The sequence below is a fragment of the Actinoallomurus liliacearum genome (assembly GCF_039542035.1).
GTDB lineage: Bacteria > Actinomycetota > Actinomycetes > Streptosporangiales > Streptosporangiaceae > Actinoallomurus > Actinoallomurus liliacearum.
On the sequence record NZ_BAABHJ010000008.1, the window covers coordinates 934,443 to 979,244 of the forward strand.

Sequence of the window (44,802 nt, forward strand, 5' to 3'; positions counted from 1 at the left end):
CTTGGCGGCCTCCCGGTTGCGCAGCTGCGACCGGTACTCCTCGGCGCGGATGGTGATGACCCCGTCGACGAGGCGTCCGGCGAGGCGCTGCAGCGCCCGGTCCTTGTACGTCTGCGGGAGCGCCGCAGACCGGGCGAGGTCGAAGGACAGCTCGGCGGCGGTGTCGCTGGTGTTGACGTGCTGCCCGCCCGGCCCCGACGAGCGGGAGAAACGCCAGCGCAGCTCGGCGTCGGGGATGACGACCGAGCCGCGGACACGCACGGGTTCGGACATACGCCGATTATCCCCGGCAGGCGCGTTCCATGTCGCCTGATTTATCGCCCGGCCGCACGGGGTGGTGCCAGGTGCACCGGGACGGTGCCGGCGCGGCGACCACACGAAGGGACTCAGGCCTCCTGACCCGGCGGGCGCGCCGCCGCAGAGTCGAAGGCGTCGATCCCGAGCGGTGGAGGTGGCGTTGATGCCGGAGAGACGGAAGTACGCGAGAGCAGGGTGGGTCGCCGTCGCGGGCGCGGTGGGGCTGGCCGGTGCCGTGGGGGCGGCCCTGCCGGCCGCGGCCGCCGGGAGCGGGGACGCCTCGGTGGTGCGGACCGCGGAGGGGCCGGTGCGCGGAACCGTGACGGGCGACCATCGCGTGTTCGAGGGCATCCCGTACGCGGCGCCACCGGTGGGGTCCTTGCGCTGGACCTCGCCGCAGCCGGTCTCCCCCTGGACGCGGACCCGCGACGCGACCAGACCGGGAAGCGCGTGCGCGCAGACGGCCGGCTTCCTCGGCGACGCCCCGAGTGAGGCCGAGGACTGCCTGTACCTCAACGTCACGACGCCCCGGCACGCCACCGGGCGGCGGCTGCCGGTGATGTTCTGGATCCACGGGGGCGGGTTCTACTCCGGGGCCGGGGACCTGTACGACGCCCGGCGGCTGGCGACCCAGGGCGACGTGATCGTGGTGACGCTCAACTACCGCCTGGGCGTCTTCGGCTTCCTCACGCATCCTTCGCTGGATCGGGGCGGGCGGCCGACGTCGGGCGACTTCGGCCTGGAGGATCAGCAGGCGGCGCTGCGCTGGGTGCGGCGGAACGCCACGGCGTTCGGCGGCGACCCCCGCAACGTCACGATCTCCGGTGAGTCGGCCGGGGGCGTGAGCACCTGCTCGCACCTCGCCGCGCCGGGCTCGGCCGGGCTGTTCCGGCGCGCCATCGTGCAGAGCGGTCCGTGCGCCGTCACCGACGAGTGGCCGTACCACGACGGCGAATGGGTCGTACGGCCGCGCGCGGAGCGGGAGCACCAGGGCGTGTCGCTGGCCGCGAAGGCCGGCTGCGGAGGCGCCGCGGACGTCGCCGCCTGCCTGCGCCGCCTCCCGGTGTCGACCCTGTTGAACGCCTCGGACGGCGGCCAGGGGTTCGGCCCGGCCGCAGGGGGCACGGTGCTGCCGGTCGCGCCCGCCACCGCGCTCGCGACGGGCCGGTTCGCGCACGTCCCGGTGATGCAGGGCACGACCCGCGACGAGCACCGGCTGTTCGTCGCGGCGATCGAGACCTTCAGCGGGCACGTGACGACCGAGGCCGACTACCGCGGTGAGATCGAGGACTTCTTCGGGCCCGTCAAGGCGGCGAAGGTCCTGGTGGAGTACCCGGTCCGGCGGTACGGCTCGGCGAGCGCGGCGCTGGCGTCCGTGTGGACCGACTACGCCTGGGCGTGCCCGGCGGGCCGTACCGACCGGCTGCTGAGCGAGCGGGTCCCGACGTACGCGTACGAGTTCGCCGACGAGAACGCGCCCTGGGCCAGTGACACTCCCGTACCGGCCTTCCCGACGGGCGCGTTCCACGCCTCGGAACTGCAGTACCTGTTCGACCAGTCCGAGTTCCGCGGGCCGCTGGCCCCGGCCCAGCGCCGGCTCTCAGACCGGATGATCGGGTACTGGACGCGGTTCGCCCGCACCGGCGACCCGAACGGCGGCGGCGCGCCGACCTGGGCGCCCGCCCTCCCGGGCGCGGAGCGGATGCTGTCGCTGGCCCCCGGCTCCGGCGGCATCCGGCCGGTCGACCTGGCCGGTGAGCACCGCTGCGGGTTCTGGACCTCCCTCGGTCACTGAGGAGACGTAACGCCGCCACCCCCCGCACGGTGGGTGGCGGCGTCCGCTCGTACGACGACTCGCCGCCATGCAAGTACTCACTTACACTGAGGTCATGGGCGATGGATACTTCGAGGACGGTGACCTCATCCGCACGGTGGGCCGGGAAGGGCTGTTAATAGCCGTCGGCGGCGCCGCCTCGCTGCTGCAGACGGCCCACCCGAAGATCGCGCAGGGCGTGTACGACCACAGTTACACCGCACGGGACCCGCTGGGGCGGCTCCGGGGCACGATGCAGTGGTTGTACGCCGTGGAGTTCGGTTCGCGCGAGGAGGCGGACCGGCTCAGCGCCGTCGTACGGCGGATGCACACCGCCGTGACCGGCGAGGGCTACCGGGCCGACGACCCGGAGCTGCAGGTCTGGGTCGCCGCCACGCTGTTCGCCACCGCCGCGCACGCGTACCGGCTGTTCTTCCGCGCGCTCACGCGGGAGGAGCTGGCGGACTACTACGAGCAGAGCAAGGTGTTCGCGACGATCCTCGGCTGCCCGTACGACCTGATGCCGGCGACGTACGCGGACTTTCGCGCGTACTACGCGCGGACGCTCGCCGAGCTGCGGATCAGCGACGCCTCCCGGGCGATCGCCGACCAGGTGCTGCATCCACGGCTGCCCGGCGGGCCGCTGAACGAGCCCGGACTGGCCGCCATCCGTCTCCTCACGGCCGGCCTGATGCCCGAGCCGATCAGGCGGCAGTACGGCTGGCGATGGGACCGCGCCCGGCAGGTCCGCTTCCACCTGCTCGTGCGGTCGCTCCGGCTGGTCTATCCCCGGCTTCCGCTGCCGGTCCGTACGCTGCCCCGCGACCGCTACCTGCAGGATCTCCGCCGCAGGCTCGACAGGGCTCCGGCCCGGCGGGCCACGCCCCGTACCGCCTGACCGCGCCGGGGGCGGGCCACGGCCCGTACCACCTGGCCGTGCCGGGGGCGGGACCGGCCAGACCCGCCCCCGGCGCGAAGGTCACTCGCCGGACCAGTTGGGCGAGCGCTTCTCGGCGAAGGCGGCCGCGCCCTCCATCGCGTCCTTGGACCCGAAGACGGGCATGATGATCTCGCCCTGCCGGGCGAACTGCTCGTCGCTCGGCCAGTCGCGGGACTCGACGATGACGCGCTTGGTGGCGGCCAGCGCCAGCGGGGCGTTCGCCGCGATCTTGGCGGCCAGCTCCTTGGCGGTCCGCAGCGCCTCACCGGGCTCGGTGACCCGGTTGACCAGGCCGAGCTCGGCCAGCCGCGCGGCCGGGTAGTGGTCGCCGGTCAGCGCGATCTCCAGTGCGGCGTGGTACGGGATCCGCTGCGGCAGCCGCAGCAGGCCACCCGCGCCGGCGACCAGGCCGCGCTTGACCTCCGGCAGTCCGAACTTCGACTCCGAAGACGCGACGATCATGTCGCAGGACAGCGCCAGTTCGAAGCCGCCCGCCAGGGCGTACCCCTCGATGGCGGCGATGATCGGCTTGGCCGGGGGCCGCTCGGTGATGCCGCCGAAGCCGCGCCCGCCCTTGGTCGGGTCGTCACCGGTGAGGAACCCCTTGAGGTCCATACCGGCGCAGAAGGTGCCGCCGGCGCCGGTGAGAACGTAGGCGGAGACGTCCTTGCGCGCGTCGAACTCGTCGATCGCGCTCGCGATGCCCTGGGCGACGGCGCCGTTGACGGCGTTCCTCGCCTCGGGCCGGTTGATCGTGATGACGGCGACGCCGCCGTCCACCTCGGTCAGGACCGCGTCCGACATCAGGACCTCACTTGGGCTGGAAGCGGATACCGCCGTCGAAACGGATGACTTCGGCGTTGACGTAGTCGTTCTCGACCAGGGAACGGACGAGGTGGGCGAACTCCGACGGCCGGCCCATGCGCTTGGGGAAGACGACCGGCGCGACGAGCTTCTTCTTGAACTCCTCGGCCTGCTCGCCCTGCCCGTAGATCGGCGTGTCGATGATGCCGGGGCAGATCGTGTTGACGCGGACGCCGATGGCGGCCAGGTCGCGGGCGGCGGGCACGGTCATGCCGACGATGCCGCCCTTGGAGGAGGAGTAGGCGATCTGGCCGGTCTGCCCCTCGAGGGCCGCGACCGAGGCCGTGTTGATCACGACGCCACGCGTGTTGAACTCGTCGACCGGGTCGGTCTTGGCGATCGCCGCCGCGCCGAGCCGCAGGCCGTTGAACGTGCCGATCAGGTTGACCTCGATGACCTTCTTGTACGAGGCGAGGTCGTGCGGCGAGCCGTCGCGGTTCACGGTCCGCGTCGCCCACCCGATGCCGGCGCTGTTCACCACGACGCGCAGCGGCGCGCCGGTGGCGACGGCCGCGTCGACGGCGGCCTGCACCTGCTCCTCGTCGGAGACGTCGACCTTGACGAAGACGCCGCCGATCTCGTCGGCGATCGCCTTGCCCTTGGCCTCGTTGAGGTCGGCCACGACCACCTTGGCACCGTGCGCGGCAAGGTCCCGCGCGGTCGCCTCACCCAGTCCGCTCGCGCCGCCCGTGACGACGGCGGCAACTCCGTTTACGTCCATAAGCAGGAGGTTACCGGAGAAGGCCGAATCAAATTCTAGTGATGTTACTCACGCGTATCAAAAAATTGTCCATGCGGTGCGACCGCTATTGATCCTGCACCTGAACGGCGGGCGCGTGGCCGTTCCAGGTGCAGAACAACGACGAGGTGTGGGCGCCCTCCGTGAAGTCGACCCGCAGCCAGCCCGCCGCGTGCCACGTCCGCACCTCATGCCCCGCGGCCGGGGTCGCCGACACCAGCCGGGCGGCGGTCGCGGTCATCGACAGCACGACCTGCCCGCCGGCGAGTGTGTAACTCCGGGTGTCCGTGTGCGGCGACGGCGTGGGCCGCGGGCTCGACGGCCGCGCCGGCGTGCGCCGTACGGTCCGCTTCGGCGTCGCCCGCCCGGTCGGGCCCGGCGGGGACGGGGAGGGCGGCGCGGCGGCCGAGGCGGGCACGTGGTCGACGACGGAACGGGCCGGCGGCGGACCGAACACCGCGTTGTGCAGCACCGGACGCGCGCCGAACCAGACCAGCATCACCGCCAGCGAGGTGGCGCCGCCCCAGGCGGCCACGTACGTCATCGCCCGTCGCACCGCCCCCATGGTGCCTTAATAGCAATGGTTCGTCGCGATTTCGGCGGTTATGCACCGTCAGGCGCTCTAAGGTGCCGGGCATGGCGAATGTGCTCGTGGTGGAGGACGACCAATTCGTACGGTCGGCACTGATCCGGGAGCTCACCGAACGGGCGCACGCCGTCCGCAGCGCGGGTACGGCGCTGGACGCCCTTCGCGAGGTGACACGCGCCGCACCGGACGTCGTCATCCTGGACCTGGGGCTGCCCGACCTCGACGGCACGGAGGCCCTGAAGATGCTGCGCGGCGTCTCCGACGTGCCGGTGATCGTGGCGACGGCGCGCGACGACGAGACCGAGATCGTACGGCTGCTGAACGCCGGGGCCGACGACTACCTGATCAAGCCGTTCTCCGGCGAGCACCTGAGCGCCCGCCTCGGCGCCGTGCTCCGCCGGTCCCAGCAGTCGGCCCAGCCACGGGTGTACCGGGTCGGGGGCCTGCGGGTGGACCCGGACCGGCGCGAGGCGTTCCTCGACGACCGGCCGCTGGCCCTGACGCGCCGGGAGTTCGACCTGCTGGCCCACCTGGCGTCCCGCCCCGGCCACGTCGTCTCCCGGCGGGAACTGCTGACCGAGGTGTGGCAGCAGCCGTACGGCGACGACCAGACGATCGACGTGCACCTGTCCTGGCTGCGCCGCAAGCTGGGCGAGACCGCCTCCCGCCCCCGCTACCTGCACACCGTGCGCGGCGTGGGCGTCAAGCTGATCGCGCCGTGAGGCGGTCGCTCGCGCTCGTGTCGGCGGCCGTCACCTCGATGGTCGCGCTGGCGTTCCTCATCCCCCTCGCCCTCATGGTCAAGGAGATCGCCCGCGACCGGGCGCTGAACGACGCGGAACGCCAAGCGGGGTCGCTCGCCCCGGCGCTGGCCATCACGACCGACCGCACCGCGCTGCAGCGCGCCGTCGCCAGCACCCAGGCCGGAGCGGCGGGCCGGATGGCGGTCCACCTGCCGCCCCGGACCGGCGGCACGGTGGGGACCTCCCGGGCGCGGCTCACGGACCTGGCCACCGCCACCGAGCGCGGCCGGTCCTTCTCGGCCCCGGCGGCCGGCGGCTACGTGCTGCTGCAGCCGGTGGCGCTGGACCAGGACCGTACGGCGATCGTCGAGGTGTACCTGCCGCGCCAGGACCTGGCACGCGGCGTCCAGGCCGCCTGGGTCACGCTGACGGTCGTGGCCGCCGTGCTCGTCGCCGGGTCCGTCGTCGTCGCGGACCGCCTGGGCGCCCGCGTCGTCGGCTCCGCGCGCACCCTGGCCCGCGCGGCGACCGCCCTCGGCGCCGGCGACCTGCGCACCCGCATCGACCCGCAGGGGCCGCCCGAACTGCGCGACGCCGGGCGTGCGTTCAACACGATGGCCGACCGCGTCGAACAACTCCTCGCCGCCGAACGCGAGCTGATCGCCGACCTGTCCCACCGGCTCCGGACCCCCCTCACCGCCATGCGGCTGAACGCGGCCGCGCTCGGCGCCGAGCCCGCGGCCGAGCAGACCCGGCTCGCCGTCGCGCGACTGGAGGAGGAGGTCGACCAGATCATCCGCTCGGCGCGCAAGCCGATGGAGACGGCCCGGTGCGACGCCGCCGACGTGCTCCGCGACCGGATGGCCTTCTGGTCCGCGCTGGCCGAGGACCAGGAACGCGACTGCGAGCTGATCGGCGCCGGCGGGCCCGTCGCCGTCCCGGTGCCGCGCGCCGAGCTGAGCGCGGTGCTGGACTCGCTGCTCGGGAACGTGTTCCGGCACACCCCGGAGGGCACGGCGTTCGCGGTGACGCTGCACGCGGGCGCGGGGCTGGTCGGCATCCTCGTCGCGGACGCGGGGCCGGGCATCACCGACCCGGAGGCCGCGCTGCGCCGGGGCGCCAGCGGCGGCGGGTCCACCGGCCTCGGACTGGACATCGCCCGCCGCATGGCCGAGGCCGCGGGAGGCGACGTGCGGATCGACCGCTCCGCGCTCGGCGGCGCGCAGGTGCAGATCTGGCTGCCGACGACGCCCAAGCGCCCGCGCCGGAGACGGCGGCCCTAGCCTCGCGTCCGCCCGTGCGCATCCGAGGACCGTGCGGAGCGCTGATCACTGATCGGATACTAATTGCCCGTATGGCGTTGAAAGAGCTCTATCCCCCGATCGAGCCGCATGAGTCCGGCCTCCTCGATGTCGGTGACGGCAACGACATCCACTGGGAGGTCTGCGGGAACCCCGCCGGCAAGCCCGTGGTCTTCCTGCACGGCGGGCCGGGCGGCGGCATCCTGCCCGGCTTCCGCCGGTTCTTCGATCCGGCCGCCTATCGCATCGTGCTGTTCGACCAGCGCAACTGCGGTGCCAGCCGGCCGAGCGCCGGCGACCCGCGGGTCTCGCTGGAGCACAACACGACCCCGCACCTGATCGCCGATATCGAGCGGCTCCGCGAGCATCTGCGCGTCGACCGCTGGCTGGTCTTCGGGGGAAGCTGGGGCAGCACCCTCGCGCTCGCGTACGCCCAGGCCCATCCGCACCGCGTCACCGAACTCGTGCTGCGCGGCATCTACCTCGTCCGCCGGTCCGACGAACACTGGACGTTCACCGACACCGGCATCGCCCAGCTCTTTCCCGCCGAGTGGGCGGCGTTCCGCGACGCCGTCCCCGCCGCCGAGCGAGACGACCTGATCGCCGCCTACGGCCGCCGCATCGGCGACCCGGACCCGGCGGTGCACCTCCCCGCGGTCCGCGCCTTCATGGCCTGGGAGTCGTCCGCCAACACCCTGCTCCCCGTCGAGCCGCCGGCGCTCGACGACGCGGCCCTCATCGCCGCCGCCCGCATCCTCCACCACTACATCGCCAACGGCGCCTTCCTCCCCGACGGCGGCCTGCTCTCGGGCATCGACCGCATACGGCACATCCCCGCCGTGATCGTCAACGGTCGCTACGACATGAAGACCCCGCCCCGGCAGGCGTGGGATCTGCACCAGGCCTGGCCCGAGGCCGAGTTCCACGTCGTCGAGGACGCGGGCCACGGCAGCATGGAACCCGGGATCCGGCACCGCCTGATCGACGCCACCGACCGCTTCCGCACCTGACTCGGGTGGCGTGAAACCGGGCGTTCCGCCCGGAGCCGGGCATCGGGTCAACCGCGCTTCAACCGCTCCTTAAGCGCGCCTTAACGGCGATCCACGGGGCGCCGCGCGGCCGTACGTTTGCACCGCCCTGCAGGCGCACACCCCGCACCCGGCTCCACTGGAGGTACCCCCTCATGAACGCAGACCGCGCGCGCCGCCGACGGCGGACGCCGCTGCTGGTCGGCCTCGCGGCCGTGCTCGGCGCCGGCGGCGTCGCCCTGGCGACCGGCGGCGCGAGCACCGGTGGCCTGCTGGCGGCGAGCGGCTCGGCCGACACCGCCTCCGTACGGGCCGCCTTCCGCACCGTCTCGTCCTGGGACTCCGGCTACACCGGCCAGTACACGCTGACCAACGGCGGCACCGACACCGTGCACGGCTGGGACCTGTCCTTCGACCTGCCGGCCGGCGCCAAGGTGACGAGCCTGTGGAACGGCGTGTCCCACCAGGACGGCACGCACGTCACGGTGAAGAACGAGAGCTGGAACGCCGACCTCGCGCCCGGCCAGGAGCGGCAGGTCGGGTTCACCGTGGACGGCAAGGCGACGACTCCGACCGCCTGCCAGGTGAACGGCGCCTCCTGCTCGGGCGGCGGCGCACCCACGCCCACCCCGACCAAGACCACTCCGGCCCCGCCGTCGACCCCGACTCCGGAGCCGCCGAGCACCCCGCCGTCCTCGTCGAGCGGCGGCTTCGCGCCGTACGTCGACGTGGGCCTCTACCCGCCGTTCGACCTGACCGGCACGGCGTCCAAGACCGGGGTGAAGACGTTCAACCTGGCCTTCGTCGTGGCCGGCGGCGGCTGCACGCCCAAGTGGGGCGGCTCCCAGGCGCTCGCCGACAACGACGTCGCCAAGCAGATCGGGGCGCTGCGCACGGCCGGCGGCGACGTCCGCGTGTCGTTCGGCGGCGCCAACGGCACCGAGCTCGCCCAGGCCTGCTCCGACTCAGGGGCGCTCGCGTCCGCGTACAAGCAGGTCATCGACGCGTTCAAGCTGAAGAAGGTGGACTTCGACGTCGAGGGCGCCGCGATCGCCGACCAGGCCGCCAACACCCGGCGCGCCCAGGCGATCGCCTCGCTGCAGAAGCAGGTGCCCGGCCTGGACGTGTCGTTCACGCTGCCGGTCCTGCCCTCCGGGCTCACCCAGGACGGCGTGAACCTCCTGAAGAACGCCAGGCAGAACGGCGACTCCGTCTCGGCCGTCAACGTCATGGCCATGGACTACGGCGACGGTCAGGCGCCGAACCCGAGCGGCAAGATGGGCGACTACGCCATCCAGGCGGCGACCTCCACCGAGGCCCAGGTACGCGACGCGCTCGGCCTGAGCAGCGCGTGGAGCAGGATCGCGGTCACCCCGATGATCGGCGTGAACGACACGAACACCGAGGTGTTCACCGTCGCCGACGCCAAGAAGCTCGCGGCCTTCGCCAAACAGAAGAACCTCGCCTGGCTGTCGATGTGGTCCGCCACCCGCGACAAGCCCTGCCCCGGCGGTCCCCAGCAGTGGGCGAGCGCGACCTGCAGCAGCATCGTCCAGAACGACCTGGACTTCACCAGGGCGTTCACCGGCTAGAGCCATCCTCTCCCCGCTCGGTGGCGGGCCGTGCGGCGCACGCGCGGCCCGCCACCCCTTTTCGCGCGGGTCAGCCGCAGTGGCTCCAGCCGCTGTACCAGAAACCGCCGGCCGAGGTGCCGCCGCCCCAGACGATGCACTTGCCGGCGGCGCTCTGCCGGACCGGCCCGGCGTAGGTGGTGTAGTCGTCGGTGTCCTCGACCGGCGTCTTACCGGAGACCTGCAGGTAGGCACCCGTACGGGTGGCCTTGCCGACCGACGTCGTCTTGAACGTGACGACGCAGTTCGACGAGCCGTTGAAGAGCAGGTAGATGGTCGAGCCGGACATCGTGTGCTTGTCGATCTGGGAGTAACCGGATCCGCACACGCCGGCCGGGGTGGCGGCCGACGCGGGCGACGCGAGCGCGACGCCACCGGCGATGCCGCCGGCCACCGCCGCGCCGGCGACGAGCGTCCTGAGAGCCTTCTTCATGATGACCGCTTTCCTGAGATGTTGGGAGGTCAGGGAGATGATCATGTTGACGCCCGGAACGACGGGTTAACGGAGCACGTCGGGACGTGGATGATCTCGCTTCTGGAACGTGACAGACGCGTCGTACGCGGGCGACGGCGCGGGGCGGGAAGAATCACATGGACGCCGTTTCCGCGACCTGTCCGCGCGCGCCTGGCTAGCGTGGGAGCCGCCGGCTCAAAATCGACCGGTTACGTCGACCGAGGTTGCTCCGTGAACAATGAGATCGTCTCCCACCCGCCCTTCACTGCGGAGCGGCCGCTTCGCCTGATCGTCACGGGCGGGGGGACAGGCGGCCACACGTACCCGGCTCTCACCGCGGTGCGGACTCTCCATGCCCGGCTGCAGGGCGCCGGCCGGTCTCTCGAGGTGCTGTGGGTCGGCAAGGCCGACAGCCTGGAGTCCCGCGTCGCCGCCGGCGAGGGCATCCCCTTCGCCTCCGTCGTCACCGGCAAGATCCGTCGCTCCAGCAACCCGATCAAGCTCCTGTCACCGGCCAACGTGAAGGACATGCTCCGGGTCCCGCTGGGCATCCTCCAGGCCCGCAAGGTCATCTCGAAGTTCCGCCCGGACGTGGTCCTCGCCACCGGCGGCTACGTCGCCGTCCCGGTCGGGATCGCCGCCGCCAGGCTGTGCCACCGCCCACTGGTGGTCCACGAGCAGACCGTCCGGCTCGGGCTGGCCAACCGGAGCCTCGCCGGCCGGGCCACCCGCGTCGCCGTGTCCTCGGAGTCGACCCTGCCGTTGCTGCCCGAGAAGTCCCGTGCGAACGCGGTCGTCACCGGCAACCCGGTACGGCCGGAGGTCCTGCAGGGACGGCCGGAGAAGGCGATTCACGCGCTGACCCTGAACGGCTTCGACCGCCGCCTCCCGACCGTCTACGTCACCGGCGGCGCCCAGGGCTCGCAGCAGATCAACACCCTCGTCGCCGGCATCCTGCCGTGGCTGCTGTCCCGTGCCAACGTCATCCACCAGTGCGGACCGGACAACCTCGCCGAGCTCCGGCAGCACACCGCCTCCCTGCCCCCGGAGGCCGCGGCCCGCTATCTGCTGACCGACTACGTGGGGCCGGAACTGCCCGACGTCCTCGCGCTGGCCGACGTGGTGATCTCCCGGAGCGGCGCGGGCACGATCGCGGAGCTGACCGCGCTCGGCAAGGCGGCCGTCTTCATCCCCCTCGCCTCCTCCGCGGGCGATGAGCAGGCGCACAACGCGCGTCACCTCCAGGAGACCGGCGCCGCCGTCGCCCTGCTCGGCGAGGCGACCCCGCAGGCCCTGGGCGCCGCCGTGGAACCCCTCCTCGCCGACCCGGCGCGACGGGCCGCCATGGCGGACCGGGCCCGCGCCGCAGGCCGCCCCGACGCCGCCGACCGTCTGGTCGACGTCCTGCTCTCCGTCGCCGGCTCCTGACCGACCGGCCGAAGCGCGCCCGAGCCCCCGCCCATCCGGGCCGGGGGCTCTTCCCATTCACCCGAGGAACTGCAGCGGATCCGGCGGGCGCGTCCGTGACGGAACTCGAACCGTGCACCGAATGCTCGGCAACCGCTACTCCAGCAGGAGACAAAGCCCACATATCAGCGCCGCGGACGGCCCCTTTCCCGAGCATCCGGTACGGCGGTGAGGAAGCCGCGCACGTCGATCGCAGGCCCCGGGTCTCGTCCGGCGGTCTAAGCGAGGGTGGCGATGATGACCGTGGCGTCGGTGTCCTCGCAGGTCGCCACCTGAAAGGGCAGGCCCGCGCGGGCGACGGCCTCGCGGGCGGCCGGGACCTGGCGGTCGCTCGTTTCGAAGAGCAGGTGACCACCCGGCGCCAGCCACGCCGGGGCCTCGGCGATGACGCGGCGGGCGACGTCCAGGCCGTCCCCGCCGCCGTCCAGCGCGACCCGCGCCTCGTGGTCGCGTGCCTCGGCGGGTAGCAGGGCGACGTCGCCGGTGGGGACGTACGGCACGTTGGCCAAGAGGACATCGACCCGGCCGCGCAGCGTCGCGGGCAGCGGTTCGTACAGGTCGCCCTCGTACGCCCGGCCGCCGACGGCCGCGAGGTTGCGGCGGGCGCAGGCCACGGCCGCCGGATCGACGTCGGCGGCGTGCACCTCGGCCCCGCCGCGCCCTTCGAGCCCGCTATCCACCTCGGCCCCGCCGAGCAGCGTGGCGAGCGCCGCGCCGAGCGCGCCCGAGCCGCAACACAGGTCGAGGACCACCGCGCCCGGCCGGGCGAGGGCGGCGGCCTGCCGGACGAGGAACTCGGTGCGCCGCCGGGGCACGAACACGCCCGGATCGACCGCGACCCGCAGCCCGCAGAACTCGGCCCAGCCGAGGACGTGCTCGAGCGGCAGGCCGGCGACGCGCCGGTCCACCATCGCGGTGAGGTCGCTGGGCGTGCGCGCGGTCTCGAGCAGCAGCCGCGCCTCGTCCTCGGCGAAGACGCAGCCCGCGGCCCGGAGCCGGGCGACGACGGCGGAGGGGGAGAGGGAAGAAGAGGTCGACATGAGAGACGGCAACCCTACTCGGGCCGTCCCGCACGACGCACCGCACACCCCGCCGGCGCCGTCGCGCACGGCGCACTCCACTCCCTGTTCAGGCCGTCGCGCACGATATTCGGGCTGTGTCGGCACGATGCGCCCCATACCCGCCCAAGCCGTCCCGCGCGGCTCCGCCCCAGGTCGGGGCGGGGTGAGGTCTCCGTCACCGCGCGGATCCCTCCGGCTGACGTAGGCCGGTTGCGTCATGCGGGGGAGGGTTTTCCACGCCGTCCGGCAGACGATCGATGGTGTCAGTCGACCTCGGCAGGATCTCGTCCCCTCCGAGTCTCCCCTGCCTAACCGGGGGCACCACCATGCACGAGCCGGACTTCTTCCACGGCGCCGGCGTCCGAACCGGCGCGCTCCTGCATCATCTGGACGTCGCGCGACACCGCGCGTCATGGCCGACCGTTACGGCCGTCATTCCCACCCTCAACGAAGCCGCCAACCTGCGATGGCTCCTGCCCCGCCTGGCCGGGGTGGACGAGGTCGTCGTCGTCGACGGCGAGTCCGCGGACGGCACCGCCGACGTGGCCCGGCGGCTGCGGCCGGACGCCGTCGTCATCAGCCAGCCGCCCGCCGGGAAGGGCGCGGCGATGCGGGCCGGTTTCCGGGCCGCCACCAGCGACGTCATCGTCGCCATCGACGCCGACGGCAGCATGGACCCCAGGGAGATCGACGCGTTCGTCGCGTTGATCTGCTGCGGGTTCGACGTCGTCAAGGGGTCCCGCTACTGCGTGGGCGGCGGCTCCGACGACCTCACGCTCCTGCGCCGGGCCGGGAACCTCTGGCTGACCAGGCTCGCGAACGTGCTGTACGGCGTGCGCTGGACCGACCTGTGCTACGGATACATCGCACTGCGCCGTTCCGTCGTCGACCGGCTGGACCTGGCCGCCGACGGGTTCGAGATCGAGACGGAGCTGTGCGTCAACGCCGTCACCACCGGGCTGCGCATCGCCGAGGTGCCCAGCCACGAGCTCGACCGCAGGTCCGGCGTCTCGAAGCTGAACGCGGCCCGGGACGGCCTGCGGGTGCTGCGCACGATGGTCCAGGGCCGGCGGGGACCCGCGAACCGGTCCCGGCCGCGTACCGTCCCGCGCGGGCCCCTCGCGAGCGAACGGACGGCTCTGGAGCGGAGCGCGCGCGAGCGGGCGGCCCTGGAGCAGGTCCACCTGGAGGAGGCCCCCGGGTGAGGTTCGAGATCACGCGCCCGGAGGACCTCGGGGAGCCGGAGCTGGCGCGCTGGCGCGCACTCCAGAGCACCGGCCCGGCCCTCGGCAACCCGTTCCTGTCTCCTAAGTTCACGCTGGCCGTGGGCCGGTTCCGGCCCGACGCGCGGGTGGCCGTGCTGAGCGACGGCACCGGCGTCGTGGGCTTCCTGCCGTACGAGCGGCACGCGCTCGGGCTGGGCCGCCCGATCGGCGCCGGCCTGACCGACTGCCAGGGTCTCATCGGGCCGCCGGACCTGGAGTTCGACGTACGGGCGCTGCTGCGCGCCTGCCGCCTGTCGGTGTGGGAGTTCGACCACCTGCTGGCCGACCAGGCGGCGTTCGCGGCGTACCACGCCGAGACCCGCGTCGAACCGGTGATGGACCTGCGCGCCGGGTTCGCCCCGTACGCGGAGGAGGCGCGGAAGCGGTCGCCGAAGACGCTGAAGACCGTCCGGTACAAGGAGCGCAAGCTCGGCCGCGAGGCCGGGCAGGTGACCTACACGTTCGATGAGCGGGACCCGGCGGAGCTGTGGCGGCTGATGGCGTGGAAGTCCGATCAGTACCGCCGGACCGGCCGCACCGACCGGTTCGCCGTGCCCTGGATCGTGGCGCTGGTGACGCACCTGCACGAGACCGGCGTGGGCGTGCTCAGCGTGCTGCGCGCGGGCGGCCGTCCCGTCTCCGCGCACCTGGGCCTGCGGGCGGGCCCGGTCATGGCGGGCTGGTTCCCCGCGTACGACGTGGAGTTCGGCCGGTACTCCCCCGGCATGGTCGGCCACCTGCGGATGGCGGAGGCGGCGGCCGGCGCCGGGATCGGCTGGATCGCGATGGGCCGGGGCGGCCGGGAGTACAAGGACTGGCTGAAGAACGCCGAGTTCGCGATCGCCGAGGGCCGTGCCGCCCGCGTGTCGGCCGCCGCCGGGCTGCACTGGATCCGCGAGGCGCCCGTGCGCCGGGCGCGCAGCGCGGTGCTGGCCCACCCGGCGCTGTACGCGGGGGCGGACCGGGTGCTGCGGACGTACGCCCGGCTGCGCACGAAGGGCCGCGCGGCCGGAGTCCAGGAGGCGACGGCCGGGCGCGCCGCGGTCGGAAAGGGGAACGCCGCGTGAAGATCTCCGTGGTCATCTGCGCCTACACCGAGCAGCGCTGGGACGACGTCCTGGCCGCCGTCGAGTCCGTACGGGCGCAGCGGCTCGCCCCGCAGGAGATCATCCTCGTCGTCGACCACAATGACGCGCTGCTGGCCCGCCTGAAGGCCGCGCTGCCGGACGTCCGGGTGCTTCCGAACACCGGGCCGCAGGGCCTGTCCGGCGGCAAGAACACCGGCGTGGCCGCGGCGGGCGGCGAGGTGGTCGCGTTCCTCGACGACGACGCGGTCGCCCATCCCGACTGGCTGTCCGTGCTGGCCGCCGGGTACGCGGAGCCGGACGTCGCCGGGGTCGGCGGCCGTACGCTGCCGCTCTGGCCGTCCGACGCGCCCCGCTGGTTCCCCGAGGAGTTCGCATGGGTGGTCGGGTGCACCTACCGCGGGATGGCCGCCGGACCGATCCGGAACCTCATGGGCGGCAACGCCTCGTTCCGGCGCGCGGCGTTCGAGGTGGCCGGAGGTTTCCGCAGCGGGATCGGGCGCGCCCCGGGCAAACGGCCGCTGGGCTGCGAGGAGACCGAGTTCTGCATCCGGCTGCGCCAGGCCGCGCCGGAGACGGTGCTGCTGTTCGACGACCGCGCGGTGATCTGGCACCGCGTGCCCGGCGAGCGGGCGCGCTTCGCGTACTTCCGCACCCGCTGCTACGCCGAGGGCCTGTCGAAGGCGATGGTCACCCGGAGCGTCGGGGTCGGGGACGGGCTGGCCAGCGAACGCCGGCACGCGCTCGTCGAGCTGCCGCGCGGCGTCGCGCGGGGAGTGCGCGCCGCACTCACCGGCGACCCGGCCGGGTTCGGGCGGGCCGGGGCGATCGTGGCGGGGCTCGCCTTCACGTTGTCCGGGTACGCCGCGGGTTCCCTCCGGCCGTCCCGGGACACCGCCGGTTCTCACCGGGCGTCCGGTCCCCTCAGGAGGTCCCATGGGTGACGCACCGTCCGCTCCCGTTCCGGTCCTGATGTACCACTCCATCGGCGGCTCGGATCGGCTCGCGGTCCGCCCGGAGGCGTTCGCCGAGCAGCTCGCCTACCTGCGGGACACCGGCCGCACGCCGATCACCTTCGGTGAGCTGGCCGAGGGCGGCCGGGCGCCCGTGCGGCCGGTGGTGATCACGTTCGACGACGGGTACGCCGACTTCCACGAACGGGCGCTGCCGCTGCTCGACCGGTTCGGCTTCCGCGCGACGGTGTTCGTGACCACCGGCTGGATCCGGGACGCCGGGCCGTACGCCGCGGGCCGGCCGCTCGGCCGGACGCTCAGCTGGAGCCAGGTCGCGGAGATCGCGTCCTGTGGGATCGAGGTCGGCGGGCACGGCCACAGCCACGCCGAGCTCGACCAGCTCCGCGACGCGGTGCTGCGCACGGAACTGCTGCGCAGCAGGCGGCTCCTGGAGGACCGCGTCGGCCGCGCAGTGACGACGATGGCCTACCCGTACGGCTACTCGAGCGAGCGCGTGCGCCGCGCGGTCCGGGCGGCGGGGTACGACGCGGCGTGCGCGGTCGCGAACGCCCTGGCGGCCGACGGCGCCGACCGGCTGGCCGTGCCCCGGGTGACCGTACGGGCCGGTACATCGATCGCCGCGTTCGAGCGGGCGCTGCGCGGCCGCGGATTCCTGGTCGACCACGCGCTGACCAAGGGGTACGCGGTCGTCCGCCGGTCGCGCTACGCCGTACGACGCCTCCGAGGAACCGTGTGACGCGCCTCAGGACACTTGCGCGAACGGACGAAGGGGCGACACTGGAGCCCATGGCGGCCCTGCGGAGCGAGCTGTCCAATCCGCTGTTCCGCAACGCGTACGCCCTGATGATCAACGGCGGGCTCACCGGCGTCCTCGGGCTCGGCTACTGGCTCCTCGCCGCCCGGTTCTACCCGCCCGCCGAGGTCGGCCGGCAGTCCGCGCAGAACCAGGCCATGATGTTCCTCGGCGGGCTGACGGCGCTGAACTTCATCCTCATCCGGTTCGTCCCGGAGATGGGGCAGAGCACGAGCCGGCTCGTGCTGCGGACGTACCTCGCGGGCATCACGGCCGCCGCGACGCTCGCCGTCGGTTTCCTGCTCACGCTGGGCTGGTGGGGTCCGTCGTTCGCGCACCTGTCCGGGGCGAGCACCGGAATCTTCTTCGTCGTCTCCGTCGTCTCGTGGAGCCTGTTCACCGCCCAGGACGGGGTGCTCACCGGGTTGCGGCACGCCACCGGCGTGCTCGGCAAGAACACGCTGTTCGCCGCCATGAAGATCGTGCTGCTCGTGGCCCTGGCGGGCGCGCTGCCGGACGACGGGATCGCGATCTCCTGGGTACTGGCGGCGCTGCTCCTCCTCATCCCCGTCGAGGGCCTGGTCCACCAGCGGCTCATCCCGCGCCACGCCGCCGCGGCCGACGGCGACCGGCCGGTCCCGACCGGCGCGGAGATCGGCCGGTACCTCGCCGGCGACTACACCGGAACGCTCTTCTACTACGCCCTGTGCAACCTCGTGCCGGTCGTCGTCGCCACCCGCCTGGACGCGCGCACGAACGCGTACTTCTACCTGGCGTGGGTGCTCGGCGCGACCGTCGACGTGCTGGCCGTCAACATGGCGACGTCGCTGACGGTGGAGGGGGCGTTCGACGCCGGGGGGCTCGCCACCGCCTGCCGCTCGGCGCTGGTCCGGATCACTCTCATCCTCCTGCCCGCCGTCGTGGTCATCCTGTTCGGCGCCCGGCTCGGCCTGTCCGTCTTCGGCCCCGGGTACGCCCGCGAGGGCGCCCCGCTGCTGCGGCTGCTCGCCCTGGCCGTCCTGCCCAAGGCGCTGATCGAGGTGTACATCGGCGTGCTGCGCGTCCGGCGGCGCACGCGGCTCGTCGCGCTGCTGCAGGGCGTGCGGTTCACGGGCGTGCTCGCGCTCCTGCTCCTGCTGCCCGGCGGCGCGCACGCGACCGGCCCCGGATACGCCGTGCTGACGGTCACCGTCGCGCTCGCCGTCGCCGTCCTCCCGGCCATGCTCCGGGTGATCCGTCCCGCGCCATCGCCCGTTGCGGCGCCCGAAGACCGCACGACGACTGAGGCACCCGGAGCGGCACCCGAGGCCGCCCCCCAAGCGGTGCCTGAGGCGGAGCCCGAAGCGGTGCCTGAGGCCGGATCCGAGGCCGCACCCGGAGCGGCGCCTGAGGCGGTGGTGGTGCCCGGTCCGGTGCGGTCGCCCGCGCGGCGGGTCGCCGCGCGCCGGCCGAGCAGGGCGCGGGCCGCCTGGCCGGTGTGGGCGCTGTTCGCCGCAGGCCTCGGCCTGTACTGGCTGCCGCTGCGGCACGTGCGGCTCGCCCGGATGAACGGATACGGGCTGATCTCGGTGCTGCCGGTCGCCACCCTCGTGGGCGCCGGGCTGCTGGTCGCGGCGTTCTTCGGCACGCTGTGGCTGAACCGGCAACGCCGGGTGCTCCTGCTCCTGCAACTCGTCTCGATCGTCGTCGCGCTGCACGGCCTGGCCCCGGCCCTGGAGCCGTACGCCCGGCCGGAGACGGCCTGGCAGCACTACGGGTTCGTGGAGTACATCCGGCGGACCGGCGCGGCGGACTACGCGCTGGACGCGCGGTTCAGCTGGCCGGGGTTCTTCGCGCTCGTCGCCTTCGTGAGCCGGGTGGCCGGCCTCCGCGACCTGGAGCCGCTCCTGCACTGGGCGCCGGTCGCCGCGCAGGTGCTCTACCTCCCGCCGCTGTACCTCATCCTGCGGACGATGCGCGCGAACTGGCGCGCGTGCTGGCTGGCCGCGTGGCTGTTCGTGGTGGTGGACTGGGTCGGGCAGGACTACTTCAGCCCGCAGGGCTTCACCTACCTGCTGTACCTGCTGTTCGTCGGCGTGCTGCTGAACTGGTTCCGCCCCCCGGTGCGCCCCGCCGACTGGCGGCCGGCCACGGGCCGGCTCCGGGCGTTCGTCCGCGGGCCGCTGGCCGCCGGGGACCGGCCGCCCGTCGACGCCCCGGCCGGTACGCGCACCGTCCTGCTGGTGCTCCTCGTGCTGATCTTCGCGGTGACCACGGCGAGCCACCAGCTCACCCCGTTCCTCACCCTGTTCACCTGCGCGGGGCTCGTGGTCGTACGGCGCTGCACGGCCCGTGGCCTGCCGGTCCTGCTCGCGGTGATGGTGGCCGGCTGGGTCGGGTTCATGGCGACGGCGTACTGGGCCGGGCACATCGGCGACCTGTTCTCCGGCGCGGGCGCGCTGCTGTCCAACCTGACCGGCGGGGTCGCCGGCCGGGTGAGCAACGGCAGCGAGAGCCTGGCGACGGTGCAGCTCGTGCGGATCCTCATCGCCGCCGTGACCATGTCGCTGGCGGTCTACGGAGCCGTACGCCGGCGGCTGCACCGCCTCGACGACCGGGTGGCGCTGGTCCTGCTGGCCGCGCCGTTCCTCGCGGCGGGCCTGCAGAACTACGGCGGCGAGATCGCGCTTCGGGTGTACTTCTTCGTCCTTCCAGGCGCCTGTCTCCTCGCGGCGTACGCCTTCTTCCCGGCGACCTTCGCCGCGCCCCGCCGTACCCTCGCGGTCGGCGGCGCGGCGCTGTGCGGGCTGCTGCTGGCGGGCGGCTTCCTGTTCGTCCGCTTCGGCAATGAGACGTTCGAGCAGGTACGGCCCGGCGAGGTGCGGGCGTTCGAGACGATGCTGCGGCAGACCCCGACCGGCGTGATCAACGTCGTGTGGCAGGCGGACCCGCAGGACGACGCCGGGTACTTCCCGATGATGCCGTGGGGCGAGCGGGCGATGGAGCGGTTCGACTACACCGCCGTCCGCGCTCCCGCGAACCCGTCCGACATCTCCCGGATCATCGCGGCGCTCCAGGAGCAGCCCGGCGGCTACTTCGTCACCAGCCAGGCCAACGAGGCCTACAACCACTACAACTACGGCCTGCCCGCCTCGTACGCCGGCCGGATGCGGGCGGCGCTCGCGGCCGCTCCGCAGCTCCGCCCGGTGTTCGTGGACGGCGACGCCGCCGTCTACGCGCTGCGCACACCCCCGCCGGGCGTCCCGGCCACCCCTGTCCGGGCACGGCACTTCCGGTTCGGATCGACGAGCTGGACCCCGATCGGCCTCGTGGTACTCCCGCTGCTGATGGTCCTCCTGGTCGCGCGCGAGGCCGTACGGCTGCGCCTCGGGCCGGGCCAGGAGCGGCGGCTGCGGCCGCTGACCCGTGCGTCCGTCTTCCTGCTGCTCGTCCTGGCGGCAGTGATCGTCGAGCGTTTCCTGGTGTTGGGGTCGTGATGCGCGGACGACGAATGCTCCTCCCGGCGGCCGCGACGCTCCTCCTCGCCGGCCTGGTCGCCGTCGCGCTCCCACCCTCCGGCGCACCGCGCCCCGGTCCGCTCGCCCTGGCGCTGGCCCTCGGCACGCCCGCCTGCTGTACGGCCTGGCTGCTCGCCGGTCTTGACAGGGCCGCCCGCGGCATCCTGGCCGGCCTGGTGGCGATCGCGCTGAACGCCGCCGTCGCCGAGGTCATGCTGGTCTGCTCGATGTGGTCGCCGCGTGGCGGACTGGTGGCCGTCGCGGCCGTCTCCGCGGGGCTGATGGTCCCAGCCTGGGCAATCCGCACCAAACGCGGGAATTCGCCAGAAACGCCATTTGAGAGCCCGGTAGATATGGACGGCGACGACGAGTCCTGGGCGTTCGACGGCTGAGCGCGGAGGCCGCGGCCGTAGGAATGGCGCCTCGAACCTAGCCGCGGCGGGGTGGCCCGCCGACGGCGACACACCGCGTGAGGCGGACTCCAGGACAAGATCCGATCTTGCTCAGGAGATTGACCCGTCCAATGTGCGGGGCCATGAGCGGACAGGTCGCGGAACAAGACGAAAAGTCCGGTTTCTTGAATTCGCTCTTTAGTGCCATCTTACCCTGTAGTGATCTAGCCGAGAAAGTGCGCGGGAATGTTACAAACAACGGCGTCCACCCGAAACCGGGCGGCCAACGCCGTTTCGCGAAGGCCATCGCGCCATTCCGAGATATAAGGAGACCGACGTGCTGAAGAAGACGTTCGCCATCGGCGGTCTGGCTATCGCCACCGCTACGGGTGCGATCCTCACCGCTTCCCCGGCGTCCGCCGCGCCCATGTGGGGCGGCGGCGGCTGGGGTGGTGGCGGCTGGTCCTCGTCCCACCACTTCCGTCACTTCTCGCACCACCGCAACTTCAACGCGAATGAGAACGACCTGTTCAACCACATCCGCTTGCGCATCCGCAACCGCAACAACAACGTTGCGATCGCCCGGAACGACCAGGCGCAGGCCCAGCGTGAGAACCAGTTCCAGTTCGAGCGGCAGCGCCAGCGGCAGGATGAGCGCCAGCGGCAGGAGGAGCAGGAGCGGCGGAACCGGGACGACAACCGTCCGGGCGCCCCGGGCGCCCCGGGCGTCTGAGCCCAGGGGGGCTGACCCAAGGCGGTGATCGCCGGCATCACACGGCGGTGGCTTGAAGAACCACGCGGTGCAATCCGCAAGCCGTCCGGTCAGGAAAGGGCGCCGGAGAGAACCTCCGGCGCCCTTCTCCCCGACGACGAAAGGAGATCGGCGTGCATAAAAGGAGAAGCGCCTCTCTCGGCTTGGTGGTATCGGCCACCGCCGGCATCCTGCTCGCAGGCTCGCCAGCGAACGCCCAGGCCGACCTCGCCGGTTACTGGCACCACCATCGCCACAGTTTCCGTTTCATGCACAGACACGGACACGTGAGTCTCAATCACAACCGTCCGCGTATCTTCATCCGAATCTTCATCTACAACCGGAACAACAACGTCGCGATCGCCCGGAACGGCCAGGCCCAGAATCAGCGTGAACGGCAGTTGCAACTGCAGCGGCAGCGCGAGTTCGAGCGCCAGCGGCAGCAGGACGGGGACCCCGGCACGGAAACGCGCCGCCCCGCTCTCCGACCCGCGAACGCTCCCCTGGCGGCACCGGCCGGGACGACCCAACAGGTCCGGCCACAGGTCGCCGGCGGCCCCAGCGCCGCACGCGACAACGGCGTCGCACGTGACAACGGCGTCGCGCGCGATCCCGGCACCGCTCCGGCCCGCCAGAACGCGAGCCAGAGCGCGAGCTCCGAGGAAGGCGCCGGGAGCAGCGAGTGGCAGACGCCCTGACCACCTGCCACATCATTCGAAACGAGCACTGACAGGAGATTGAGATGTCGAAGAAGTCCTTCACCATGGGCGGCCTCGTGATCGCCTCGGCCGCGGGTGTGCTGCTCACCGGCTCGCCGGCGTCCGCCACGCCCACCTGGGGCGGCGGCGGCTGGGGCGGCGGCGGCTGCTGCTCCTCGCACCGCAGCCACTTCTTCTTCGCGAACCGGCACCGCGCCTTCAACGGCAACGAGAACGACATCTTCAACCACATCCGCCTCCGGATCCGCAACCGCAACAACAACATCGCGGTCGCGCGGAACGAGCAGGCCCAGGCCGAGCGGCAGAACCAGTTCGAGCGGCAGAACCAGCGGCAGCGGGAGGACCAGTTCAACAACGAGGACGGCCAGCGCCGCTGAAGCACCAGGCGTCTGACCCGAGTGACATAGCGTCCAGCGACGCGGGCCACGTCGGCGGCTCGAACCGATGGGGGTGGCGGTGACACCGCCTCCGAACAAAATAAGCGGCCTTTTCCTGCAAATCATGGCATCAGCCAGTAGGTAAAGAGCCGCCGACAGAATGACCAGCCCCGGGGCAGGGAGTACGAACTCCCGCCCCGGGGCTGGTGTCGTCTTCGCCGCTTTTATAGGCAACTTACGCCGAGATTGCCGCCTGAGGAGAGTTATCGGGAAAGTACGGCTATGGCGCCCAAAACGGGCGCTGATGGCCATCGGGCCATTTCCGGCAAGAAGGAGATGAACGTGCTGAAGACGACAAGCGCCGCCGGCGGCCTCATAGCCGCCGCCGCTACAGCCGGCATCCTGCTCACCGGTTCGCCCGCGTCCGCCCAGGTTCCCACCTGGCACGGGCACCACCGCTTTAGCGCGCACAACCACAACCGCAACCGGAACGTCAACGTCAATCGGATCATCGTCCGGGTCCGCGTCCACAACCGGAACAACAACGTCGCCATCGCCAGGAACGAGGGATTCCAGCCCCGCCGCTTCTTCGACCGCGGCTTCGTCGACCGTGGCTTCGTGGACCGCGGCCGCGGCTGCTGCCGCCGGTTCGACGACGATGACGACTTCATCGGCCGCGGCCGATTCTTCGGTGACAGGGACGGCGGTGCCACGGCGGTCGTTCGCGGCGGCGGCGTATTCGCGCGCGCCGGTGACGCCGCCGCGTTCGTCGACTGACCGGAACGCCGACACGTCGCCGGATGACGACGGCGACGGTCGGCGTCGGACGACCGCGCCCTGAGGCGTACGGCGGGGCGTGACGGTCCACCGCACGGGGCGCCGGAGTGGCCACTCCGGCGCCCCTCTCACTCCGAGCCTCACGCGAGATCAGCCCGATTTTCCGTACTCGGCAGAAGGAGTTCGATGTGCTGACCAAGAAGAGCGCCGTAGTCGGCCTGCTGAGCACCGCGGCCGCGGCCGTGGTGTTCGCGGCGACGCCGGCGACCGCGCAGACCGGCCTCATCCGCGGTCCCGCCCGCGCGACCACGGCACCGGCCGGCGCCGTCCCTGAGGGCACGGCGCCGACGGGTGCCGCCCGGGGCACGACCGACCAGGTCACCGTGGTCCAGGGCGACCACCACCGCCGCCGTCACTTCCGACACCGCCGCCATTTCCGGCACCATCGCTTCAGGCATCGTCACTTCCGCCACGGCCGCTTCCGGCACTTCCGGCACGGACGCTTCCGGCACGGGCGCTTCGGGCACTTCCGGCACGGGCGCTTCGGGCACTTCCGGCACGGCCGCATGGGGTTCCGCCACGGTGGGTTCCGCCACGGTGGGTTCAGGCACGGTGGGTTCAGGCACGGTGGGTTCAGGCACGGTGGGTTCCGCCACGGCGGGTTCGGGCACGGCGGGTTCGGGCACGGCAGGCACTGAGCGGGCTAGCTGAAACGACGATCGCCGGGCCGCCCTAGCGATCCAGCCAGCGGATCTCGTACGGAGCGAAGGTCAGATCCTCTCCGTCGATCCGGGTGCGGACCCGGCGGTCGCTCACGTTGACGGCGACCGCCTGACGCGGCTGGGCGAGCACCCGCACCCGGGGGTCGGTCGACGACAGGCCGACCAGCCTCGTCCCCGCCGGGAACCACCGGGCGAAGTCCTGCAGGAGGGTGAGCATGCCGCCGGGCGCGCCACCGTTCCGTACGAGGGTGCTGATCCACAGGCAGCCCTGGCAGCGCGCGTCCTGGGCCTCGTTGTTCCAGTACAGGACGGTGGTGACGCCGGTCCTGGCCAGCTCGATGAGGGCCGCCGCGTTGATGGCGATCCGCTTGCTCTCGGTCCAGGGGAGGCTCTCCGGCTCGACGTAGTACTCGTCCCACCAGATCGGCAGGTTCGTCTTCGAGCGCAGCCAGGCGTTGATGGCGCCGAGCTTGTCCAGGGCGGTCACCTCGTCCGGGTAGACGTCCCGGTCGTCGCTGGCCGTCGGCCCGTCCACGGCGATGAAGTCGGCGCCGTGCTTGTGCGCCAGCCAGTAGTCGACGGCGTCGATGACGCGCTGGTCGACGCTCCCCCACGGCCCGCTCACCGCGGACCGGTGAGTGCCGCCGACGAAGCTGTACATCGGGATGTACGGCCCGCCGACCCGGGCTTTCGGGTTCACCGCCTTCACCGCGTCGTACACCGTGTTGTAGAAGTCGGTGAAGTCCTCGTACCTCCAGCGGTCGGCCGTCTTGTCGAAGAAGCCCTTGAGCTCGTTCCAGACGGCGAAGTAGTGCACGTCCGGATAGCGCCGGGCGACCGTGGCGGCCAGTTCGGCGTAGTCGCGGAAGTGGTCCCGGGTCGGTGCGACCTCGAGCCTGCTCCAGTCCGTCTGACCGGGCTTGCCGCCCTTCATCCAGTCGGGAGCGCAGCACAGGGTGATGATGGGAACGCCGTGCGTCTTCCTGACGTACTCGATGCGCCGGTCGAGGGAGCGGAAGTCGAACGTCCCGGGCGAGGGCTCCGGGTTGTCCGCGCCCCACCCCATGATGTGCTGGTTCTGCAGCACGGGCCGGTGTGCGATGGCGTTCGCGGCGGTGCCGCTGGCCGGGCCCTCGTCGGCGCTGTAGTCGGTGTGGGTGAAACCCCACACCGGCCAGTCGGTGACACCGGGCGCCCCCATCACGCCGATCGGCCGCGCCTCCTCCCGGTTCGAGGTGGCCGCGCGCTGAACCGCGAACCCGAGGGTCGCGATCAGCGCCACGAACAGGGTGGCGAGGACGATCAGCATGGGCAGGCGCGAGCGGAAGGCCACGACGATTCGCCTCAGATCTCGTACGGTAGGCGCTTGATCCCGTTGTCGAAGCCGGACAGCAGGTACTCCGGCTCGCCGGTCACCCGGATTCCCGGCACGCGTGTGAAGAGCTCCCGGAACATCGCGGTCAGCTCCCGCCGGGCGAGGTTCGCGCCCAGGCACAGGTGCGGCCCCGGACCGCCGAAGCCGACGTGCGGGTTGGGAGTTCGCCCGATGTCGAAGACGTCCGGGTCGGCGAACACGCTCTCGTCCCGGTTCGCGGACAGATAGAACAGCACGACCTTGTCGCCCTTGCGGTAGGACTGCCCGTTCATCTCGTAGTCGCAGGTCAGCGTGCGCCGGAACTGCATGATCGGCGACACGTGGCGCACAATCTCCTCGATCGCCCCGCCGATCCGGCCGTCGAAGTCGGCGAGCAGCCGCGCCCGCTGCTCCGGATGCTCGCTGAACAGCCTGAGCCCGTGCGCGAGCGCGTTGCGAGTCGTCTCGTTCCCGGCCACGAGCAGCAGGTCGAAGAACGCGCCCAGTTCGCGCAGCGACAGGCGCTCGCCGTCGACGTCGGCGGTCACCAGCGCCGACACCAGGTCGTCGGCCGGTCGGCGGCGGCGCTCGCGGCCCAGCCGCGCGACCAGGCGGTGCAGCACGACGATGGCCTTGAGGTTGCCCGCCAGGAGGCGCAGCGTGCGGAGCCGTACGACGTCGCCGCGGACCCCGGAGTACTCCGTCATGGCGTCCACGCAGGCGGCGACCTTCGCGTGGTCCCGCTCCGGAACGCCCATCATCGCGCAGATCACCTTGATGGGCAGGCGCGCGGCGACGTCGGTCACGAAGTCGCCCGACCGGCGCGCTAAGACATCGTCGACGATCTCCCGGGCGGTCGCGGTGATGTGCTCGTCGATGCGGCCCAGCCGGCGCGGGGTGAACGCGCGCGAGACGATCCGCCGCAGCCGGGCGTGGCGTGGATCGTCCATGTTCACCATGGGCCGTCCGAACAGCAGGACGATCCACGGCGGCGGCTCGGGCGAGGTGGCCGCCGGCTCGCTGCTGAAGACCTTGGCGTTCCGGCTGGCGTGCACGACGTCGGCGTGGCGTACGAGCGCGTAGAAGCCCCGCCCGTCCCGGACGAACGGCACCCGCTTCTCCCTGACGAACACGGGCCCGTCGTACGAGCGCAGGCGCGCGAAGGCCGCCAGTCGCTCCTCGGCGGGGCGCGCCCAGAACTCGAGTGCGGCGAGGTCGACGTCGTGGTCGTCGGCCCGGGTTCGCGCGCCCATGAGACCCCCCATCGCGGTTCGCGTGTCACCTTCTTGGACGCTAACTCCTGCGACCGCGGTTGACGCGTTATCGGCCGGATCGTGCCATAGGATGCGCGCGATTCAGCGAACGATCGTGACGGGGGGCGTGCGTGAACCAGATCCACCTGGCCGATCAGGTCGCCAGGGTTCGCAGCCGGGCACGGCCGTGGCGCTCGATCATCGCGACGGTGCTGGCCGTCCTCGCGATGGCCGGGTCGATCCTCGCCCGCCAGCAGTCCCGGCCCCCCGGCCAGCGGCTGCCCTGGCAGCTCGCGGCCGTCGGGTGCGCGGCGGTGTTCTGCCTGCTGGCGTTCGCCGCGACGCTGGGCCTGTCCGGCCGGGCGCGGGACCTCATGCTGCCCCGCTTCGGGACCAGCCACGCCACGATGGTGCGGCTCGTCCTCGTGCTGATCGGCGGGCTCACGACCCTCGTGGTCACGCTGCAGTTGTTCGGTCTGCCCGTGGGGCAGCTCGTGCTCGGCGGCGCGCTGACCGGAGTGCTCGTCGGCATCGCGGCCCAGCAGACCCTCGCCAACCTCTTCGCCGGCATCATCCTGCTGCTGTCGAGGCCTTTCACCGTCGGCGACGAGGTACGGCTGTCGTCGGGCCCGCTGGGCGGGGAGTTTCAGGGCACGGTGCTGGAGATCGGCCTGACGTACGTCCGGCTCGAGTCGGAGGACGGCGACTACCACCTCCCGAACGCCCAGGTCCTGTCCGCCGCCGTCGGCCCGCCGACGGCGAACCCCGACGCCGAGACCGCCCCGACCGCGCCCGGCACCACGAGCGCCCCCGACGGCACGGGGACTCCGGACGCGGTGGGCCCGGCCGCCGTGGCGGGCATCGCCGCGCAGACCGCCGCCGACGGGTCCGCGGAAGGCGACGGCCGCGGTCCGGACGGAGGCGCGGCCCCTCAGCGGTGAGCGCCGCGTCCCGGCCGGGACGGAGGCACGTCTCCCAGGCGATGAGCGCCGCACCGCGGTCGCCGTGGGCGGTCAGTGGTGCTTGCCGTGTCCGGGCTTCTTGTGCTTCTTCGGCTGCGGTTTCGGGCGCGGCCTGGGCCGCTTGAGCGTGGCCTGCACCTTGGGCCGGGACGACGTCCGATGGACGGTCGGCGACAGCCGGGAGGCCGGCGCGGAGGACGACGGCGTGGTCGCGGGGTGGTGCGGGGACGTGGGGCGGGCGAACCAGCCCACTCCCCCCGCCAGCAGGGCGATCGCCAGGCCCCCGACCGCCAGCGGGAGCGCCCGGCGGCGCCCGGCCGGCTCGTCGGCCGTCGGCATGGCCAGAACCTGGGTCGCACCGCCCGGCGGGTGGCCCGTCCCGACGCCGACCGGCGGGTGGTGCGTCGCGCCGCCGACCGGGTACGACGGGGGCGTCGCCGCGCCGACCGGGTACTGCTGTGGCAGCGCGACCCCGTCCACCCGGGTCCCGCCGGCCACGGTGACGCCCGGATCGTCGCGTAGCCGGGCGGCCCGCTCGGCGACCAGCGCCGCACCGGCGGGCCGCATCGCGGGGTCCTTGGCCGTCAGCGCGCGGACCATGTCGCGGAGACCGGAGGGCACGGACGCCGGAAGCTCGGGCAGCGGGGTGTCGCGGTGCGCCACGAGCACGGCGGTCGCGGGTCCCTCGTAGGGCGGCCGCCCGGTGAGCATCTCGAAGGCGATGATGCCCAGGGCGTACAGGTCGGTGGCGGCCGTCGCCTGCTTGCCCGTCGCCTGCTCCGGCGCGAGGTACAGCGGGGTGCCCATGAGCATGCCGGTCCGGGTCAGCGGAATGGCGTCCACGGCACGGGCGATCCCGAAGTCGGTGATCTTGATGGAGCCGTCGCGGCCCACCAGCAGGTTCCCGGGCTTGACGTCGCGGTGCACGAGCCCGGCGGCGTGCGCCACCGCGAGCGCGGTCGCGGCGGACACGATGATTTCGAGCACGCGGTCCGGCGGCGTCGGCGCGTCCCGGGAGATCGTCGCCGCGAGGGACTCGCCCTCCACGAACTCCATGACGAGGTACGGCGGCTCGTCGCCTCGGCCCTCGTCGTAGTCGAAGACCTGGGCGATGCCGGGGTGCGACAGGGCCGCGGCGTTCCGCGCCTCGAGGCGGAACCGCTGGCGGAACTCCGCGCTGTCGGCGTACTCGCCGCGCAGGAGCTTGACCGCGACCGGGCGGCCGAGGGCGGTGTCCTCCGCCCGCCAGACCTCGCCCTGGCCGCCGACGGCGATGCGCTCGACCAAGCGGTACCGGTCACCGAGCACCGTGGTGGGGCCGAATGTCATAGTCATCGTTCGCGCCACGATACCGACCCGAACCGTCATGATTCACTCACTTCGGTCGGCGCTCGGCGGGCTCAGCCGGCGTCGGGCGCGGTGCTCAGGCCCAGGGCGTCCGCCATCGCCCGGGACTTCACCAGCGTCTCCTCGAATTCCGCGGCCGGGTCGGACGCCGCCACGATCGCTCCGCCGACTCCGAAGCCGACCGTCTCGGGCGTGATCACGATCGTACGGATGACCATCCCCAGGTCGGCGGCGCCGCTGAGGGAGAACCAGCCGAGCGCGCCGGAGTAGACCCCGCGCGGGCCGTCCTCCAGCCGATCGATGATCTCCATGGTGCGCAGTTTCGGCGCCCCGGTCATCGAGCCGCCGGGGAACGCCGCCCGTACGCAGTCGACGGCGGAGGCGCCGGGCCGCAGCACACCCCGGACGGTCGACACGAGCTGGTGCACCGGGGCGTACGTCTCGACCGCGAACAGGCGCGGCACGTGCACCGACCCCACCTCGCAGACGGCGCCGAGGTCGTTGCGGACCAGGTCGACGATCATCAGGTTCTCCGCCCGGTCCTTGGCGCTGGCGCGCAGCTCGTGTCGCAGGGCGGCGTCCTCCTCCGGCGTCGCGCCGCGCGGCCGGGTGCCCTTGATCGGCTTGGACTCCACGACACGGTCGGCGCCGACGGACAGGAAACGCTCGGGCGAGGCGCTGAGCACCGCGACACCCGGGAAGTCCAGCAGCGCCCCGTACGGGACCGGGCTGACCCGGCGCAGGAACGCGTACGTCCGCAGCGGGTCGGCGGCCACGGGAGCGACGGCCATGTTGGTCAGGCAGATCTCGTACGACTCGCCGTCGTGGATCTCCCGGCCGCACTCGGCGATCCGTTTGAGATAGGCGTCCTCGCTGTGCCGCAGCTCGTACGGCAGGGCGGGCGCGCGGCTCGGTGGGGGCGGGCGCTCCCCCTCGGCGGGCAGGCGGCGTACGCGCGCCTCGGTCGCGTCGAGCCACGCGGCGGCGCGCGGGTCGTCGGTGCCCTCGCCGAGGCACAGCAGGAAGCAGGTGCGCTCCCGGTGGTCGAACACCAGCGCGCGGTCGGCGAAGAGCAGCGCCGCGTCGGGCGTCGGAGCGTCGTACGTGGCCGTGCCACCGGTCTCGGCCTTCAGCTCGTACCCGAGGTAGCCGACGTAGCCCAGGGAGAAGTCGAACGGCAGCCGCTCGTCCGGCGGCAGGGCGCGTTCCCGGAGGCGGGCGTCGAGGTAGTCGAAGACCGGTCCTGGCAGGAGCTCCACGGGCCGCCCCGGCCGCTCGACCCGTACGGTCCGCTCGCGCACCCGGTAGGTGACGAACTCCGCCAGCGGCCCCGTCCCGTCCCCCATGATCGAGAAGCGGGACCCGACGGCGGCCCCGGCCGCGCCGTCCAGCCAGAAGCTCCGCGGCCGGCCCGCGAACAGTTCCCGGTAGGCGGTCTCCGGATCCGGCGCCCGATCGATCCGCCGTACCTCGAGCCGGTACGGCGGCTCGCCCGGGGCGCGGGCCGGAGCCGGGACGGCGGACGCCGCCCGTGCGGGCGAGCGGGTGCGGTGACCGCCGAGGTCTTGGGAACCGACGCGATCGTGCGAGCCGACGAGGTCGCGGAAGTTGGCGAGGAGTTCCCGGCCGTACTCGGTGCCGATCGACTCCGGGTGGAACTGCACGCCCCACAGCGGCCGCTCCCGATGGCGTACGCCCATCAGGACGTCGTCGGGTGTCCACGCGAGCGGCTCGAGCTCCTCCGACAGCGCGGTCACGGCCAGCGAGTGGTAGCGGACGGCCGTGAACGGCGAGGGGATTCCCGCGAACAGGTCCCGCCCGCCATGGTGGATCGGCGACGCGAGGCCATGCATCGGCTCGGGGGCGTACCCGACGGTGCCGCCGAACAGCTCGCACAGCCCCTGGTGACCGAGGCAGACCCCGAGCACGGGCCGGTCCCAGTCGCGGATCGCGCGGGCGCTGACCCCGAAGTCCCGTTTCCGGCCGGGACGCCCCGGACCGGGCGAGATCACCACGCCGTCGAAGTCGCGCGGGTCGAGCGAGGACCATTCGACGTCGTTGCGGACGACCACGGGCGGGCGTCCGTTCACCTCGGCCATCAGGTGGAAGAGGTTGTAGGTGAAGGAGTCGAAGTTATCGATCAGGAGTGTTCGCATCGAGCGCGGGACCTCTCAGTGGTGTCCGCGGAGCTCACCTCGAAGGATATGCGCCCCGCCGGAACTCAGGTCTCGCGGAGGATCCGCTGGAGGATCTTGACGGAGGCGTTGGGCGGCTCCGCCTCGATGACGACGCGGTTCAGCACGTGCCAGTAGTAGTCGACGTCGCTCGTCTTCGTGGCGTAGACGGCGTTCGTGAGCTGCTCGAGGTAGACGACGTCGGGGATGTCGTCCTCGGGGAAGCGCAGCAGCGTGATCGGGCCGCCCGCCGCGGCGTGGCCGCCGGCGCTGAACGGCATGACCTCGACGGTGACGTTCGGCAGCTCGGCGACCTCGAGGAGGTGGCGGAGCTGGGCGCGCATGACGTCCGCGCCGCCGATCGGACGGCGCAGCGCGGCCTCGTCGATCACCGCCCAGAGCTTCGGCGGGTTCGGCCGGTGGAGCAGGAGCCGCTGCCGTTTCATCCGCAGCGCGACACGCCGGTCGATGACGGCCTCGGACTGCTCGCGGTGCGCGAGGCGGATGACCGCGCGGGCGTACTCCGGCGTCTGCAGCAGACCCGGGATGAACTGCACCTCGTACGTGCGGATGACGCTGGCGGCCTGCTCCAGCCCGAGGTAGTCCTCGAACCAGCGCGGGACCACGTCGGCGTACTCCCGCCACCACGGCGGTTCGGTGGCCAGCTCGGCGAGTTCGAGCAGGGTCGCGCGCTCGGCGCCGCCGTCCACGCCGTACAGCGTCAGCAGCTCGGAGACGTCACGCTGCTTGAAACCCCGCCGCCCGAGCTCCAGGCGGCTGATCTTGGAGTGGGACGCCTGGATGGCCGCGCCGGCGCTCTGACAGGTGAGGCCGCGCGCCTCGCGCAGCCTGCGGAGCTGGGCGCCGACGAGCATCCGCAGCACCGTCGGACCGGCCTGGCGGTAGGCCAGCAGAGCGCTGTCGGCCACGCCACCAGCGAGGGGGCCAGTGACCATGCCGTTTACTCTCCGCTCCACAGTCGTCGCCGACACTGATCGCGTTCGAAGCCTCTCACGATAGCCTCGGCGGTGCGAACCGGATTGGACGGTTTGCCCTACGGCATCCCTCCAGCGGCATCGAGGAAAGGTCTTCCCCGTGACCGACGACGCGCACGCATCCGATCGACAGCCCTCCGGAGCCGACCACGGACTCCCCGAACCCGACCGGCCGGCCTCACCGGAGATCGACACGACCGTGCCCCACTCGGCGCGGATCTGGAACTACTGGCTCGGCGGGAAGGACAATTACCCCGTCGACCGGCAGGCCGGTGACGAGTTCACCGAGGTCTTCCCGGGCATCGTCGACGCCGCCCGCGCCGTCCGGCACTTCCTCGCCCGCGCGGTGCGCCATCTGGCGGAAGAGGCCGGAATCCGGCAGTTCCTCGACATCGGCACGGGCCTGCCGACCGTCGACAACACCCATGAGATCGCCCAGCGCGTCGCCCTGGAGTCGCGGATCGTCTACGTCGACAACGACCCGCTCGTCCTGGCGCACGCCCGCGCCCTCCTGACCAGCACCGCCGAGGGGGCCACCGACTACATCGACGCGGACGTGCGCGACCCCGACCGCATCCTCGAGGCCGCCGCCCGGACCCTCGACCTCGGCCGCCCGGTCGGGCTGATGCTGATGGGGATCATGGGCCACATCGACGATCGGGAGGACCCGTACGCGATCGTGCGCCGGCTGCTGGCCGCCCTGCCGTCCGGCAGCCACCTGGTGCTGAGCGACGGCACCGACACCGATCCCGAGCGCCGGGAGGCGCACCAGCGGTACAACCGCGGCGGCGCGGTGCCGTACCACCTGCGCTCTCCCGAGAACATCACCCGCTTCTTCGACGACCTGGAACTCCTGGAACCCGGCGTGGTCCCGGTCTCCCAGTGGCGCCCCGAACACAGCCCCTTCGGCCTCCCACCCCGAGTCGAGACGCTGGGCGGCATGGCCCGCAAACCCTGATCGCCCAACGCCCGGCGCGGACGCCCGGCCCCGACCGATCTCGAGGGTCAGGGTTCGGTGCCCCGGCGCCAGGCTCTGTCGTCGAAGAGGCTCTGGCGGTGCCGTCGGCGGCGGCGACGGTGGGGCCGGGATCGGGCACGCCTGCGTCGTGGGCGCCGGCCGGCCGGTGGCCTATGAGCAGGGCCGTGGTCGTGCCGGCGATCGCCGCTGCGGCGACCACGGCACCGGCGGCGGCCCAGTACGGCTTTGCCGGACATCCACTCCGAGAGTGTCGCGACGGCCGGCTTGACCGGGGGCCGCCGCTGCCGGGCCAGGTCCACCAGCCGACGGTAGGACGGCCGTCCGGCCGCCCTCGTGCAACCGCCGCAGCTCGCCGGAGAGCCGGGTCGGCGCCTCCCCCATTCCGCGCCCCCTCTGTGTGACCATTCGGATGCGGACAGTTCCCGAACGTCATGGTGCAGCGCTGCTGAGCAGGCCGGACACTGTTCGCCCGAACAGGCGCCGGTGGCCGGACCACTACCGGCGCGGGCTGAATCGGAGCCGTCCGACCTCGAACCGAAGGGACGCACGATGCGCATCACGATCAGTGGCGCGGCAGCCGCCGCCGCAGTGACACTGCTCCTCACGACCCCGAGTACCGCCCTGGCCACGGCGCCGGCCTTCGCCGGAGCGGCCGGCCTCGGCGCGCAGGCGGCACAGACCCGGGCGTGCGCCGACCACGGCCGCAACGACGGGCCGGCCGGCCCGACCGGTGGCAGTCCCCAGGAAAGGATCGAACGGGTGGTCGCCGCCGCGGCGTCGATGACCGGCAGGGGCCTGTCCTACTCCTGGGGCGCCGGCGGAAAAGGCGGCCCGGCCTGCGGAATCGCCGACGCGAGCCCGGGCGGCCACCACGACTACAACGTCCTCGGCTTCGACTGCTCCGGTCTGACCCTCTACGCCTTCTGGAAAGGCACCGGCATCGACATCGGCAGCAGCTCTTCAGCGCAGTACCGCAACGGCACCAAGATCCCGCGCGGCCAGATGCGGCGAGGCGACCTGATCTTCTGGAAGACCCACGCCGAGCACATCGTCCACGTCGCCCTGTATCTCGGAAACAACAAGATCATCGAGGCGGCGCCACCGCGTGGCACGAAGAGCGTCCACGTCACCGACCTGTACTCCAGCGGAGGCGGCGACGTGATGACCGACCACGCCGTCCGCTACATCGGCTGACCGGTATGGCGGTGTCGGTCGTACGGAAGGCTCGGGAAAGGTCTGCCCCCCAGTGGAGATCTGGGCGCTTTGCCCCTTCTCGAATCGCGTTTCCCGAGCATTCCGTACGCCGCGGCCAGGGCCGCAGTGACGGTGCGGTGGGCCGCGAGTTTGATCGCGACGCCGGCCGTACGGCGCGGCCGCGTTCCCCTCGCCGTGCGGCCCCCGGTCACCCGCCACCGCCCCGGCGACCGATGACGGCCGGTCCCCGGTTGGTTCGGGATTGGGGGGCTACGATGAGCCGACCTTGCGCTTCGTCCCGGAGCGTGCGTCGGTCAGGAGGGCCGTCGTGGAGGTCGGGCTCGGCTATGTGCTGGGTGTCGCCAGCGTCTTGGTCTTCCTGCTCGTCGTCCGGGTGACGCGCACTCCGTCACCGCCGGAGCTGACAGCCGTCGCCCGGGATGGGCGCATGAGCAAGCGGGATCGGCGGATCGCGGAACTCGCCGAGGTCGTCACCGAGCTGGGCGAAGAGATCGCCCAGCTCACCTTCGATCCGGCCGCGCCGGACGTACGGCCGGAGTCGCTGGCCGACTATCGGCGGGCGCTCGACTCCTACGGTAACGCCAGGGCCGCGCTCGACACCCATGACGCCGAGCGGGTCCGGCAGGAGCTGACCTACGCCAGGAACGCCCTCGTCCGGCTCGACGCCCGCGCCCACGGGCTGCCGGTGCCCATCGACGTCTCGCGCGCCGCGCGCGACCGCGGCGAGCCGCCTGCTCCGCAGCCGTTCCAGAAGGAGCGGTTCTCCTACTCCGGGAGCAACGAGCGGACCTACCTGATCCCGATCGACTGGCCCGAGCCAGGCCAGGGAGCGATCATGGAGGTGACCAGGCACGGTACCGGATTCACCCACTTCGACGCCGTGCTCGTCCCGGCGGAGGAGGCCAAGCCGAAGACCGTCGACCTCCACCAGATGGGGGGCGGCGGGCGCGCTCGCCTCTACCTCGCCACCACCCCGGACAGGTACGACGCTCCCACGCACCTGCGGATCGCGCCGTCCGACATCCGACCGGGCACCGGGTCATGGACGGTCCGGCTACGCCCGCTCAGCGAGGCCGTGGAACTGCCGCGCGAGTACCAGGGAACCGGCGCGGAGGTGCTCGTCCACCGGTCGAACGCGCCGGCCGTTCTCGGCATCCACATCGACACCTCGCAATCGTGGAGGGTCGAATACCGCTGTCTCAAGAAGCACCGCCGCCGAGAGTGGTGCAGGTTCAGCAGGAGGCCCGAAAGCCTGCTCTACAGCTACTCGGACGAGAACCTCAAAAGCGCCCGGTTCTGTGGGCCCGGATTGATTCTCGTAAGGGCCGCCGAGTCCGCGCGGTGGTCGTTGTCCGTCACGCCCGAGCAGCCCGCGGACGGTCTGCTGTCCGATCTTCGCAAGCGCCTCGGGAGCTGATGGCAAGGGCGGCGCTACCGGCCTTGCCAGGCTTTCACTGGCGTCCACTGGGGCTAGAGCGCAGCGAACGCCAATGATCGACCATGCCGTTTCAACGGCGCGGACGGCGGGTCAGGGTTTGCGGCCGATGCCGCCGTACAGGGCGACGTCCTCCTCGGGGGTCAGTGGCGACACCTCCGGCCGCCACAGCGGGCACGACACCACCCCGGGCTCGATGGGTTCGAGGCCGTCGAGGAAACCGGCGAGCTGCCGCGGGCTGCGCAGGTGGTACGGGACCGCGCCGGTGGCGTTGTACTGGCGGAGCGCCTCCCGGTAGGCCGGGTCCGTGTCGACGCCGTCGCGGATCGCGAGGAAGCTGCCGGGCGGCAGCGGGTCGAGCAGGCGACGTACGATCGACCGCGCCTCGTCGTAGTCCTCCACGTGGGCGAGGATCCCCATGAGGATCACCGCGACGGGCCGGTCGAAGTCGAGGGTCCGGGCCGCCTCCGCCAGGATCTTCTCCGGCTCGCGCACGTCGGCGTGGATGTACTCCGTCGCGCCCTCGGGAAGTCCGGTCAGCAGCGCCTCGGCGTGCGCGAGGACGAGCGGGTCGTTGTCCACATAGACGACCCGCGCGTCGGGAGCCACCCGCTGTGCGACCTCGTGGGTGTTGTCCACGGTCGGCAGGCCGGTCCCGATGTCCAGGAACTGCCGGACGCCGGCCTCTTCGGCGAGGTACCGGACCACGCGGCCGAGGAAGTAGCGGCCGATCCGCGCCAGGTCGACGATCTGCGGGAACAGCTCACGGACGCGGTCCCCGGCCTCCCGGTCCACCGGATAGTTGTCCTTGCCGCCCAGCCAGTAGCCGAAGATCCTGGCCGAGTGCGGCACCGAGGTGTCGATCTTGGGGCGCTCGGCCGGTGGGGACAGTTCATCAGACATCGGCTCAACTCCTGCCAAAACGGTTAACCCCAACGTTGCGAACGTAACCCACGCACCACTTTTCACTCCTCCATCGGCACGGGGCGGCCACAGGTGGCCGGAGGCGGTCGCCGGACCGGCGCGCTCCGACCGCGAATCGTCCGGCCGTCGCCGGGCACAGCGGACGGTTTCCAGACCCACCGGATCGTCAAGGGGTGGGGTACCGGCAACATGTTCCGTGGCAACAAGATCGACTTGGCGGGCGGCAACGGTGTCGGCATCAACGACACGGCCGGCGGCAACACGATCCTCTGCGACAACAAGGTGAGCGGCGGTCGGCTCACCAAGGACGGCACGTGCGTCAACAAGTGAATCAAGGAGACAACTGCATGAACCCGAAGCCGACCGAGCTACCCCGGCTCACCGTGATCGGCACCGGTTACCTGGGGGCCACCCACGCGGTCTGCATGGCCGCCCTGGGGTACGAGGTCCTCGGCGTGGACGTCGACGAGAAGAAGATCGCCAAGCTGGCCTCCGGCGAGGTGCCCTTCTTCGAACCCGGCCTGCCCGAGCTCCTCACGAAGGCGCTCGACTCCGGGCGCCTCCGGTTCGGCACGTCGTTCGAGGAGGCGGCGGCGTTCGGCGACGTCCACTTCATCTGCGTCGGCACCCCGCAGCAGCCGGGTTCCGACGCCGCCGACCTGACCTACGTCGAGTCGGCCGTCCGCGAGCTCGCCCCGCATCTGGAGCGCCGCGCCCTCGTCGTCGGCAAGTCGACGGTGCCGGTCGGCACCGCGTACCGCCTCACCCACCTCGTGCAGGAGCTCGCGCCCGCCGGCACGGAGGTCGAGCTGGCGTGGAACCCGGAGTTCCTGCGCGAGGGCTTCGCCGTCGAGGACACGATGCGCCCCGACCGGCTCGTCTTCGGCGTCGCCACCGACTGGGCGAACGAGCGGCTGCGCGCGGCGTTCGCCCCGATCCTGGACCTGGGCACGCCCGTCGTCCGCACCGACCTGGCCACCGCCGAGCTGGTGAAGGTCGCGGCGAACTCCTTCCTCGCCACCAAGATCTCCTACATCAACGCGATGGCCGAGGTCTGCGAGGCGGTCGGCGCCGACATCAAGGACCTGGCCGACTCGCTCGCCCTCGACGACCGCATCGGCGGGAAGTTCCTGCGCCCCGGCCTCGGCTTCGGCGGCGGCTGCCTGCCCAAGGACATCCGCGCCTTCGCGCACCGGGCCGAGGAGATCGGCGTGGGCCAGGCCGTGTCGTTCCTGCGCGAGGTCGACGCCATCAACCGCCGCCGCCGCGCCCGTACGGTCGACCTGGTGCGCGAACTGCTCGGCGGCCGGCTCGCCGGGGCGAACATCGCGGCGTGGGGGGCGGCGTTCAAACCGAACTCCGACGACATCCGCGACGCGCCCGCCCTCGACGTGGCCCGCACCATGCACGGGCTGGGCGGTTACGTACGGGTGTTCGACCCGGCCGCGCTGGACAACGCCCGCCGCGCCTACCCGGAGCTCCGCTACGGCGACAGCGCCCTGGACGTCGCGCGCGACGCCGACGTCGTGGTGCTGCTGACCGAGTGGGCCGAGTTCCGCGAGGTCGACCCCGCCGCGCTCGGCGAGGTCGTCCGGCACAAGCGGATCGTCGACGGCCGGCACGCCCTGGACGCCGACGTCTGGCGCGCCGCGGGCTGGGAGTACCGCGCCCTCGGCCGCAACTGACCCCCGTGGCGGCGCGGCCGGTGAGCCGGCCGCGCCGCGCTTTCTTCAGCGGAAGGCGTCGGCGTGCTCCGCGGCCCACTGGCGGAACGTCAGCGCGGGCGTGCCGGTGAGCTCCCCGACCGTGGCGGTCACCTCGGCGGGCCGGTCGTCGGGCCCGCTCAGCAGGGCGTCCACCAGCGCGGGCGGCCAGCCGTCGCCCAGCATCGACGCCCGCGCCGCCTCCGCCGTGGTCTGCTCGAAGCGCAGCGTACGGCCGACGGCCTCGCCGATGATCCGGACCCGGTCGGCCGTGGTCAGCGCCTCCGGACCGGTCAGGACGTACTTGGCGCCGTCGTGGCCGTCCTCGGTCAGCACACGGGCCGCCACGGCCGCGATGTCGGCCTCATGGATGATCGCCTTCTCGCCGGCGAAGGGATAGCGGACGACGTCCCCGGTACGGACCTGCTCGGCCCAGCCGAGCGTGTTGGCCGCGAACGTCCCGGCCCGGAGGAAGGTCCAGCCCAGGCCGCTCTGCTCGATGGCGCGCTCCAGGTCGGCATGGAACTGGTTGATCAGGTCGGCCTGCCGCTCGGCCCGGTCGTCCACGCCGAGGGAGGACAGGTAGACGACGCGGCGGGCTCGTCGCTTGATGGCGTCGAGCACGGCGGGCGCGCCCTCGGCGTCGAGGAACGGCCAGACCAGGAACACCGAGTCGACGCCCTCGAGGGCCGCCTCCAGGCTCTCCGGCCGCCCCAGGTCCCCCGCCACGGTCTCCACCCCGGCGGGCAGCCCGGCCGCCTCCGGGTCACGGGTCAGCGCACGGACGCGGACACCCGACGCCGAGAGACGAGTGACGAGATGCCGGCCCACGTTGCCGGTCGCCCCGGTGATCAGAATCATCTGGCTCCCCCTCTTACGCGAATCTTCTCGACGGGGACCATACGACCTAAACCAAAGTTGAGGTCAACCGAACGTGCGGCGGCGTCCGCCGGGGACGGTCCCCGGCGGACGCCGCGCGGCGCGTCAGCCGGTGACGCGGGTCGTGCGGTACGCCGGATCGGCGGCGATCTCGGCGTCGGCGAACCGGTCCTGGACCCACCGCTTGGCCGAGAACAGGCGGGTCTGGTCGGTGTGGTGCGGCGAGCTCGGGTTCGCCGACTCGGAGTAGGTGAGGATCGTCGACGCCCGTGGTCCGGCCGGCGTGAGGGACACGGCCATGATGAAGCTCGAGCCGGAGGTCACGTCGGAGTAGGTGCCGTCGGCCTGGAGCGGCAGGCTCGCGGGATAGATGGCGTTGAAGCAGCCCTCGGCGCCCGGGCAGCCGGGGATCGCGATCCCGGCGTACCGCTGCGCGGCGCCCAGCGGCTCGTCCAGCGGCACCTTCAGCGCCGTCATCCGCTGGACGGTGTCGGCGACGGCACGGCCGACGCCCGGATCGGCGGTGTTCAGGTCGCGCGGCGTGGTCACCGGGTGCGCGGGGTCGAACGGCGTGCGGAACAGCCGTGACGCCGCCGCGGCGAAGAAGAACGCCCGCCACAGGACGGCGCCCTTGCTGCCGGTGTCGGTACGCAGGTCCCAGGCCGCCAGGACCCGGCACGCGGAGCGTACGTCCACCGACGTTCCGTCGGTCGCGGTCAGCGTCGGATGCGCGCGGCAGTAGGCCACGAGCTGGTCGCGCAGCAGCTCGGCGCTCAGGTCGCGGTCGCCGAGCATGGTCCGCCGAAGGCTCGCCAGGTCGAAGCCGCGCGGTCCGAGCCCGTCCGTTCCGGCGAGCCGCTGCTTCACCATGTCCAGGCCGAGCCGGGTCCGCAGCGACCGCTCGGTGCCCGTGTCCCCGAAGATCCGCGGGAACCCGGTCAGCGGCGCGTCCGGGTTGGTCAGCCAGGGGCTGTTGTTCGAGTTGGTCACATAGTCCGTACGGGACAGGCGCGGCGTACGAGAAGGCCCGAAGATGCCCGGCTCGATCGCGTCCGGGTCACTGCCCCACGCGCAGCGGGACGTCGACCCGTCCAGCGCGAGCTCCGGGCCGTCGACCGCGCAGCTCTTCAGCTGGTCGTCGGTGACGTGCGGGGCGACCGACGCGTCGGCGTAGTACGCCTGCCCGGTCGAGTCCGCCGCGATCGTGTTGGTGAACGGGACGCCCTGGTAAGTGTCCTGCGCCTTGCGCAACTGCGCGACGCTGTCGGCCTGGTCCATCGCGAGCCAGGTGTTCATCGCCCGTACGTTGCGCGCGTTGACGTCCCGGATCGCGTACGCGTTCGTGGTCGTCCAGCCGTCCGCGACCACGGGCCCGTACCGCGAGTCGTACAGCGTCCGGCTCACGCTGCCGAGTCGGCCGTCCTTGCCGCGCACCTGGACCGTCACGGTCCGCTTGGTCATCGCCTCGCGGTGCCCGTCCACGACGTACGAAGTTGGGTCCCCGGGCACGAGCGTCAGCCGGTAGAACGTGGCCCGCGCGGCCGTGGAGACGGTGTGGCTCCAGGCGAGATGCTCGGTGTGCCCGATCTCGACGAGCGGCGTCCCGTACAGGGCGACGCCGCTGACGTTCAGCCGGCCGGGGATCGTGAGCTGCACCTGGTAGAACCGTCCGACGCCCGCCCACGGGAAGTGCGGGTTGGCCAGCACCATGCCGCCCGTGCCGCCGCGCGTCGCGCCCCGGCCCAGCCCGTACGCGTTGCTGCCGGCGTCCGCCTTCGGCAGCACGGGCGGCTTCGTCCTTACCGCCTTGCCCGCCGTGGGCGGCGCGGCGTCGACGATCGGGTCGATGGCCTGCTCGACGCCCTCGATCTGCGTGACCTGGTACATGTCCCGGTAGACGTCCAGCTCCGTCATCGGCCGCACCCACGCGGCACCCCGGCAGGTGGAGTCGGGGAGCCGGGAGACGCCGGTGTCGCGAAGGTAGCGGTTGTAGCCCGCGACGTAGCCGCGGACGATGTCCCGCACCTCCCGCGTCGGCCCGAGCGGCGCGGGCTGCGCGATGAGCCGGCGTACGGTGCCGGACCGCAGCTCGGCCTGCTGGTACACGTCGCTGGCGAGGTTCGACGTGCTCACCAGCGGATCGTCGGTCGCGGCGTCCGGCCCGAAGTACCGCGACCGCTCCCCGGCCAGCGTGACCAGGTGCGACGCCATGACGCACAGGTTGTCCTGGGCGAACGCGTACCCTTCCCCGAACCCGAGACCGGCGTAGTCGGCCGCCTTGACGTGCGGGATCCCGTACGCCGTCCGCCGGATCTCGGCCCGGTAGGGCCCGGTGGGCGCGGCCCCCGCCGGTACGACGACGGCCAGGGGGAGTGCGGTGAGCGATGCCACCGCGCATGTGACGAGCTTCCATCTCATGGAGATCACCTCGGGCTCATGATCCGGCCCGGTTGATCCTTTTACATCGCCCCTGCGGCGGGTTCCGCGTTCCCCCGAACGGATGACGCCGCCCACCCGTCCACCCCAAGGTCGTACACCCCTGTGGCGGCACTGGGCCGCGGCCGGCCGAACGCCTGCGATCGCCGGGGCGATCGGAGGCGTTCGGCCGGCCCTTGCCCGCTAGCCGCGGTGCGGTGTCTCGTTGGTCCAGCCCGCGAACAGCACGACGGTGCTGTGCAGCACGGTGCCGGGTCGCATGCCCTTGTCCACCCCGCCGGCCTGGACGACCACGTTCTGGTCGCCGATGATCTGGTACGTCTTCGGATCGAGGATGACCTCATAGTCGTAGACGGTCCCGCTGCCGTCCCGCATCGTGCTGCGCGCGGCGAGCCCGATGCCGTCGCGGCCACGGGCATCCTGGACATGGGGCAGCAGCCGGATCCCGGGGACCTCCGCGAGAGTCCGGAAGAAGGCCGCCCGCGCCTTCGGCGACAGCGGGATCTCCGTCAGGATCGACTGGCCGTTGAAGAGCGAGTCGAACGCTCCGGCGACCGCGGTCGGGTCCGCGGCGACGGCGAGCTGCTTCCTGAGCTTGGCGGGATCGGTCGCGATCTTCTCCATCTCCGCACTGTTCTGCACGGGCGTGTCGTGGTCGGGCTGCCACTGACCGCCCGCCGCCGTCAGCCGTCGCATGACGTCGTTCGACGGCACGGTCCAGTGGCTGGGCGACCCGGCCCGCTTCCATGCCTCGCGGTCGGACGGGGTGACCGGCCGGGTGCCGAGCTCACGCTCCCACATCACGCTCTTGTCGCGGCCCGTCCGGGAATGCCACTCGTCGGTCTCCGCGAAGGGAGCGATCTGGTAGCCGCCGCCGGCCGGACCGACGTGGTACGCCTGGCCGTCGATGGTGTGAGTACGCCAGTAGCGGCCGATCGGTTCCTGCGCCGCCTTCTCCGCCGCCGTGAGCAGGATGGCGCGGGCCGGAAACACCCGTGGCGGGCCGGTGGGCGTACGACTCGGCGTCGGTGGCCCGGCGAGCCCCACGACGAGCGCGGCGGCCGCCGCGACCGCGGTCAGGCCGAGTCCGGCGAAGCCCACGCGCGGGCGCAGCCATGCTCGTGAGCGTCGTGTGTCCGGCTTCCGGTGGGCGTTGCGGAGCCGCTCCCGGCCGTCGGCCACCACATCGGCCGACGGCTCGTTCTCCGTCAACGCCAGTTGGAGCATCTGCAGGTCATCCATTGAGTCGTCCTTCCTGCCCTAGAGCCGCGCGTACCTTCTTACGAGCCCGGCTCAGCCGGGACCCGACCGTGCCGTACGGGATACCGAGCGCCTGCGCGACCTCGTCGTGTGACAGGGCACCGAGCCCGACGAGCAGCAGGACGTCCCGATCTCCGGTCGACAGGCCGGCCAGTGCCTTGGCGATCTGCGGCCGGAGCCTCGCCGCGTCGGCCTGGTCGATCACCCGGCTCTCGTGGCTGTCGGTGTGATCGTCGGGTGTCGCGCGGGCCATGGCGCGATAGCGGCGGACCTCCTTGCGGCGATGCTGAGCGACCAGGTTCGTCGCGATGCCGAGCAGCCAGGCCCGCGCGACACCGCGGGCGACGTCGAAACTGTCGCGTTTACGGAAGGCGATGACGAAGGTGTCCGCGGCGATGTCGTCGGCCGCGTCGGGGCCGAGCCGGCCTGCGACGTAGCGATAGACGTCATGGAAGTACCGGTCGTACAGGTCGGTGAAGCCGGTCGTGTCCGCCGTGGCCGGCTCGGGCGACTCGCGGGTCCGGGCCGGTGCGCTCACGTCACGCGCGCTGTCATGGGGGGAACCTCCGGGTTGGTCGGTCATCACCGGTTCTTCGCCGAAGCCCACCGGCGCTTTCACGGACGGCCCTCACCGACGGCCTCCACCACGGCACCGACCGTGCGCCCGCAGCGGCATCACGGTCGCCCGCCCGGGATCTGACGAAAAAGACCGTGAAAGCGATCCGAGACACCGGCGAAGAAGCAGTGACGAACGAACCACCGACACGGAGGACACAGATGAAGAGCACGTTCACGCGCCGGACGACCGGGCTGCTCGCCGCGACCGCGATCGCGGGCGGTGCCGCCATGACGACCACGCTGGGCGCGTCGGCGCAGGCCAGGGACACGGCGACGGCGATCGGCTCGAGCTCCGACCGCGCCGCCTGCACCGAGGCGCACGGCAAGCTTCAGCCGCGTCTGGCCGCTTCGTACAAGATCACGGGCGGGGACGAGGACGTGCACGGCGTCCCCGGCGGGACACTGCAGGTCCTGGTCTCCGACCGGTGCCGGACCATCTGGGTCAAGACGGTGAAGCTCAAGAAGTACGCCACGCGGCCGGAAACCACCGTCGCAAAGATCTCCTTCATCGACGCCCCGCACCACCGGCTGACCAAGCGCGTCGAGAAGACGACGCGCAACAGTGTGGAGACGCCTGCGGCGCACAACCCCAGCACTCGCTCCGGCGTATTCCACGTCGAAGGCGGATTCGTGGGCCCCTACCAGTTCGACTCGGTGCACACCTACCGCTACTGACGACGCAACGTCCTCGACGGATGGATCATTACGCGCTCCGGATGACTTTTCTGACGTAGACCATCGCCGAAGTCATCGATAGCGGCCCTGGGGGCTCGGCAAAGACTCATCGTCGAGCCCCCGGCCCTCCGACACCACCGAGGAGATGCACGCCGGGCGCCAGAAAGAGCGGAGGACGACCTCACGGATCCGGGCACCAGCGAGAGAGTCGTCAGGGGTTTCCGCTCTGCGCTTCGAGCTTCGCACGTAGCCGGGCTAGGGCCTGTCCGGTAGATCTTGGCGTTCGGCTGAGGTCGATCTTGTGTCGGGCTTTG

41 protein-coding genes (1 of these 41 cut by a window edge) are annotated in these 44,802 nt (G+C 72.2%); 24 read left to right on the forward strand and 17 right to left on the reverse strand.

Translation table 11 applies throughout. The annotated features are described in order from the left end of the window. Window positions 1-273 carry the 5' portion of an alternative ribosome rescue aminoacyl-tRNA hydrolase ArfB gene (gene arfB / locus ABD978_RS19230; protein ID WP_345355766.1) on the reverse strand. The gene continues 156 nt to the left of window position 1, outside the view, so the window shows 273 of its 429 coding nt (coding positions 1-273); its start codon is at window positions 271-273; the stop codon falls past the left edge of the window. A 187-nt stretch (window positions 274-460) separates the two neighbouring features. Between arfB and ABD978_RS19235 the strand changes: the two genes are divergently transcribed. Both ABD978_RS19235 and ABD978_RS19240 read left to right on the forward strand, forming a co-directional pair. Then, a complete protein-coding gene (locus ABD978_RS19235) occupies window positions 461-2,092 on the forward strand; it encodes a carboxylesterase/lipase family protein (RefSeq protein ID WP_345355769.1) in 1,632 nt (543 codons plus the stop codon). A 94-nt stretch (window positions 2,093-2,186) separates the two neighbouring features. After that, a complete protein-coding gene (locus ABD978_RS19240; protein WP_345355772.1) occupies window positions 2,187-3,008 on the forward strand; it encodes an oxygenase MpaB family protein in 822 nt (273 codons plus the stop codon). A gap of 81 nt (window positions 3,009-3,089) precedes the next feature. Here ABD978_RS19240 and ABD978_RS19245 read toward each other — a convergent pair whose 3' ends face one another. The 3 genes from ABD978_RS19245 to ABD978_RS19255 all read right to left on the reverse strand — a co-directional run bounded on the left by ABD978_RS19245 (window position 3,090) and on the right by ABD978_RS19255 (window position 5,209). Further along, complete coding sequence (locus ABD978_RS19245; protein ID WP_345355775.1) at window positions 3,090-3,854, reverse strand: crotonase/enoyl-CoA hydratase family protein; 765 nt, start codon at window positions 3,852-3,854, stop codon at window positions 3,090-3,092. Between the two features lie 7 nt (window positions 3,855-3,861). Further along, the gene (locus tag ABD978_RS19250; RefSeq protein WP_345355778.1) at window positions 3,862-4,635 is read right to left on the reverse strand and encodes an SDR family NAD(P)-dependent oxidoreductase; all 774 of its coding nucleotides are present in this window, start codon (window positions 4,633-4,635) and stop codon (window positions 3,862-3,864) included. A gap of 85 nt (window positions 4,636-4,720) precedes the next feature. Continuing rightward, window positions 4,721-5,209 carry a hypothetical protein gene (locus ABD978_RS19255; RefSeq protein WP_345355781.1) on the reverse strand — a complete coding sequence of 163 codons (489 nt, stop codon included), beginning with the start codon at window positions 5,207-5,209 and terminating at the stop codon, window positions 4,721-4,723. 80 nt (window positions 5,210-5,289) lie between these two features. Between ABD978_RS19255 and ABD978_RS19260 the strand changes: the two genes are divergently transcribed. The 4 genes from ABD978_RS19260 (at window position 5,290) to ABD978_RS19275 (ending at window position 9,906) form a co-directional block, all read left to right on the forward strand. Then, window positions 5,290-5,964: a response regulator transcription factor gene (locus tag ABD978_RS19260; RefSeq protein WP_345355784.1), complete on the forward strand. Its 675-nt coding sequence runs from the start codon at window positions 5,290-5,292 to the stop codon at window positions 5,962-5,964. Further along, entirely contained in the window at window positions 5,961-7,268 is a 1,308-nt protein-coding gene (locus ABD978_RS19265) for an ATP-binding protein (RefSeq protein WP_345355787.1), read from the forward strand. The genes ABD978_RS19260 and ABD978_RS19265 overlap by 4 nt, the downstream gene beginning before the upstream one ends. Window positions 7,269-7,345: 77 nt before the next feature. Then, window positions 7,346-8,296 carry a prolyl aminopeptidase gene (pip, locus tag ABD978_RS19270; protein ID WP_345355961.1) on the forward strand — a complete coding sequence of 317 codons (951 nt, stop codon included), beginning with the start codon at window positions 7,346-7,348 and terminating at the stop codon, window positions 8,294-8,296. Window positions 8,297-8,469: 173 nt separating this feature from the next. Beyond that, window positions 8,470-9,906 (forward strand): glycoside hydrolase family 18 protein, encoded by a 1,437-nt coding sequence (locus tag ABD978_RS19275; protein ID WP_345355790.1) that lies wholly within the window; start codon window positions 8,470-8,472, stop codon window positions 9,904-9,906. A gap of 70 nt (window positions 9,907-9,976) precedes the next feature. On the opposite strand, the gene ABD978_RS19280 is transcribed toward ABD978_RS19275, so the two are convergent. Further along, on the reverse strand, window positions 9,977-10,378 hold the full coding sequence (locus ABD978_RS19280; RefSeq protein ID WP_345355793.1) for a spore-associated protein A: 402 nt from the start codon (window positions 10,376-10,378) through the stop codon (window positions 9,977-9,979). A gap of 252 nt (window positions 10,379-10,630) precedes the next feature. On the opposite strand from ABD978_RS19280, the gene ABD978_RS19285 reads away from it, so the two are divergent. Then, complete coding sequence (locus ABD978_RS19285) at window positions 10,631-11,827, forward strand: UDP-N-acetylglucosamine--N-acetylmuramyl-(pentapeptide) pyrophosphoryl-undecaprenol N-acetylglucosamine transferase (protein ID WP_345355796.1); 1,197 nt, start codon at window positions 10,631-10,633, stop codon at window positions 11,825-11,827. A gap of 257 nt (window positions 11,828-12,084) precedes the next feature. On the opposite strand, the gene ABD978_RS19290 is transcribed toward ABD978_RS19285, so the two are convergent. Continuing rightward, window positions 12,085-12,906: a putative protein N(5)-glutamine methyltransferase gene (locus ABD978_RS19290; protein WP_345355799.1), complete on the reverse strand. Its 822-nt coding sequence runs from the start codon at window positions 12,904-12,906 to the stop codon at window positions 12,085-12,087. A gap of 347 nt (window positions 12,907-13,253) precedes the next feature. On the opposite strand from ABD978_RS19290, the gene ABD978_RS19295 reads away from it, so the two are divergent. The 10 genes from ABD978_RS19295 to ABD978_RS19340 all read left to right on the forward strand — a co-directional run bounded on the left by ABD978_RS19295 (window position 13,254) and on the right by ABD978_RS19340 (window position 23,557). Further along, window positions 13,254-14,132, forward strand: a complete 879-nt coding sequence (locus tag ABD978_RS19295; RefSeq protein ID WP_345355802.1) for a glycosyltransferase family 2 protein — start codon at window positions 13,254-13,256, stop codon at window positions 14,130-14,132. After that, a complete protein-coding gene (locus ABD978_RS19300) occupies window positions 14,129-15,259 on the forward strand; it encodes a GNAT family N-acetyltransferase (protein WP_345355805.1) in 1,131 nt (376 codons plus the stop codon). The genes ABD978_RS19295 and ABD978_RS19300 overlap by 4 nt, the downstream gene beginning before the upstream one ends. Next, window positions 15,256-16,221 (forward strand): glycosyltransferase family 2 protein, encoded by a 966-nt coding sequence (locus tag ABD978_RS19305; protein ID WP_345355808.1) that lies wholly within the window; start codon window positions 15,256-15,258, stop codon window positions 16,219-16,221. The genes ABD978_RS19300 and ABD978_RS19305 overlap by 4 nt, the downstream gene beginning before the upstream one ends. Beyond that, window positions 16,214-16,987: a polysaccharide deacetylase family protein gene (locus ABD978_RS19310; RefSeq protein WP_345355811.1), complete on the forward strand. Its 774-nt coding sequence runs from the start codon at window positions 16,214-16,216 to the stop codon at window positions 16,985-16,987. The genes ABD978_RS19305 and ABD978_RS19310 overlap by 8 nt, the downstream gene beginning before the upstream one ends. Before the next feature lie 50 nt (window positions 16,988-17,037). Next, entirely contained in the window at window positions 17,038-20,520 is a 3,483-nt protein-coding gene (locus tag ABD978_RS19315; protein WP_345355814.1) for a hypothetical protein, read from the forward strand. Then, window positions 20,520-20,933, forward strand: coding sequence for a hypothetical protein (locus ABD978_RS19320; RefSeq protein WP_345355817.1), 414 nt, complete (start codon window positions 20,520-20,522; stop codon window positions 20,931-20,933). Before ABD978_RS19315 ends, ABD978_RS19320 begins: the two co-directional genes overlap by 1 nt. Window positions 20,934-21,270: 337 nt before the next feature. Further along, a complete protein-coding gene (locus ABD978_RS19325; RefSeq protein WP_345355820.1) occupies window positions 21,271-21,666 on the forward strand; it encodes a hypothetical protein in 396 nt (131 codons plus the stop codon). Window positions 21,667-21,818: 152 nt separating this feature from the next. After that, window positions 21,819-22,382 (forward strand): hypothetical protein, encoded by a 564-nt coding sequence (locus ABD978_RS19330; protein ID WP_345355823.1) that lies wholly within the window; start codon window positions 21,819-21,821, stop codon window positions 22,380-22,382. Window positions 22,383-22,426: 44 nt separating this feature from the next. Continuing rightward, entirely contained in the window at window positions 22,427-22,780 is a 354-nt protein-coding gene (locus ABD978_RS19335) for a hypothetical protein (RefSeq protein WP_345355826.1), read from the forward strand. A 246-nt stretch (window positions 22,781-23,026) separates the two neighbouring features. Then, on the forward strand, window positions 23,027-23,557 hold the full coding sequence (locus ABD978_RS19340) for a hypothetical protein (RefSeq protein WP_345355829.1): 531 nt from the start codon (window positions 23,027-23,029) through the stop codon (window positions 23,555-23,557). 140 nt (window positions 23,558-23,697) lie between these two features. On the opposite strand, the gene ABD978_RS19345 is transcribed toward ABD978_RS19340, so the two are convergent. The 3 genes from ABD978_RS19345 to ABD978_RS19355 are packed head-to-tail and all read right to left on the reverse strand — an operon-like array spanning window position 23,698 to window position 26,886. Further along, entirely contained in the window at window positions 23,698-24,243 is a 546-nt protein-coding gene (locus tag ABD978_RS19345) for a hypothetical protein (protein ID WP_345355832.1), read from the reverse strand. A gap of 46 nt (window positions 24,244-24,289) precedes the next feature. Further along, entirely contained in the window at window positions 24,290-25,612 is a 1,323-nt protein-coding gene (locus ABD978_RS19350; protein WP_345355835.1) for a GH39 family glycosyl hydrolase, read from the reverse strand. 11 nt (window positions 25,613-25,623) lie between these two features. Beyond that, window positions 25,624-26,886 (reverse strand): cytochrome P450, encoded by a 1,263-nt coding sequence (locus ABD978_RS19355; protein ID WP_345355838.1) that lies wholly within the window; start codon window positions 26,884-26,886, stop codon window positions 25,624-25,626. A gap of 131 nt (window positions 26,887-27,017) precedes the next feature. Between ABD978_RS19355 and ABD978_RS19360 the strand changes: the two genes are divergently transcribed. Next, complete coding sequence (locus tag ABD978_RS19360) at window positions 27,018-27,827, forward strand: mechanosensitive ion channel domain-containing protein (protein WP_345355841.1); 810 nt, start codon at window positions 27,018-27,020, stop codon at window positions 27,825-27,827. Between the two features lie 72 nt (window positions 27,828-27,899). On the opposite strand, the gene ABD978_RS19365 is transcribed toward ABD978_RS19360, so the two are convergent. The 3 genes from ABD978_RS19365 to ABD978_RS19375 form a co-directional block, all read right to left on the reverse strand. Further along, on the reverse strand, window positions 27,900-29,183 hold the full coding sequence (locus ABD978_RS19365; RefSeq protein WP_345355844.1) for a serine/threonine-protein kinase: 1,284 nt from the start codon (window positions 29,181-29,183) through the stop codon (window positions 27,900-27,902). Window positions 29,184-29,248: 65 nt separating this feature from the next. Then, entirely contained in the window at window positions 29,249-31,351 is a 2,103-nt protein-coding gene (pabB, locus tag ABD978_RS19370) for an aminodeoxychorismate synthase component I (protein WP_345355847.1), read from the reverse strand. A gap of 65 nt (window positions 31,352-31,416) precedes the next feature. Further along, entirely contained in the window at window positions 31,417-32,325 is a 909-nt protein-coding gene (locus ABD978_RS19375) for a helix-turn-helix domain-containing protein (protein WP_345355850.1), read from the reverse strand. Between the two features lie 226 nt (window positions 32,326-32,551). Here ABD978_RS19375 and ABD978_RS19380 point away from each other — a divergent pair, with 226 nt between their 5' ends. The 3 genes from ABD978_RS19380 to ABD978_RS19390 all read left to right on the forward strand — a co-directional run bounded on the left by ABD978_RS19380 (window position 32,552) and on the right by ABD978_RS19390 (window position 35,975). Further along, window positions 32,552-33,322 (forward strand): SAM-dependent methyltransferase, encoded by a 771-nt coding sequence (locus ABD978_RS19380; protein ID WP_345355964.1) that lies wholly within the window; start codon window positions 32,552-32,554, stop codon window positions 33,320-33,322. Window positions 33,323-33,892: 570 nt separating this feature from the next. Next, window positions 33,893-34,537, forward strand: a complete 645-nt coding sequence (locus ABD978_RS19385) for a C40 family peptidase (RefSeq protein ID WP_345355853.1) — start codon at window positions 33,893-33,895, stop codon at window positions 34,535-34,537. A gap of 328 nt (window positions 34,538-34,865) precedes the next feature. Further along, on the forward strand, window positions 34,866-35,975 hold the full coding sequence (locus tag ABD978_RS19390) for a hypothetical protein (protein WP_345355856.1): 1,110 nt from the start codon (window positions 34,866-34,868) through the stop codon (window positions 35,973-35,975). A 111-nt stretch (window positions 35,976-36,086) separates the two neighbouring features. Here the strand turns inward: ABD978_RS19390 and ABD978_RS19395 are convergent, their stop codons facing one another. After that, window positions 36,087-36,896 carry an SAM-dependent methyltransferase gene (locus ABD978_RS19395; protein WP_345355859.1) on the reverse strand — a complete coding sequence of 270 codons (810 nt, stop codon included), beginning with the start codon at window positions 36,894-36,896 and terminating at the stop codon, window positions 36,087-36,089. Window positions 36,897-37,106: 210 nt separating this feature from the next. Between ABD978_RS19395 and ABD978_RS19400 the strand changes: the two genes are divergently transcribed. Both ABD978_RS19400 and ABD978_RS19405 read left to right on the forward strand, forming a co-directional pair. Next, window positions 37,107-37,247 (forward strand): hypothetical protein, encoded by a 141-nt coding sequence (locus ABD978_RS19400; RefSeq protein WP_345355862.1) that lies wholly within the window; start codon window positions 37,107-37,109, stop codon window positions 37,245-37,247. 17 nt (window positions 37,248-37,264) lie between these two features. Next, window positions 37,265-38,602 (forward strand): UDP-glucose dehydrogenase family protein, encoded by a 1,338-nt coding sequence (locus tag ABD978_RS19405; protein ID WP_345355865.1) that lies wholly within the window; start codon window positions 37,265-37,267, stop codon window positions 38,600-38,602. Between the two features lie 45 nt (window positions 38,603-38,647). Here the strand turns inward: ABD978_RS19405 and ABD978_RS19410 are convergent, their stop codons facing one another. The 4 genes from ABD978_RS19410 to ABD978_RS19425 form a co-directional block, all read right to left on the reverse strand. Further along, the gene (locus ABD978_RS19410) at window positions 38,648-39,481 is read right to left on the reverse strand and encodes an NAD(P)H-binding protein (protein WP_345355868.1); all 834 of its coding nucleotides are present in this window, start codon (window positions 39,479-39,481) and stop codon (window positions 38,648-38,650) included. A gap of 123 nt (window positions 39,482-39,604) precedes the next feature. Continuing rightward, window positions 39,605-41,917, reverse strand: coding sequence for a penicillin acylase family protein (locus ABD978_RS19415; RefSeq protein ID WP_345355871.1), 2,313 nt, complete (start codon window positions 41,915-41,917; stop codon window positions 39,605-39,607). A 201-nt stretch (window positions 41,918-42,118) separates the two neighbouring features. Further along, window positions 42,119-43,177 (reverse strand): CU044_5270 family protein, encoded by a 1,059-nt coding sequence (locus ABD978_RS19420; protein ID WP_345355874.1) that lies wholly within the window; start codon window positions 43,175-43,177, stop codon window positions 42,119-42,121. Then, window positions 43,170-43,778, reverse strand: a complete 609-nt coding sequence (locus ABD978_RS19425) for an RNA polymerase sigma factor (protein ID WP_345355877.1) — start codon at window positions 43,776-43,778, stop codon at window positions 43,170-43,172. Before ABD978_RS19425 ends, ABD978_RS19420 begins: the two co-directional genes overlap by 8 nt. A gap of 194 nt (window positions 43,779-43,972) precedes the next feature. On the opposite strand from ABD978_RS19425, the gene ABD978_RS19430 reads away from it, so the two are divergent. Continuing rightward, on the forward strand, window positions 43,973-44,488 hold the full coding sequence (locus ABD978_RS19430; RefSeq protein WP_345355880.1) for a hypothetical protein: 516 nt from the start codon (window positions 43,973-43,975) through the stop codon (window positions 44,486-44,488). Window positions 44,489-44,802 lie beyond the last annotated feature (314 nt).

Coding starts and splice junctions, on each gene's coding strand:
- ABD978_RS19235 (WP_345355769.1), top strand. CDS start 461: ATGCCGGAGAGACGGAAGTACGCGAGAGCAGGGTGGGTCGCCGTCGCG.
- ABD978_RS19240 (WP_345355772.1), top strand. CDS start 2,187: ATGGGCGATGGATACTTCGAGGACGGTGACCTCATCCGCACGGTGGGC.
- ABD978_RS19245 (WP_345355775.1), bottom strand. CDS start 3,854: ATGTCGGACGCGGTCCTGACCGAGGTGGACGGCGGCGTCGCCGTCATC.
- ABD978_RS19250 (WP_345355778.1), bottom strand. CDS start 4,635: ATGGACGTAAACGGAGTTGCCGCCGTCGTCACGGGCGGCGCGAGCGGA.
- ABD978_RS19260 (WP_345355784.1), top strand. CDS start 5,290: ATGGCGAATGTGCTCGTGGTGGAGGACGACCAATTCGTACGGTCGGCA.
- ABD978_RS19275 (WP_345355790.1), top strand. CDS start 8,470: ATGAACGCAGACCGCGCGCGCCGCCGACGGCGGACGCCGCTGCTGGTC.
- ABD978_RS19280 (WP_345355793.1), bottom strand. CDS start 10,378: ATGAAGAAGGCTCTCAGGACGCTCGTCGCCGGCGCGGCGGTGGCCGGC.
- ABD978_RS19290 (WP_345355799.1), bottom strand. CDS start 12,906: ATGTCGACCTCTTCTTCCCTCTCCCCCTCCGCCGTCGTCGCCCGGCTC.
- ABD978_RS19295 (WP_345355802.1), top strand. CDS start 13,254: ATGCACGAGCCGGACTTCTTCCACGGCGCCGGCGTCCGAACCGGCGCG.
- ABD978_RS19310 (WP_345355811.1), top strand. CDS start 16,214: ATGGGTGACGCACCGTCCGCTCCCGTTCCGGTCCTGATGTACCACTCC.
- ABD978_RS19315 (WP_345355814.1), top strand. CDS start 17,038: ATGGCGGCCCTGCGGAGCGAGCTGTCCAATCCGCTGTTCCGCAACGCG.
- ABD978_RS19320 (WP_345355817.1), top strand. CDS start 20,520: ATGCGCGGACGACGAATGCTCCTCCCGGCGGCCGCGACGCTCCTCCTC.
- ABD978_RS19335 (WP_345355826.1), top strand. CDS start 22,427: ATGTCGAAGAAGTCCTTCACCATGGGCGGCCTCGTGATCGCCTCGGCC.
- ABD978_RS19355 (WP_345355838.1), bottom strand. CDS start 26,886: ATGGGCGCGCGAACCCGGGCCGACGACCACGACGTCGACCTCGCCGCA.
- ABD978_RS19365 (WP_345355844.1), bottom strand. CDS start 29,183: ATGACTATGACATTCGGCCCCACCACGGTGCTCGGTGACCGGTACCGC.
- pabB (WP_345355847.1), bottom strand. CDS start 31,351: ATGCGAACACTCCTGATCGATAACTTCGACTCCTTCACCTACAACCTC.
- ABD978_RS19375 (WP_345355850.1), bottom strand. CDS start 32,325: ATGGTCACTGGCCCCCTCGCTGGTGGCGTGGCCGACAGCGCTCTGCTG.
- ABD978_RS19385 (WP_345355853.1), top strand. CDS start 33,893: ATGCGCATCACGATCAGTGGCGCGGCAGCCGCCGCCGCAGTGACACTG.
- ABD978_RS19395 (WP_345355859.1), bottom strand. CDS start 36,896: ATGTCTGATGAACTGTCCCCACCGGCCGAGCGCCCCAAGATCGACACC.
- ABD978_RS19400 (WP_345355862.1), top strand. CDS start 37,107: ATGTTCCGTGGCAACAAGATCGACTTGGCGGGCGGCAACGGTGTCGGC.
- ABD978_RS19405 (WP_345355865.1), top strand. CDS start 37,265: ATGAACCCGAAGCCGACCGAGCTACCCCGGCTCACCGTGATCGGCACC.
- ABD978_RS19410 (WP_345355868.1), bottom strand. CDS start 39,481: ATGATTCTGATCACCGGGGCGACCGGCAACGTGGGCCGGCATCTCGTC.
- ABD978_RS19415 (WP_345355871.1), bottom strand. CDS start 41,917: ATGAGATGGAAGCTCGTCACATGCGCGGTGGCATCGCTCACCGCACTC.
- ABD978_RS19420 (WP_345355874.1), bottom strand. CDS start 43,177: ATGGATGACCTGCAGATGCTCCAACTGGCGTTGACGGAGAACGAGCCG.
- ABD978_RS19425 (WP_345355877.1), bottom strand. CDS start 43,778: ATGACCGACCAACCCGGAGGTTCCCCCCATGACAGCGCGCGTGACGTG.
- ABD978_RS19430 (WP_345355880.1), top strand. CDS start 43,973: ATGAAGAGCACGTTCACGCGCCGGACGACCGGGCTGCTCGCCGCGACC.